Origin of the sequence: Streptomyces sp. NPDC050422 (assembly GCF_044458665.1) — a bacterium.
In the GTDB taxonomy this organism is placed as follows: Bacteria; Actinomycetota; Actinomycetes; order Streptomycetales; family Streptomycetaceae; genus Streptomyces.
In genome coordinates this window covers 115344-169827 of record NZ_JBITIE010000012.1, presented here as the reverse complement: position 1 = coordinate 169827, position 54484 = coordinate 115344, and the positions used below count along the sequence as shown (strand labels likewise).

Genomic DNA, 54484 nt, shown 5'->3' with positions numbered 1-54484 from the left:
CCAGGCGGCCGGGTGAGGTGTCGGCCATCCAGGAGTGGTAGCGCAGCAGGCCGGTGGCGGTGCGCCCGTACAGGCGGGCCCGGTCACGGGCCTCCCCCGAGGTCGCCGTGATCAGGTGCAGCAGGTGCTCGCCGAGCAGGGCCACCAGATCGTCGGCGATCAGCCGCAGCCGGCCGGCGTCGGCGGACTGTCCCGTCGAGGCGGACGGGTCCATCATCGCGGCGGGCTCGGTCCACCGGTCGTCGGCGCCGAGCAGGCGGTCGAGCGACTGGGCGGTGCAGGGGAACAGATCCGCGTCCACTCCGGCCCGGGCGAGGTAGTCGTGGAGCGCCGTGAGGGCCTGCCTCGGGCTCGCGGCGCCGGTGATCTCCAACGGGCCGTCGAAGCCGGCGAAGCGGACCTGCTCGGACGCGGGTCTGCCGTCGTTGTGGACACGCATCCACTCCACCAGCTCGCGGTTGGCGGCGAAGTCGCCCCAGCCGTGGCTGATTCCGTGCTCCACGACCTCGTCGAGGGTGCCGGTGCCCGTGGTGACGTAGTCGTCCACGATCAGGCCCCTCAGGCAGTCGCTCTCGATCGCGATCGTCCGGTAGCCCTCCTGCTCGACGAGTTGCCGGAAGAGCTCGTTGCGAAGGCCGAGCAGATGGTCCTCGCCGTGGGTGGGCTCACCCACGGCAAGCAGTCGGGGGCGGGCCGGGAACAGTCTCATGACGGCGGAAGCCTCGAAGGCGTGGACGGCGTGGACGGCGTCCTTGATATCGGTAGCCATGCCTTCAACGGTATCGTTGAAGCCTCGGTTGAGGCTTTCTCGTGCATGAGTGGGAATGGGGGCGGGGTCGTGGGTCAGAACTCTCAAAGCGGTGAGCGGCTCAGGCCGGTTGATCTGGCGCGCGGGCACGGACTGTCCACCCAGGCCGTCCGGAACTACGAGGAGGCCGGCATCCTCCCGGCCGCCGCTCGCACCGCCCACGGCTACCGCACGTACACCTCACTGCACGCGGGCGCCCTGAGCGCGTTCCTCGCCCTGGTGCCCGGCCACGGACACCCGACGGCGACGGCGATCATGCAGGCCGTGAACCGGGGCGCGGCCGAGGAGGCGTTCCGCCTCATCGACGAGAGCCACGCCCAGCTCCTCGACGACCGCCGGACCCTCCAGGCCGTGGAGAACGCGCTCCGCGACCTTGGGCCCGCTGAAGTGGCGCCCGTCAGGGGCTCCGGCACCACGTTCATCGGGCCGCTGGCACAGCGGCTCGGCCTGCGGCCCGCGACGCTGCGGGCGTGGGAGCGCGCCGGGCTGATGCACCCGCACCGCGACCCGCAGACCGGCTACCGCTTCTACGACGAGGCGGACGTACGGGACGCCCAACTGACCCACCAACTCCGGCGCGGCGGCTACCTGTTGGAGCAGATCGCCCCACTGATCGCCCAGGTGCGGGCGGCCGGCGGACCGGAGCCGCTGGAGGCCGCACTGCACGACTGGCACGCCCGGCTGTCGACGCGCGGGCGGGCGATGCTGACCGGGGCCGCCGAGCTGGAGACGTACCTCCGCGACCGCGGCTGAGGCACCTGGCACCGAACGCCTCCGGTCCGCCCTCGACCCGACGCGGGTCGCGCGAAACGAGGCCGCGTGCCGACCATCACGCCGAGAAGCGCGGGTCGTTCTCGTCGCGCCAGGCCCGGGGCGACATTCCGTATGCCTGCTTGAACACCTTGCTGAAGTGGGTCGCGTTCACGAAGCCCCATCTCCGGCCTGTCGCCGCGATGGTCCGCAGCCGCCCGTGCGGACCAGCCAGCTCTCGCCTGCATTCGGCCAGCCGGCGTGAACGGATCCAGTCCCCCAGGCTGATTCCTGAACGGGAGAGCACAGCGTAGAGGTGACGTACGGAGATGTCGTGTGCGGCGGCGATCCGTGCGGCCGTCAGGTCGGGATCGGTCAAGTGATTCCGGATGTACTGAGTGATCCGCAGGCCGAGCGTCGCTTCCAACGGCGCTCGCGCGAGGCGGTTGTTGCCATGCTGCGAGGTCAGGACGGCCCGGAGCAGTTCAACGCTCGGCTCCACGACGGCGTCGCCGTGCACGCCCTGGCGCAACTCGTCGCTGACAGCCAGTCGAGAGAGATAGGAGAAGGCGAGACGGGCGACGGGGTTGCCAGGCCCCAGGGCGACTGTGCCGGTGTCCCGCAGCAGTCGGTCGGGGAGCGCGAGCAACTCACGCGGGAATCGCAGGAAGTGGTGGTCGACTCCCTCCTCGAAGAGAAGCGTGTAGGGAGCAATCGATTCGTAGACGGCGAACTCCCCAGCCCTCAGCACGCATTCGCGACCGTTCTGAGTCACCAGACTGGTGCCCGTCACCTGCAGGCCGAGGAAGACGGCCGGCTCCTCGTCGTTCCGGGCCAGCCGCTCCGTCCGGCGGATCGTGACCGCGGTCGCCCGTGCCGAACAGATCCTGAGAGGCCCGGCGGCGCCGAGCCCGATACGAACGGAGATGTCCTCCGCCGGAGGACCGTGGTCGATGTCAACCGCGACCACGGAGTCCCACACCGCTCCCCGGACCACCTCCTCCCGGTCCCGCGGCGGGATGAACGCGGTGTCCAGGACCGGACTCATGAGCCAGCCCCTCGTCCGTGTCCGTCATCGAGCCGGCCGGACGGCACCTCAACCCGTTCCCTCACCAGTCCCCTCCCCCGATGCGGCGCCGACCTGAAGCTGTGGAGCTGTGCACTACCGACAAAGACTCCTGCACGGATGACGTAACCCGGAGCCCTCGATGAGCCTACGTTCCTTGAGCGAGGCAGTAACCGAGATGACGTCACCGACCAGAAGGATGGCATCGTGCAACGAGTATCCACAACGCTCCGTATGCGGATCGGAGTGCTGGGGACCCTCTCCCTCCTCTTCGCCGCCGGCCTGACGGCCAGTCCGATGATGACTGCGCCGGCCCACGCCGCGTACGGCCCGTGCAACACCACGGTGAAGCGCACCGACGGGGTGGCCATCAACAACTACTACAGGGTTCCCGCGCGCACCGGTAACGGCCTGAACTGCTCCATGCAATGGCAGACGGGCAGCACGAACGCGGTGAAGGCGCTGCAGAAGGCCGTCATTCACTGCTACGGCGACACCTATGCCGCAAAGCAGATCCGCGCCTCCGGAGGGGTGGACGGGGTCTACGGGACCGGCACGGTGAATGCCGTTCGGTGGCTCCAGGCCAACCGTCTCGGCGTGAGCGCCGACGGCGTCTACGGACCGGCGACCCGTCGGGCGATGCTGTGGCCGGACTACTACCGCGACCCCGACAACGGGGACGTCGACTTCGTCATGTGCTACAACCCGCCGTTCTAGTCACGACACGACAGCGTCCCTGCCGACGCCGGCCTCCGACGCGGAGGCCGGCGCCGGCATGCGTGTCCGCCCCTGCGCTGCGGGCGGCGAACGGCCCTCGTCTCCTGAACCGGGGGAGGTGGTGTTCACGTCGCCGAGTGGTCGTCGTCCTCGGCGACGACGGTGGGTTCCTGGGCGAGGGACTGCGCCCCGCCCTCGATGGTCCACCCGGCGGCGAGCGGCATGAGGTCCTTGATCCGGACGCTCCTCAGGCCGTCCGGCGTGGGGAGGATGACGCGGATGCCCGGATGGTAGTCGAAAAGCACCTGGCGGTCCCGGCCGCACGGGTCGAAGACGCCCCGCTCGAAGTTGCCCACCGCAACGATCGTCGTGAGCTCCCTGGCGCCGGACGCGCGGGCATGCCCCAGGGCGACGAGTTCGGCGCACGGGCCGCCGGTGAAGTGGTAGACGTTGATGCCGCCGTAGATCTTTCCGTCGGCTCCGCGCACGGCGGCGCCCATGGTGTGAGCCCCCTCCTCACCATCGGTGTTCGCATCGACAATACGCTTGGCGAAGGCGATGAGCGCGAGGTCCTCGGATGTCAGCTCACGGCAGGGAATGTCCATGCGTGCATCGTAGGACGCGCCCGCATCCGCACCGCCGCCGCACCGTGCTCCACCGGGACAGGGGCGCCGACACATCTCACTCGTCGCAGAACCTCCGTCAGGCGGAGGTCCCGGCCACCGAATCCGTCCGATGTATTGACGTGCTCCTGACTGGATGGCTTCATGGGATCGCGCAAATATGGGAGCGCTCCCATGCAGCCGCGGAACGTCTGTCGATGCTCAGCTCTTGATCCCGCCCACCCCCTGGAGCCGCAGTGAGAACAGCAAGAAGCACGGCGAAGAACCCAGCGCGCACGCGTCCCGTCACCGTCCTCCTGACCACCCTCGTCACCCTCCTCGGGCTCCTCGCCCTCGGCGGCCTCGCCCCGGCGCAGGCCGCCACCGCCACCCCCGCCACCGCCACCCCCGCCGCCGCCGCGACCGGGCTGCACATCAGCGACGGGCGGCTCGTCGAGGGCAACGGCAACGACTTCGTCATGCGCGGGGTCAACCACGCCCACACCTGGTACCCGAGCCAGACCCAGTCGCTGGCCGACATCAAGGCGACCGGCGCCAACACCGTGCGGGTCGTGCTATCCGACGGCTTCCGCTGGAGCAAGAACGGTCCCGACGACGTGGCCGCCGTCATCGCGCAGTGCAAGGCCAACCGGCTCATCTGCGTACTCGAGGTGCACGACACCACGGGCTACGGAGAGGACGCCGCCGCCGGCACGCTCGACCACGCCGCCGACTACTGGATCAGCCTGAAGGACGTCCTCGCCGGCCAGGAGGACTACGTCGTCATCAACATCGGCAACGAGCCCTGGGGCAACACCGATCCGGCCGGCTGGACCGCGCCCACGACCGCCGCGATCCAGAAGCTGCGCGCCGCCGGACTCGCGCACACGATCATGGTGGACGCGCCCAACTGGGGTCAGGACTGGCAGGGCGTCATGCGGGACAACGCCCAGGCCGTGTACGACGCCGACACCACCGGCAACCTGATCTTCTCGATCCACATGTACAGCGTCTACAACACCGCCCAGAAGGTCACCGACTACCTGAACGCCTTCGTGGGCGCCGGACTGCCGCTGGTCATCGGGGAGTTCGGGGGCCCTGCCGACCAGTACGGCGACCCGGACGAGGACACCATGATGGCCACCGCCGAGGAGCTGGGGCTCGGCTACATCGCCTGGTCCTGGAGCGGCAACACCGACCCGATCCTGGACCTGACGATCGGCTTCGACCCCACGCAGCTCAGCTCCTGGGGTGAGCGCATCTTCCACGGCGCCAACGGCATCGCCCAGACCTCCCGCGAGGCGACCGTCTACGGCGGCGCCTCCGCGGACACCGAGGCCCCGACCGCTCCGGGCGCCCCGACCGCCTCCGCGGTGACGGCCACCTCCGCCTTCCTGACCTGGACCGCGTCCTCGGACAACGTTGCCGTGGCGGGCTACGACGTCGTCCGCGTCAGCGGGACCTCGGAGACGGCCGTCGCCGCCTCCGCCACCAACAGCGTGTCCGTCACCGGCCTCACCGCCGACACCGCGTACACGTTCGCCGTGTACGCCCGCGACGCGGCCGGAAACCGTTCGGCGCGCTCGGCCACGGTGGGCGTCACCACGGACGAGGGCGGCACCACGCCCGACACCGGCTGCTCCGTCGGCTACCGCGTCGTCGGCGAGTGGCCGGGCGGCTTCCAGGGCGAGATCACCATTCGCAACACCGGCACCACCACCATCGACGGCTGGACGCTGGGCTTCTCCTTCGCCAACGGCCAGACCGTCACCAACATGTGGGGCGGAACCCCCACGCAGAGCGGCGGTTCGGTGAGCGTCGCCCCGGCGTCGTACACCTCCACGATCGCCGCGAACGGCTCGGTCACCGTCGGGTTCACCGGCGGGCAGAGCGGTACGAACGCGGCCCCGGCCGCCTTCACCCTCAGCGGCGCGACCTGCGCCGCCGCGTGAGGCGGAGCCCGGCGGCGTAACGCCGCAGCGATGTGACGCCGGCCGGTGGAGGCCATCGCCTCCGCCGGCCGGTCAGCCGTCGGTGACCGTGAGCCGGATGCTGGTCGTGACGCGCTCGTACGTGAGGAACACCGCCCCACTGTCGAGGACCTTGTGGTGCGCGAGCGTCCACTCGTCTGGGAGGAACGTGGCCTTGCGGGAGAAGAGCGGGATGCCTGACCCGATCGTCATGGGGCTCAACTTGATGATCAGCGTGCTGATCTCGGAGTACAGGGAGCCCGCCAGCTCGCCGCCGCCCACCAGCCAGATGTCCTTGCCCTCCTCCTGCTTCAACTCCCTTACCCGCTCGACCGGATCGGTGGCGATGATCTCCACGGCCGGGTCGGGGCTCTCACCCAGCGTCCGGGAGAAGACGATGTGCCGCAGATGCGGGTAGGCGTCGCTCACGCCGGCCTTGAGGCCGATCTCGTAGGAGCGGCGCCCCTCGACGACCGTGTCGAAGTGCGTGCCCTCCGCTGTGATCGAGAGCGCGGCGCGGGCCGGTCCCGGCAGGGTCTCCGGGTACTCGGCGATCATGTGCCCGACGTAGTCCTCCGGGATCGGCCAGAACCCGTCCGGTCCGGTGGGGTCGGCGCCGTCCGGACCGGCGATGAAGCCGTCGAGAGTGGAGGCTATGTAGTAGACGAGATTGCGCACGCAGGGCCTTTCGTCGCTGGTCGGCCGCCGCCGGACGGGCGGTCCTCGGCAGCCATGATCAAACAGGCCCCTCGTCCGCGCAACGGGAATCGCGGATACCGCAGGAGCGGAGATCGCGGACGCTGCGCCACAGCGCCCGGCCGTCGCCGAAGAAGGGCAGGAGGAGCGCGAGATGGGCCAAGTACCACCAGGCCAGGGGCCGGTCGAGGCCGGAGAGCCACAGGACGGCGCCCACCACCGCGCAGGCCAACGGCCCCGCAAGAGCCACTGCCCCGGCCTGACGTGCCGTCATTTCCCCTTCCGGGATCACCGATGTGCGCCACGCGGTCCGCTCCAGCGCGATCCGCGTGACGGTGGGAATCCGCTTGAGGAGGACGACATGGGCCGACTCGTGCAGGGCGAACGGGACCACCAGCCCGAGGACGGCCGGCTTGACCAGCAGCACCCACGCCATCGTGGCCGGCACCGCGTCGCCGGAGCGCGCCCACCAGAACAGGGCCAGGGCCAGCAGGGCACCGGCGAACGCCAGCAGTGGCCACACCTGGGCGGCCACCGCCCAGGCGACGGCCCGGACCTTCAGGTCAGCTGCCCGACCCGCTGAGGAGCTCCTCACGGCGCTGCTTCAACCCCCGGTAGATGGTCTGGATCATCACCAGGACGCCGGTGATCACGAGGAACAGGACGATGAGCGGGATCGGGTTCTCGACCCCGGTGGTGATGCCCAGTGCCCCGTCGTCCTTCTTCACGGTCTGGAACATCATCGAGCCGAAGAACACCTTCCGGTCGACGATCTCGTCAGTGCCCGTGGAGAACATGAGCGTGAGCAGGGTCGCCGCCACGATGCCCAGTGTCAGCAGTGCGGCCCCTACGGCGGACGTCACTACCGACCGTGCCTTGAACATTCCTTCTCCTCGACTCGCTTGCGTGGATTCCTTGAACCGCGTACCAGACGAACGCGATGGCTGCCCCGGTGAGGCAGACCACCACCGCCCAGGGCGGGAGACTGAGCAGTCCCAGTCCGATCAGTGACAGGCCCAGGACGATGAGGACCACGGACAGCCCCAGGAAGACGGAGAACGGGTTGTCCTTCTCCGCCGGGAACACGATGCTGATGCACGTGGTCATGGCCGCTCCGCCCAGGCAGGACGCCAGAGCCACCGCGCCGGCGGCGGTCCGCTCCGGGTAGATCGCGACGGTGAGCGCGAAAGCCGGTACGGCGAACACCGCGAGCAGGACCACCTGCGCCCTGATGAGCCGGGCGTAGACCCGCCAGGCCGAGTCCTGCACCCCGGGCAGCATGCGGAGCTGCTGGGTGGCGGTGAACTGGTACAGCCCGCCGAAGGACAGGGCCGCGAGCCCCCACAGGGGGTGCACCGACGGCTTGACCACCAGGTAGACGAACACGGCCAGGGCCATCGCGGCGGCGGCCACGGTCTGCGCGCTGCGCAGCAGGCACCAGTCGTACGGCCCGAGGACGCCCCGCAGCCGGACGCTTCCGGGGAGCTTCAGATAACGGGACTGGCGTACGTGCTGGTTGGGGGCGAGCGCGAAGGTCAGGGCGACGAGCACGGCGGACAGGGCCACGGCGGCGGCCGACGTCAGCAGGGGACCGAGTTCGTGCCAGGCCCAGGACACCGACGTGACCCAGGTGTACTCGGTCCGCTTGTTCAGGTACGCACCGGAGATGTCCTGGATCATCGGGGTCATCCGCGCCGAGTAGTACGCCAGCACGGCGAACAGGGCGAGCGCGTTGAGGACGCCCGCCATCCGGCTGAGGCCGATCAGCATCCACAGCCGGGTCAGCACCTGGTACAGGACGGACAGCGTCAGGTAGGTCAGGACGGTGGGGACGATGATCGCGGTGGTGATGTATCCGGCGGCGGACGGGCCGAGGAGGATCAGCGCGCTCACGGCGAGGGAGACGAGTCCGGCGGCGGCCACCGTGGCGGTCATCGCCGCTTCGTACATGAGGAACGCGGTCGCACGCTCCCTGTTGGTGACCGGCAGCTGGTAGCTGAGCCGGAGCATTCCTTCGGCGTTGATGAACAACACCTTCACCAGCAGGAAGGCGATCTGCACCCACAGCAGGAGGGACACCGTCGCGGTGTCGAACAGCAGCCGCCACACGCCGGCTTCGCCGGCCAGGGGGCGCAGGAAGAAGTAGGAGCCGGTACACATCGCGCCGAGCAGCACCACGGCCGCCACCGCGACGAACACGCGGACCGGGGCGGACTTCAGGACGCCGACCCGCAGCACCCGGCGGCTGAAGAAGACCAGGAGCATCCGGGCCAGGACGGCGGAATGCCCCAGCCTCACCCCCGCCATCCCCTTCACCGTTCCGCCGTTTCGAGATAGTCGAACACCATGGCGGCCACGGACCCGTGCTCTTCCACCAGGTCCTTCGTCGGCTCGTCGCAGACCAGGAAGCCCAGGTCGAGGAAGAGCGTCCGGTCCGCCAGGCGCTCCAGCACGGCGAAGTCGTGCGTGCACAGCAGGATCGAGCGGCCCTCGTCGCGGACCCGCCGGAATTCCTCCTCCGCGAGGTGCAGCGCTTCGAGGTCGATGCCGTTGAGGGTCTCGTCGATGACGGTCAGCGGCGGCCGGATGACGAGCGAGGAGACCAACTGCGTCTTCTTGCGCATGCCGTGCGAGTAGTCCTCGATGAGGTCGTCGTAGCGGCCCCCCATGGAGAACTTGCGGAACAGGGCGATGGCTTCGTCGTGGTCGACCTCGACGTCGAACAGTTTGCCCATCATCGAGACGTATTCGCGGGCGGTGAGGAACTCGGGAAGGTAGTCGTTGCTGGACAGATACATGCCCAGCCGCTTCGCCTCGGACCGGGCGTGTTCGTGGCCGCCGACGAGAATGGTCCCGGTCTGCAGGCGCACCAGATCGAAGATGTTTCTGATCAGCGTGGACTTGCCGGATCCGTTCGGCCCGACGAGACCGACGATCGTGCCTTCCTCGACCGTGAAGGACACGTCCAACAGGACGTTGACAATGCCGTCATAGGAATAGCTGACGTCGTTGACATTCAGGAGAGACACTATCGCGTTGATCCTTTACCGAGTCCGTGGAACCAGGGCGGTGCCCAGGAAGCCGGAGCTTCCTGGGCACCTTGCGTCAGGCGACTACTTGCACTCGGCGCTGACCTTCAGACCGAAGTTCTTGAAGGACCAGGAGCCGCTGAACTTCTTGTGCTGCTTCACCACACACCAGACGACCAGGCCGGCGAAGATGCTGGCGCCCAGACCGAGCACGACAGCGGTGAAGATCAGGAACCAGGCGTCGTACCGGACGAGGCCCTTGTCGACCTTCGACTTGATGGACGCGAGGGCGCGCTCGGGCGCCGTGGTCGCCGCCACGTACGCGCTGATCGACGCGGACGTGTAGGCGCTGACGGCCTTCGCCTCCACCGGCTCGACGGAGGTGACGGATTCCCGGACCAGAGTTGATGCAGACACGGTTGTTCTCCCCTGTGATTGATATCGACCTGGCGAAAGGTGTCATGCACAAAACGGAGGACGCTAGTGTCCCTAAGGGCACCTCAGTGGCACCGTGCCGCACATTTCCGGTAGGTCGCTATCACGGCCGCTTCCGCCCGTGAGGAGATCGCCAGCTTGATGAAAACGCTGGTGACATGCTTCTTGACGGTTCTTTCGGCCACGCACCAACGGCCCGCTATGGCGTTGTTGGACAGGCAGTCGCCCAACGCGACGAGGACTTCGTGTTCCCGTGCGGTCAGGAGCGAAAGATCCGCATTCCGCACCCATGGCGGCACGTTGCAGCCATGACCCGTCTCGTGATCGTCGCGGGAGTGCGGTGTGTGTGGCGCGTGCGGTGCGTGCGGTGTGTGTGGCGCGTGCGGTGTGTGCGGTGTGTGTGGCGCGTGCGGTGTGTGCGGTGTGTGCGGTGTGTGCGGTGTGTGTGGCGCGTGCGGCGCGCTTGCCGTGATGGGCGTGTCCGGTGCGTTCGCCGCGTCTGGCGTGGTCGGCGTACCCGGTGTGTCAGGCGTACCGGGCCTGTTCGGTGGCAGTTGCAAAGCCATTCCCCCGTGCCGGCGGGCGGTCACCCGCGCGATCGATTCGATGGCGGCCGAGGAGGCTGGTCAGGCCTCCGGTCGCAAACCGCGACCGTAAGCGTCGCGTAAACATCGGGTCAAGGAATGGTGACGGAGTGACGGTGATGCAAACCGATGACTTTCAGCCCCGCGGCTCCTCGAAAACCTTCGAGACCTCCGAGACCTCGCTGATCCGAAGACCTCGACCCACCGCATCGACAAGAACAAGCCATTCTCCGATTCCCGGGCCCCGGCACGCGGGAGGCCGAGACCCGGGACGGACGCGTCCGGGCCGGAGACGGTCAGGCGGGCCCGCGCCGCGCGATCGTGGCGGCGTCCAGCGCCGGGGCGATCACCGCGAAAGCGCGGTCGAGCAGGTCGGCCGGGGACTCGGCACCGTCACCGGCACTCCATCGGTGCAGTACGGCGTCGAACGCGTTGAGCGCCATACCCGCCGCCATCCGCGGATAAAAATCGGTGTCGGGGTCGGCGTCGACCCCCGGACGCCGCGCCACCTCCAGCGCCAGGTCGTCCCGCCACTGCGCCTGCCGCTCCAGGAAGCGCCCGAGCAGGGCAGGGGTCCGCAGGATCAGCTGTACGACGCGCAGCGCCCGGTCCCCGTGGTCGGCGCACTCGCCGAGGGGGACCCATACGGCATGGAGCAGTGCGACGGACGGCGGCTCCCCGGCGGGGCGCGCGGCCAGTTCGGCGCGGATGCCGGTGCCCATGTCGGCCAGGAACTGGACGACCACGTCCTCTTTGGACGCGAAGTAGCGGAAGAAGGTCCGCTTGGACACGCCTGCGGCCGTCACGATCTCGTCGATCGTGACGGCGTCGAAACCCTTGAGCGCCAGCAACTGCAGTGCCGATTCGGTCAGTTCGTCGGACACGAGCTGGCGCTTGCGCTGGGCCATGGTCACTTCGGGGCGACTGCTCACTCCTGCACGGTACTCCATGCCCTCTGTGGCATCGAGTGCCATATTGACGCTTGATGTCATCAGGGGCAGCCTGTGCCGTATGACACAGCAGCAGGGCTGGACCTCCGAGCAGATCCCGGACCAGACCGGGCGCGTGTTCGTCGTGACCGGAGCCAACAGCGGCCTCGGGCTGGCCACCACCCGGGCGCTCGCCCGCCGGGGCGGGCACGTGATCCTCGCCGTACGCGACGAGTACAAGGGCCGTCGCGCGGTCGCGGAGATCACCGCCGGGCAGCCGGACGCGCGTCTTGAGGCGCGCCACCTCGATCTGGCCGACCTCGACTCCGTACGGGACTTCGCCGACCGGCTGCACTCCGACCACCCCCGGCTGGACGTGCTCGTCAACAACGCCGGTGTGATGGCACCGCCCCGTTCCCTGAGCCCGCAGGGGCACGAATCGCAGTTCGCGACCAACCATCTCGGCCACTTCGCCCTCACCGGACGGCTGTTGGACCTCCTGACGGCGGGGGCCGATCCCCGGGTCGTCACGGTGAGTTCGGCCAACCACCGCAAGGCCCGGCTCTTCTTCGACGACATCACGGGCGAACACCGGTACGCGCCGATGGGCTTCTACAACCAGTCCAAGCTCGCCAACGCCGTCTTCGGCCACGAGCTCCACCGCCGGCTGACCGCGTCCGGCAGCCCGGTGCGCAGCGTGCTCGCCCACCCCGGCTACGCCGCGACCAACCTGCAGTCCGACGGGCCCGTGGCCCTGGTCAGGCTGCTGTTCGGCCGCGTCCTCTCCCCGCTGTCCCAGACCCCGGACCAGGGCGCCCTGCCACAGCTGTACGCGGCGACCGACCCGGGCACGGAGGGCGGCGCGTTCATCGGTCCGGGCGGCATGGGGGAACTGCGCGGCGCACCGACGCGGGTGGAGTTGTCAGCCGGGGCGGCGGACGCCGCGACGGGGAGGCGGCTGTGGGAGTTGTCGGAGGAGGCCACGGGCGTGCGGTTCGCGTTCCCCACCTCCGTCTGACGACGCGGACCGGCGTTCATCACCGGGAGCGCGCGCGAACGGCGGCAGGGAGCCCGGATTTGGATAGGGTGCCGTGTCGACAACAGCGTTCTCCGGGGGAGTCACGAGTTCATGAGCGGTCAGCAGCCACAGCGGGGCAGCGCGTCCCAGGTCTTCCAGCCACTGGCGGGTGACGACCCCGCCACCATCGCCGGGTACCGGCTCGCCGCCAAGCTCGGCGCCGGCGGCATGGGCAAGGTGTACCTGTCGTACACGCCCGGCGGACGGCCCGTCGCCATCAAGGTGATCCGGCCCGAGTTCGGCGAGGATCCCGAATTCCGGCGGCGGTTCGCGCAGGAGGTGAAGTCCGCGCAGCGTGTGCAGGGGCTGTTCACCGCGCCCGTCATCGACGCCGACACCGACGGTGCGCAGCCGTGGCTCGCCACCGCGTACGTGCCGGGGCCCTCGCTCGCCGACGCGGTCATCGCGCACGGGGCGCTGCCGGTCGAGGCCGTGCTGCTGCTGATCGCCGGTATGGCGGAGGCGCTGCACGTCATCCACGGGGCGGGCATCGTGCACCGGGACCTCAAGCCGTCGAACGTACTGCTGGCGGCGGACGGGCCGCGCGTCATCGACTTCGGTATCGCGTACGCGGCCGACGCGACCTCGCTCACCGGCAGCGGCGTCACCATCGGCACCCCGTCGTTCATGGCCCCGGAGCAGGCCGCGGGGCGCCGGGTCACCGCGGCCACCGACATCTTCGCGCTCGGTCAGGTCGCGGCGTACGCGGCCACGGGGTCACCGGCCTTCGGTGAGGGGACCTCGCACGGGGTGCTCTACCGGATCGTCCACGAGGAGCCGGACCTCACCGGTGTCCCGGAGCGGCTGATGGAGCTCGTCAGCCGTTGCCTGGCCAAGGACGCGGAGGCCAGGCCCTCGGTCGCCGAGGTCATCGCGCTGTGCCAGACCGCGAACGCGGAGACGGTGCTGCGGCGCCCCGAGGACTGGCTGCCGAGTCCGGTCGCCGCCGACATCACCGTCCGGGCGGCCGCCCCGGCCCCGGTCCAGACGCCGCCGCCCCCGGCCGCCGCCCCCACCGTCGCCCCGTCGGTCGGCTATTCGCCGACGACACCGTCGGCCCCGAGCACGCCGCCCCCGGGGTACGGTCCGCCGGTCACGCCGCCGCCCGGCCAGTCACCGCAGGTTCCGCCGACCCCGGATCCGGTTCAGGGGCAGGGGCAGGCCGCGCATCCGACGCAGCCCGCCCAGCAGTACCAGCCGGCCCCTCAGCCGCAGACCCACGCCCCGACGCAGTTCCCCACCGCGTACCCGGCACAGGCCCAGACGTACCCCGGGCACCTTCCGCCGCAGGGGCCGGGCCCGGCGCCGCAGCCCGCGAAGGGCCGCGGCGGCAGGGTCGCCGGCATCGTCATCGCCGCCGCGCTCGTCCTCGGCATCGCGGGCGGCGGGACGGCGTACTTCCTACTCAAGGACGACGGGAAGACGTCGCGGAGCAGCGAGTCGCCCAAGGACAACAGCACGCCGAAGACGGGCAGTTCGTCACCGGGTGCGGACGAGGCGAGCGCGGGCACCTCGACCGATCCGAAGCCCTCAGCCAAGGCCGATCCGGAGCCCGCCGACTACCCCGGCATCAACCTCACCGCCGGTTACCACCTGACGTTGGGGGAGGAGGACGTCCGCCCCCAGGACGGCGAGGACAACGGGTACGAACTGTCCTACGACACCGGCGGATACCTCGACGCCGAGGCAGAGGGCGGGCGCCTCGCCCTGCTCGACCCGGGGCAGGAGGGGTCACTGGCCACCTGCCGCTCGGAGACCCGCTTCATGAGCAGCATCTACGTGGACAAGCTCTCCAAGGGGCGGCAGGTCTGCATCACGACGGGCACGGGGCACCTGGCGCTCCTGACGTACCAGGGCCACTCCCCGGAGGACTCGCCCAGTGAATACATGACGATCGACCTGACCGTCTGGCGCAACGCCACCGGCTGACCGGGCGGACGCGGGGCGGCAGTTGGGGTGAAGACCCGGCTGCCGCCCCTCACCGCGCCTCCCCGCCCCTACGCCACGCCGGAGAGGTACCTTGCGGGGATGTCCTCATCGCTCCGGCTCCTGCCGGTCACTTCCGACAACGTCGAAGCAGCCTGCGCCCTCACCGTCCGGCCCGACCAGAACGAGCTCGTGAAGCCCGTCGCCTGGTCGCTGGCCCAGGCCTACACGACCCCCGAGAGGGCGTGGCCGCGGCTGATCGCCGACGGCGGGACACTCGTGGGCTTCGTCATGGCCTTCCTCGACGTGCGGTTCAACCCCGCGGAGGCCGGTGACCCGCTCCGCTCCGGACTCTGGCGGCTGAACATCGCCGCCGCGGAACAGGGGCGCGGATACGGGCGGTTCGCCGTCGGGGCCGTCAACGACGAGCTCCGGCGGCGCGGGTGCGCACGGACGACCGTCACGTACGTGCCCGGCGCGCACGGACCCGCGGAGTTCTACCGCAAGCTCGGCTTCCGCCCGACCGGCGAGCTGAGCGGCGACCAGGTGGTCGCGGAGCTGGACCTGGCGTAAACACGCCCTAGCGGGGGCGGCGGGATCTCGCGCGGAGCGTGACCGCCGCCACGAGCGCCAGGACGACGACCAGCGCCACCGACCAGACCCCGGCCCGGCCTCCGTAGTCGTAGACCGCGGAGCCGAGGAACAGCACGACGGCGGGCACGAGTTGCAGAGCGAGCCAGAGGACGACCAGGCCGGCCGCCACCCGGACGACGAAGCCGATGCCCGGGTTTCTCCGGCTGTGGACCAGCGCCTCCAGGCGCGCGATCTCCGCGGTCATACGCTCCTGGGACTGTTCCAGGGCAGCCAGACGGTCCTCGGTCTCCGAATCGATCATGTTCACGACTCTAGGGGATGTCGTCGACCGGGCGGAATGCGGCTGGAGCTGCGCGACGGGCCTCAGCGGTAGTCCTCCGGGTGGCCCTGCATCCAGGTGTTGATGCGGTCGCGCGTGCCGACCAGGTCGTCGAAGTGCTTCTCCAGGTTGGCCGTCGAGCTGTCGTCGGCCACCTTCGCGTGCAGGATGCTCAGCCAGCGCAGGGGTTCCTTGAAGTGGTCCGGGCCGCCGCTCTGCGCCTTCATCGACTTGTCCAGGCCGGTCAGTTCCTCGTTCACCCGGCCCAGGAAGTAGCCGCAGTCGCCCGCGCCGGGGGTGCAGGTGTCGTCGAGCGTGGCCTGCAGGCCGGCGAAGGCGTCGCGCACTTCCTCCGGCCGGTTCATCCTCGCTCCCCGCTCCGCGTTCGCGTCGGCGGCCGACTCGGCCGCTTCCGACTCCTCGGCCTTGTCGGCCGCGACGGCCGCCGCCGACGCGTTCACCGACGGGGCCACGTCCGGGACATCGCCCCCGGGCCCCTGGGACGTGCTCGCCCCGGTGCAGCCGGCCAGGGCCGTCACCAGAGCGGCCGTCACCGCCAGTGCGGCGGTGGACGTGCGGACACGGTTACGAATGCGGAACGACATGTGAGGCCCCCCTCGTCGGATGGCCCAGACCATACCGCGCCGGGGCAGCCGTCGATCAGCCCGTGATCAGCTTCTGGAGCGCGGGCGCGTAGAGGTCGGCGATGCGTTCCGGGGTGGCGAGCGCGCCGGCGCCCTCGCGGTGGAGGCTGAGCGTCGCGCCGAGGCCCAGGAGGTGACCGGCCAGGAGTTCGGCGCGCAGGGCACGGTCGTGACCGGGGAGCCGGGCGGTCAGGGCGTCGGTGACCTGTTCGTGGAAGCGGGCGCGGAGCAGGGAGCGTTCGTCCTGGTTGCCGAGGGAGAAGACGACGCGCAGCAGCGGGTCCGACTTGAACGTGCGGCGATACGTCACCAACGTGACCACCATGTGGCGGCCCAGGACGTCCAGCGGGGCGTCGAAGAGTTCCGCGGCCGCCGGGCCGAAATCGGCCACGGTGTTGAAGAGCTCCTCCTTGCGGCCGAAGTGCTTGACCACGAGGGAGGGGCTCACACCCGCGTCCGCGGCGATCTTGCGGATCGTCACCTCGGCGTACGGGCGCTGGGTGAACGCACGTCGCGCGGCGAGCAGGATCGCGTCCCGGCCGCTGCCCGCCTCCGCGGGAACGGGGGCCGTCGCCGTGGCCCGGCCGCCGGTCATGCGCCCTCCTGGAGTTCTGCCGTCCGCACACCGCCCTCGCGGGTGTCCGGTGCCTTGCGGCTCGCCTCGACCGTACCCGCCCCGCCCGGCCCCCTGCCCGGCAGGCACAGCGTGACGGCCAGTGCCGCGAGTGCCGCGGCCGCCGCGATCACGAAGACCAACTGGTACGCGTGGAGCGTCGGAGCCGTTCTGCCGCCCGCCCGGAAGGTGATGTTGGCGAGGACGGCGGCGACCGTCGCGCTGCAGAAGGCCTGCCCGATCGACCGCATGAGCGTGTTCAGACCGTTCGCCGCGCCGGTCTCACTGGCCGGGACGCCACGCATCACGAGGGCGGGCAGCGCCGAGTACGCGATGGCCGTGCCCGAGGCGACGACCGTGGCGCCCGCGATGATCAGCCACAGGCTGTGACTGGTGAAGTACCGCACCCCGTAGCCGACCGCGATGATCCCGGCGGCCAGCGCCAGGCTGACCTTCGGGCCGTGCTTGGCGGATATCCGGGCCGAGACGGGCGACAGCGCCACCATCGCGACCCCGCCCGGCAGCAGGCACAGTCCGCTGACGACGAGCGAGGCGCCGAGCCCGTAACCCGTGGCCTTCGGCTCCTGCACCATCTGCGCGGTGACCAGGGAGTTCGCGTAGAACGCGAAGCCGATCAGCAGGGCGGCGATGTTGGTGAACAGGACGGCCGGACGCGCCGAGACCCGCAGGTCGACCATGGGGGTCGGCGCGCGGAGCTCGTACGCGCCCCAGAGCAGTGCCACGACCACAGCGGTCGCGAGCAGGCCGACCGTCCGGACCGAGCCCCAGCCCCAGTCGGCGCCCTGGGTGACCGCGAGCAGCAGGCAGACGAGGGCGGCGGACAGGCCCAGCGCGCCGACCGCGTCGAAGCGGCCGCGACTGCGCAGCGGGGATTCCGGTACGCAGCGCAGCACCAGCGCGATGTCGACGAGGCCGATCACGCCGGAGACCCAGAACATGGTGTGCCAGTCGAAGTTCTCCACGACGAGGGCGGCGACGGGCAGGCCGATGGCCGCACCGATCCCGAGGGTCGAGCTCATCAGGGCGACGGCGGACAGTACCCGCTCGGGCGGCAGTTCGTCACGCAGGATGCTGATGCCCAGCGGTACGACGGCGATCGCGGCCCCCTGCAGGGCGCGGCCGGTGATCAGTACCCCGATGTGGGAGCTGATCGCGCACAGCACCGAGCCCACGACCAGGACCGCGAGCGAGGCGACCAGCACCCGGCGTTTGCCGTACATGTCACCGACCCGGCCGAGGACCGGGGTGAAGACCGCGCCGGTGAGGAGCGTGACCGTGACCAGCCAGCTCGCGGCGGCCGGGGTGGCGCCGGTCAGTTCGGGGATGTGCGGGAGCAGCGGCACGACGATCGTCTGCATGACCGCGACGACGACCCCGCAGAAGGCCAGCACGCCGACGGCGAAGCGGGGGTGCGGGGCCCGGACGCCGGGGGGCGCGAGGGCGGGTGGGACCGGTATGTCCGCGGGCATGTGTCTCCGTACGCTGCTCGGTGGCCGGAAAACAAAGGGGTGCACAAGCGTTCACCCCCAGGGTAAACGCTTGTGCACCCCCTCGGCGACGGGACGCCGGAAGACCGCGTTAGCCTCGGAGCCGAGAGCCGGTACGGGCGATGCGCCGCGCGTACGGCGATACCTACGAGAAGGCTGAGGTGGCTGCGATGGCGAAGGTTCCGGCAGCGGCGGTAGCGGCGGGCGGACTGGTCGGCGGCTACGCCGTCGCCCGGTGGACCAGGAAGCGGCCGCTGGGCGGGGTCGCCCTCGCCGCCGCGGGAGGCGTCGCCGCGTACGAGTGGAACCGGCAGGCGGGCCCGCGCGCCGCAGTCGCCCTGACCACCGCCTACGTGGCCGCGTTCGCCGGGTCGCACCCGCTGGCGAAGAAGGTCGGCGCCTGGCCGGCGGTGTTCACCGTGGCAGGCACCGTGGCCGCCGCGTCGTGGGCCGTCACGCGTCGCGCCGCCTGAGCGGAACCTCTTCCGGCGCGGAACCTCTTCCTGAGCGGAATCCTTTCCGGTGCGGAATCTTTTCCGGCGCGGGATGAACGCGGGCGGCGCGGTCCGCGTACTGATGGGCACTCCCCCGCGTAACCCGGGTGCGTATCCGAACGAATCGACAGGGCGGATACGCACCCGGCCCCTCGGGAACAGCGTGGGCAGCGGGAACGGCGGAGGCAGCGTCCGCGACGGGGGCGGCCCTCGGCCTCAGGCCCCGAACGCGCGCGACACCGAATAGATCACCAGCCCCGCCAACGCACCCACCACCGTGCCGTTGATCCGGATGAACTGCAGGTCACGGCCGATGTGGGCCTCGATCTTCTTCGACGTCTGGTCCGCGTCCCAGCCGGCCACCGTGTCACTGATCAGCGACGTGATCTCCGCCCGGTACGTCGTCACGACGTACACCGCCGCGTCCTCCAGCCAGCCCTCCAGCTTCGCCTGGAGCCGCCCGTCCGTCGCCAGCCTGGCCCCCAGCGCCATCAGCGAGGCACGGGCCCGCAGCCGCAGCTCGCTCCGCTCGTCCTCCGCGGCCGCGATCACCATCTGCCGGACGGACGACCAGGCGGAGGCGATGACGTCCTGGACCTCGCCGCGCCCCAGGATCTCCGACTTCAGCCGCTCCACCCGGGCCCGTGTCTCCGAATCCGTCTGGAGATCGGCCGCGAAGTCCGTCAGGAACGTGTCGATCGAGCCTCGTGCCGGATGGCCCGGCATGTCGCGCATCTCGGTGAGGAACCGCAGCAGCTCCTTGTAGACCCGCTCACCCACCCGCTTGTCGACGAACCGCGGGGTCCAGCCCGGCGCACCGCCCTGCACCGCGTCCATCACCGAGTCGCCGTGCTGCACCAGCCAGTCGTGCGCCCGGACACAGACCAGGTCCACCACCTTGCGGTGGCCGCCGTCCGCGACGACCTTCTCCAGCATCTTGCCGAGGCCGGGGCCGACCTCCGCCGCGTTCGCCCGCCGGGTGATCGCCTCACCGACCACCGCCTGCACATCCGAGTCGCGGAGCACGGTCAGCGCACCCCGCAGCGCGGTCGACAGCTCGGCCGTGACCCGGTCCGCGTGCTCCGGCTCCGCGAGCCAGGCCCCCAGCCGGCCACCGATGGCCAGGGAGTGGATCCGGTCGCGCACGACCCCGCCCGACAGAAAGTTCTCGCCGACGAAGGAACCGAGGGAGGCCCCCAGCTGGTCCTTCTTGGTGGGAATGATGGCGGTGTGCGGAATCGGCAGACCGAGTGGACGCTTGAAGAGAGCAGTGACGGCGAACCAGTCGGCCAGCGCACCCACCATGCCCGCCTCGGCAGCTGCCGCGACGAAGCCCGGCCAGCCGCCCACCCCCTCGTTCTTCGCCCAGGTGGCGAGGACGTACACCAGCGCGACCAGCAGAAGGAGGCCGGTGGCCGTGGTCTTCATACGGCGTACGCCACGACGCTTCTCCTCATCGGCCGCGGTGTACGCGAACGAGGCGAGGGAGGCCGACGGGCGGGTGCCCGTCCGCCGCCCCGGCCCCTCCCCGGGGCCGCCCGCGCCGGTGTCCGCCGCGCCGGCCGCCGCATCCTCGGCCGTGCCTTCGATCCGTTCCATCCGCTCCACCCGTCCGCGTACCCGTCGCCCCCGGCGTCCCGTACGCATTGTGCCTACCTGACCTACTCCCGGGCCGCACGTCGAGTTCCCCCAGCCCTGCCGCATCATGGATCCGGCCCACGAACGAATGAGGAGACACACCGTCCATGCCCAGGCGCCAGGGGTACGCCCTGCTCATAGCCCTCGTGGTGGGCACCGCCGCGCTCGCCGCCGTCGTGGCGTTCGCCGGCTCCCTGCTGTTCTCCGGGCCGCCCCGGGTGAAGACGGTCGCCGCCCCCGGCCCGCAAGGTGTGACCCGGACCCCCGCCGCACCCGCGCACTCCACCGGCCTCTGGCTCGCCACCTGGGCCGCCGCCCCCGTCCGCGGGGAGACCGACCCGGAGCAGGGCACGGACCCCCGCCTGCGCACCATCCGTAACGTCGTGCACACCAGCATCGGCGGCGACGCGGCCCGCGTCACCCTGTCCAACCTCTTCGGTACGCATCCCCTGCTCATCGACCACGTCACCGTGAACACCCTCCCGGTGACGTTCCGCAGCGCCCCCTCGGTGACCGTGGCCGCCGGCGGGCAGATCGTCAGCGACCCCGTCGTCGTCCCGGTCACCGCCGACGCCGACCTCGTCGTCACCCTGCGCGCCCCCACCGCCCGGGGGCCGGTCACCCTCCACCCCAACAGCCACCAGACGTCCTCCACCGAGGACCCGCAGGGGACCAGGCGCACCACGGACTGGCGCTACCTCACCGCCGTCGACGTGCGGGGCGAGAGCGCCGCCGGGACACTCGTGGCGTTCGGCGACTCGCTCACCGCCGGAGCCGGCTCCACCACCGACGCCAACAGCCGCTGGCCCGACGTCCTCGCCGACCGGCTGGCCGGCCGGTACGCGGTGGTCAACCAGGGCATCGCCGGCAACCGCCTCCTGCGCGACGGCTCCGGCCCCCGCGCGCTGGACCGCTTCGAACGCGACGTCCTGGCCGTCACCGGGGCGAAGACCGTCGTCATCGCCCTCGGCATCAACGACATCCAGGCCTTCCCCCAACAGACGGACCCCGCACGGATCACGGACGCCCTGCGCTCCCTGACCGAGCGCGCCCACACCCGCGGGCTGCGGGTCATCGGCGCGACCCTGATGCCGTACGAGGGCCACCGCAACTGGACTCCCGCGCAGAACGCCGTACGCGCCCGGGTCAACAAGACGATCAGGGCCGGCGGGGTCTTCGACCAGGTCCTCGACTTCGACCGTGCGGCACGCGACCCGTCGCACCCGGACCGGCTGCTGCCCGGCTACGACTCCGGCGACCACCTCCACCTCAACGACACCGGCTACCGGCGCCTGGGCTCCCTGGCCGACGTGCCCGACCTGCTGCGCCCCCGGCCGTCGTCGAACGCGCTGTGAGGGATACGGGACGCTGAGACGGGGCCCGGGCCTGCCCTAACGCTCGCTGTCGCCCTTCTCCAGCCGCGGACGCTCCGCGTCACGCAGGCGCTGCTGCTCGGCGTCCCGCAACCGCTGCTTCTCCGCCTTGCTCCGCTTGTGCTCCACCCCGACGCCGCCCATCAGCGCGAAGCCGGTGACACGCACCCGGGGAGCATCCGGCGCCGGGATCCCGTCGTCCTTCGCGTGCTCCCCGAAACCACCCATGATGCCGATGCCTCGAACTTCGACGTTCAGCTCCGGCGGGACCGTCACCTGCATGCCGCCCATGATCGTGAAGCAGCGGATGACCACCTCGCGGTCCTCGAAGCTCGCCTCGCGCAGATCGATCTCGCCTCCGCCCCACATCGCGAACGCGGTGAACACCCGGCCGACCGTCCAGTGCCCCCGGCGGGAGAACCCGCCCCAGAACGCGAAGGCGCCCTTCGACGTCGCGGGCCTGCCGATCCGGTCCGACCAGCGCGCCATCGAACCCGTACGCGGCTGCCCCGCGGCCACCGGCGCCAACGCCGCACCACCGGGGGAAGGCAGATCGCGGACGAGCGGTTCGAGCTCACCGTGCGTACGGGCCTTGTAGGCGGCGTCGAGCCGTTGCTCGAACTCCTCCATCCGCAGCCGGCCCTCGGCCACCGCCTCGCGCAGAACCTCGGCGATCCGTTCACGTTCGGCGTCGGAGGCGCGCATATCCGGAAGTTCGCTTGTCATACCGTGCAGCCTATTGAACCCGTCCGCTCCCGTCACCGCGCCACAGGCCCGGCCGACGCGTACATCTTCGCGATCACGGCCTCGATGTCCGGTTCCCGCACCGAGAGGTCCATCAACGGATACTCCGCGGCGATCCGCGCCACCAGCGGCGCCGCCGACGCGGACGCCGGAAACGCCAGCCACTGCCGCACCCCCTCCACCTTCACCGTGCGCACCGAAGGCTCCGACTCCAGCCGGATCGGCGGCAGTTCACGCTCCAGATCCACCACGAGCGTCCGCTCGCTCTCCCCCACCTCATGCAGCCCGGCGAGCGCACCGTCGTACATCAGACGACCGTGATCGATCACCATCACCCGCTTGCACAGCTGCTCGATGTCGGTCAGATCGTGGGTCGTGAGCAGCACCGTCGTACCGCGCTCCGCGTTCAAGTCCCGCAGGAATCCACGAACCCTGGCCTTCGACACCACATCGAGACCGATCGTCGGCTCATCCAGGTACAACACCTCCGGATCATGGAGCAGCGCCGCCGCGATGTCACCGCGCATCCGCTGCCCCAACGACAACTGACGCACCGGCACATCCAACAGCTCGGCCAAGTCCAGGAGTTCGATACAGCGGTCCATGTTGGCGCGGAACCGGTCATCGGGAATCCGGTACATCCGGTGGACCAGCCGGTACGAGTCGCGCAGCGGCAGGTCCCACCACAGCGTCGTACGCTGCCCGAACACCACACCGATCCGCTGCGCCAGCCTCGTACGCTCCGGCGAGGGATCGACGCCCGCCACCCGCAGCGACCCGGCGCTCGGAGTGAGGATGCCGGTCAGCATCTTGATCGTCGTCGACTTCCCGGCCCCGTTCGGGCCGATGTAACCGACCATCTCACCCCGCCCCACCCGGAAACTGATCCCGTCGACGGCCCGCACCTCACGCCGTTCGCTGCGCAGGAACCCCGTCCTGCGGCGGACGTCGAAGACCTTCTCGACACCGTCGAGCTCGATGAAGTCCATACCCATACCCATGCCCGCCGCCTCTTCCCGCTCGCCCCGCGTCAACTTCCCGTACTGCGTCAACTTCCCGTACTGCGGTACGCCCGCAGCCCCGCCCGCCACGCCAGACCTGCCAACGCCCAGCACACAGCCGCCACCAGCGGCGGCAGGAACGCCACCCACTCCGGCAGCCCCAGCGGATAGTCCCGGCCCAGCACATACAGGGACGGCAGCCAGTTCACGAAGGCCAGCGGCACCACGAACGTCACCCCGCGCACCAGGTCCGTCGCGAAGACCGTCGGCGGGTACTGGAGCAGCGTCGCGCCCCCGTACGTGAAGGAGTTCTGCACCTGCGAGGCGTCCTGCGCGACGAACTGGAACGCCGCCCCCGCCACGAACACCGCGGCGAAGATCGCTCCACCGCTCAGCACCATCAGCGGCACCAGCACCACCTTCGCCACCGTCCAGTCGATGTCCAGCGTCACCAGCGCATAGCCCAGCACCAGCAGCCCCTGGGTCACCCGCCCCAGCCTGCGCAGCGCGAACCGGTCCGCCGCCACCTGCGCGAGCACCGGGACCGGCCGCACCAGCAGCGTGTCCAGCGTGCCGTCCCGCACCCGGCGCCCCAGCCGGTCCATCGACCCCATCAACAGGTCCGCCAGACCGAAGGCCGTACCCGCGGCCCCGTACAACAGGGCGATCTCCGGCAACGTGTACCCGCCCAGCACATCCACGTGCGAGAACATCAGCAGGATCGTGACGAAGTCGAACGCCGTCGCCGCGAAGTTCCCGAACGCCATCATCACGAACGACGCCCGGTACGCCATCGTCGAGCGCAGCCACATCGCCACGATCAGCCCGTACGCCCGGACCCCCTCGACCACACGCGACCGCGGGACGGACACCACCCCCGGCACATCCACCACCGTGTCGACCGCGTCCACCACCTCAGCCACCCTGGACCACCACCCTCCGCGTCGCCACCGACTGCAACAGCCGCCCCGCCAGCAGCAGCGCCAGCGCCCAGCCCGCCTGGAACGCGTACACGCCCGCCAGATCCCAGCCCGTGTGCTTGCCGAGGAACACATCGGCCGGCACCTGCAGCAGCGCCGACCACGGCAACGCCCGCGCCACCTCACCCAGCAACCCCGGGAACAGATTCAGCGGCAGCAGCATCCCCGAGAAGAACATCCCCGCCAGGAACGCGATCTGCGCCGCCCCCGCCCCGTCCATCAGCCAGAACGCCGACAGCGCCACCAGATAGCGGATCGCGAAACTCACCACGACACCCAGCGACACCGCGACCAGAAAGGCCACCCAGGTCCCCGGCGACGCGGGCATCGCCAGATCGAAGGCGAGCGAACCGAGAATCATCGGCACGATGCCGCGCCCCAGCAGATGAAAGCCCGCCCGGCCCAAGTCCCCGGCCAGCCACCACAGTTGCATATCAACCGGCCGGTAGAGATCGACCGCGATGTCACCCGTCCGGATCCGCTCGATCAGCTCGTCCTCGAAGCCGCCGCCCATCATCACGCACGTCATCAGCAGCGCCTGGCCCAGCCACACGTACGTGAGCGCCTGCGACATGTCGTAACCGCCGAGCTGCGGACGCTCGTCCCACAGCGCCGCGTACGTGTACGCCAGAATGAAACCGAAGACGGTGTTGGTGAAGATCCCCGCGACCGTCTCGATCCGGTACGTGGCATAGCGCCGGAACCCTCCCGCCGCCACCACCGCATAGAGCCGCACCACAACCACCCCCCGCGATCGGGGTGCCCCGCCGCGCGCGGACACCAAAGCGCAGGAGCCTAGTCCAGCCGGGGCAACCGCCGCGACCGCTTTACGGAGGTCGATCCGGTAGTTATTCCACAGAAAAGTGCAGTATGGGAGAACTGACCGCGGCCGAGGAGTCTGCACCGACATGAGCGACGAGCCACAGCAGCAGAACGGGGACCCGGACGACCGGGGCTGGACCCCCAGAGACCTGTCTGCCGACGCTGGCGCCCCCGCGGAACAGGGCACCCCGGCCACCGCCAGCAACGGCGCGGGGAAGGGGAAACAGAAGAAGCCGAAACGCCCCAAACGCACCGGCTGGCGCCGCGCCATCCCCACCTGGCGCATGGTCCTCGGCTCCATCCTCCTCATCGCACTGGTCCTGATCGGCGGATTCATCGCCGGCTACCAACTCGTCGACATCCCGCCCGCCAACGCCAGCGCCACCGCCCAGTCCAACGTCTACCTCTACAAGGACGGCAGCGTCATCGCCCGCGACGGCGAGGTGAACCGCGAGAACGTCAGACTCGCCCAGGTCCCCCGCACCGTCCAGCACACCGTCCTCGCCGCCGAGGACCGCGACTTCTACTCCGAACGCGCCGTCGACATCAAGGCGATGTTCCGGGCCGGCTGGAACACCCTCACCGGCAAGGGCAAACAGGGCGGCTCCACCATCACCCAGCAGTACGTCAAGAACTACTACCTGGGCCAGGAACAGACCGTCGTCCGCAAGATCAAGGAATTCTTCATCGCGATCAAACTCAACCGCGAGGAATCCAAGGACCAGATCTTCGAGGGCTACCTCAACACCAGCTACTTCGGCCGCAACGCCTACGGCATCCAAGCCGCCGCCCAGGCCTACTACAGCAAGGACATCGGCGACATCACCACCGCCGAAGGCGCCTACCTCGCCTCCCTGCTCAACGCCCCCAGCGCCTACGACGTCATCACCCACCCCGAGAACAAACCCGCGGCCCTCGCCCGCTGGAACTACGTACTCGACGGCATGGTCAAGGAGGACTGGCTCGGCGCCGGCGAACGCGCCGCCCTCACCTTCCCCATGCCCGGCCCCGTCAAGCCCGCCAACAGCCTCTCCGGACAACGCGGCTACATCGTCCAGGCCGTCGACGACTACCTGATCCAGAACGACATCCTCGACGAGAAGACCCTCGCCACCCGCGGCTACCGCATCACCACCACGCTGGAGAAGAAGAAGCAGGACGCCCTCGTCAAAGCCGTCGACGACAACGTCATGTCCAAGACCAGCAAACAACGCAAGGCCGACCGCGACGTCCGCGTCGGCGGCGCCTCCATCGACCCCGCCGACGGCCGCGTCCTCGCCATGTACGGCGGCGTCGACTACACCCAGCAGTACGTCAACAACGCCACCCGCCGCGACTACCAGGTCGGCTCCACCTTCAAACCCTTCGTCTTCACCTCCGCCGTCGCCAACCGCTCCACCACCCAGGACGGCCGCCGCATCACCCCCAGCACCCTCTACGACGGCACCAACAAACGCATGGTCCAAGGACCCGACGGCCCCACCGGATACGACCCCGCCAACGAGGACGACCGCAGCTACGGACCCATCACCGTCCGCACCGCCACCGACAAATCCGTCAACGCCGTCTACGCCCAAATGGCTGAAGACGTCGGCCCCGAGAAGGTACGCGCCACCGCCATCGACCTCGGCATCCCCAAGAACACCCCCGACCTCACCGCCTCACCCTCGATCGCACTGGGCCCCTCCACCGCCAGCGTCCTCGACATGACCGAGGCCTACGCCACCCTCGCCAACCACGGCAGACACGGCGCCCACGTCCTCGTCGGCAAGGTCACCAAGGACGGCGAGAGCGTCAAGCTCCCCGACCGCACCACCCGACAGGCCGTCACCCGCGAAGCCGCCGACACCACCACCTCGATCCTCCGGAGCGTCGTCGACGGCGGCACCGGCACCGCCGCCCAGGCCGCCGGCCGCCCCGCCGCCGGAAAGACCGGCACCGCCGAGGAGGACAAGGCCGCCTGGTTCGCCGGCTACACCCCCGACCTCGCCACCGTCATCGCCGTCATGGGCCAGAACCCCGACACCGGCGCCCAGAAACCCCTCTACGGAGCACTCGGCCTCCCCCGCATCAACGGCGGCGGCGCCCCCGCCCAGACCTGGGCCCAGTACACCGGAGCCGCCCTGCGCTCCACCCCCGTCGAGGACTTCCAGCTCGACCTCGAGGCCGGCACCGACGAGACCGAACTCCCCAACGAGGAGAACACCGCCCCCGGCACCACCACCCGCCAACCCTCCCGAACCCCCTCCAGCACAGCCCCGAACACCCCGACCAGCACCCCGCCCACCACCCCGTCCACCCCACAGACCACCCCCGGCACCACCGACAACCCCATCGGCGGCATCACGGACGGCGGCACGGACAACGGAGGCGGCGACAACGGGGGCGGCGACAACGGCGGCAGCACAGGCGGCGACAACGGAGGCCGGGACAACGGAGGCGGCACCGGCCTCTTCGAAGGCCCCCGCGGCACCCGCGCCCCCGCCGCCCCCACCCGTCAGTGACCCGACGTCGCCTTCAGCCCCACCACAGCCACCAGCAACAGACACACGAAGAAGATCCGGGCCGCCGTCACCGGCTCATGCAGCACCACCATGCCCAGCACCGCCGCACCCGCCGCACCGATACCGACCCACACCCCGTACGCCGTACCGATCGGCAGAGTCCGCGCCGCATGCGACAGCAACAGCATGCTCGCGACGATCCCCAACCCCGTGAACACACTCGGCCACAACCGGGTGAACCCCTCGGTGTACTTCATCCCGATCGACCAGGCCACTTCCAGCAGACCCGCGACCACCAACAGAACCCACGCCACGACAGCACCTCCGACGACACAGAACACACGAAAAACACGGGTGCGTCGTCTTTACGGAAACCCGGTACGGCGCGTCTCGTCGGGGTCCCACCACCGTAGCAAAGAACAGGCAAAAGGCCCGGTGACCGCAGTCACCAGGCCTCGACCCACACTCCCCGGGCCCTACAGATACAACCCGGTCGAATCCACCGAACCCTCGAACCGGTCCGCAGCCACCGCATGCAGATCCCGCTCCCGCATCAGCACATACGCCACGCCCCGCACCTCGACCTCGGCACGGTCCTCCGGGTCGTACAGCACCCGGTCCCCCGGCTCCACCGTCCGCACGTTCTGCCCCACCGCAACCACCACGGCCCACCCCAGCCGACGCCCGACCGCAGCCGTCGCCGGAATCAGAATGCCGCCGCCCGAACGCCGCTCACCCTCGGGCGAATCGGACCGGACCAGCACACGGTCGTGCAACATCCGGATGGGCAGCTTGTCGTCGCTGTTCTCGCTCACGCCCCGCAACCTACCCGGCCCCGGGACAGACACCCGCCCCGGGTCTCAACGCTTCCCACGCCGCCTGGACACAACGACCAGACCCACCACACCCACCGCGAGCAACGCCGCCGGAATCACCCGCTCCAGACGCGGCGCACCGTCCTCCGACACGAACTGCGCCTTCACATCCGACACCGTCCGGTTCACCGCGACGAACGCCCGCCCGGCCGTCCGGTCCACGGCCTGGGCCGCCTTCGCCTTCGCGTCACCAACGATCGTCTTCGGGTGCACCCGCACCCCGATCTCATCGAGCACCACCGCGAGCTGCTCGCGCCTGCTGATGATGTCCGCCTCGATCTGCGCAGGGCTCCTGGCATCCGACACTGCGCCGCCTCCGTGGTCCTCGTCCGGTAAACCTTCATCGACAGTCTGTCAGCTCGACCGCTCCCGCACCCGGCGGCACCCCTATTACTCTCGGTCCCGTACACCCCACGTACCAACGAGGAGAACCATGAGCGAGCGACTCCAGCCCGGCGACACCGCCCCCGCCTTCACCCTCCCCGACGCCGACGGGAACGACGTCTCGCTCGCGGACCACAAGGGCCGCAAGGTCATCGTCTACTTCTACCCGCGCGCCTCGACCCCCGGCTGCACCAAGCAGGCCTGCGACTTCACCGACAACCTCGACCTCCTGACCGCCGCCGGCTACGACGTCATCGGCATCTCCCCCGACAAGCCCGAGAAGCTCGCGAAGTTCCGCGACGAGGAAAACCTCAAGATCACCCTGGTCGGCGACCCCGCCAAGGAGACCCTGGAGGCCTACGGCGCCTTCGGCGAGAAGAAGAACTACGGCAAAACGGTGATGGGCGTCATCCGCTCCACGATCGTCGTCGACGAGAACGGCAAGGTCGAGCACGCCTTCTACAACGTCCGCGCCACCGGCCACGTCGCCAAGATCATCAAGGACCTCGGTATCTGACCGAAGCCCAAACCGGCCGGAAACCCCCCCACGGATTGGGCCGAACGGCCGAAACGTGTGATGGACATCCCAATCCTCGGGCGAATCGGTTTGCAACCGCCATGACCGCGCAGAAGCCTTTCCTGGAACACCCACCAAGGAAAGGACCCGGCCATGGCGGCCTCCGACCCCCACCAGGCGGCCGACCCCGAAGCGGTCAAACGCCACCCCGCCCTCTTCCGTGCCATCCGAAAACGCCAGAACCCAAAGCTGCGCAGGACGGACATCACCGTCACGGACGACCAAGCGGTCAAGCGCGCGGTCAAGGCGGCGTCGCTCGGTAACGCCATGGAGTGGTTCGACTTCGGTATCTACTCCTACCTGGCCGCCACCCTGGGCCATGTCTTCTTCCCTTCCGGGAACGACACCACCCAGCTCCTCTCCTCCTTCGCCACCTTCGCCGTCGCCTTCCTCGTACGGCCCCTCGGTGGGATGTTCTTCGGCCCCATGGGCGACAAGATCGGCCGCAAGAAGGTCCTCGCCCTCACCATGATCCTCATGGCGGTCGGCACCTTCGCCATCGGCGTCATCCCCTCCCACGACACCATCGGCGTCGGCGCCCCCATCCTCCTCATCCTCTTCCGGATGCTCCAGGGCTTCTCCACCGGCGGCGAATACGGGGGCGCCTCCACCTTCATCGCCGAGTACGCCCCCGACAAACGACGCGGCTACTTCGGCAGCTTCCTTGAATTCGGCACCCTCGCCGGATACGTAGGAGCCGCCGGCCTCGTCACCGCGCTCTACGCCCTCCTCACCGACACCCAGATGGAAGCCTGGGGCTGGCGCATCCCCTTCCTCGTCGCCGGACCCCTCGGCCTCGTCGGCCTCTACCTGCGACTGCGCCTCGACGAGACCCCCGCCTTCCAGAAACTGGAGGGCGGCACCGCACACGCCACCGAGGCCGCGGACGGCGTCGAGACCACCGCCAAGGGCGACCTCGCCAAGATCTTCCGCAACTACTGGCCGACGCTGATCCTCTGCATCTGCCTGGTCGGCGCGTACAACATCACCGACTACATGCTCCTGTCGTACATGCCGACGTACCTCTCCGACGAACTCGGATACAGCGAGACCCACGGCCTGCTGATCCTGCTCGCCGTCATGGTGTTCCTGATGCTGATCATCAGCCAGGTCGGCAAGCTGTCGGACCGCTTCGGCCGTAAACCCCTCCTCATGACGGGCATGATCGGCTTCCTGGTCCTCTCCCTGCCCGCCTTCCTCCTGATCCGCCAGGGCAGCATCCCCGCGATCACGATCGGCATGCTGATGCTGGGCCTCTCCCTGGTCTGCATGCTCGGCACGATGTCCGCAGCCCTCCCGGCCCTGTTCCCGACGAACGTCCGCTACGGGTCCCTGTCGGTGGGCTACAACCTGAGCGCGTCGCTCTTCGGCGGTACGACCCCGCTGGTCATCACGGCCCTGATCAGCTGGTCCGGGTCCAACCTGATGCCGGCGTATTACGCGATGGCGGCGGCGCTGGTGGGCGTGATCGCGGTGGCCTGCATGAAGGAGACCGCGAACAAGCCGCTGGCGGGGTCGCCGCCGTCGGTGGAGACGAGCGCGGAGGCGGAGGAACTGGTCGCGGCGCAGACGCCGGACCCTAAGTTCTGACCCGTCCCGTCCTGTACGGGGAATGGCCCGCCCCGCTTCGGTTGTCGCCGAAGCGGGGCGGGCCATTCCGCATCTTGTCGGATATCGGACGTGACTCTCCGATAAACGGTTCGTTACTCCGTACGAGGTCGCGAACGGGCGGCCGGATACGGAGGGGAACGTGCCAGCCAGCCTTTACACCCGCGAGCGGCTCTCGGAGGCCGCCTCATCGTCGCGGACGTTGTCTGAGGCATTGACGAAACTGGGGGTCGACCCGAAGAGCCGCACTCGGGGCTACCTCCGGGAACGGATGCGGAAAATGGGGGTGAGTACCGGGCATTTCGAGCGCGAGGGGGCTCGCTGGACCAAAGACGTCCTTGAGCCCGTGGTCGCCGCATCGAGAAGCGTGCATGAAGTAGTGCAGCGTCTCGGTCTCGAGATGGTTGGTGGACACCACACCAACATCAGCCGCCGGATCAAGTCGTACGGCCTCGACACCTCCCACTTCGTCAAGCCCTCACGAGCAGGTGTCAAGCAGCGTCGCCGCACACCTCAGGAACTACTGGTCGAGGACGATTCACCTCACGCACGCCGCGTTCCCGGCGCCCGGCTCAAAGTCGCGATGACGGCGCTCGGCGTCGCGGAGCGGTGCGCCGACTGCGGGACGGAACCGATGTGGTGTGGCCATCCGCTGATCTTGGAGGTTGACCACATCAACGGCAGGTGGCGCGACAACCGACTGGAGAACCTGCGATTGCTCTGTCCCAACTGCCACTCGACGACGGACACCTACCGCGGCCGCGGCAAGAGGCGCCAAGCAGGTGCTGGACTATGAGCAAGAGGCGCGCGTACACCCGCGAGCGACTGATCGAGGCGGCCGAGCAATGCGCCGATGTCGACGCGGTCGTAGCGTTCTTCGGGACAACTCCCTACAACAGACTGAAGAGGTACCTGCTCGACCGCTTTGCCCACTTCGGCATCGACGTCTCCCACTTCCAGCGCTGCAACCCTGACACCCACGCGACGCCTCCTGCGATATCCGTTGTGCAAGAAGCAGTGGAGGTCTCTCGATCCGTCGCTGAGCTGCTCCGGAGACTCGGCCTTCCTGACAACCGGCGCCAGCGGGCTCTGCTGCGCGAGTGGATCATCGAAATGGGGCTTACGACCTCACACTTTCTCGGCCAGGCGCACCAGCGCGGTCTACCCGGCACCACACCCCTCAAGCCCGCTGCCGAGGTCTTGGTCAAACACGAACGCAAAGGTCGCACGAAGTCCACGTTGCTACGGCGAGCGCTCGCGGAAATCGGCGTGCCTGAGCGGTGTGCGGGGTGTGGAACCGGCCCGAGCTGGCAAGGCAGGCATCTGACCCTCGAGGTGGACCACATCAACGGCGACTGGGGCGATGACCGCGCCGAGAACCTTCGGCTCCTCTGCCCGAACTGCCATGCCATCACGTCCACGTGGTGCCGCGGGGGCGCGCGCCGAACAGCGGCGGAGTAAGGCGCCTACCACCTCGGCGGCCTGCCCGGTACCATGTCAGGCGGCTAGCGGCGGTGGTGCAGAGGTGACACAGCAGACTTAGGATCTGTGGCCCGTGAAACGGCTTGAGGGTTCGAATCCCTTCCGCCGCACCGAAACGGCCTGTCCGTCGAATCATCGACGGACAGGCCGTTAGTGCGTTCCGGGCGGCACTCACCCCACCAACTCCCGCACCACCGGCACCAACGCCCGGAACGCCTTCCCCCGATGGCTGATCGCGTTCTTCTCCGCCGGGGTCAGTTCCGCGCAGGTGCGGGTCTCGCCCTCCGGCTGGAGGATCGGGTCGTAGCCGAAGCCGCCCGTGCCGGACGGGGTGTGGCGCAGGGTGCCGAGCAGGCGGCCCTCGACCACGCGTTCCGTGCCGTCGGGGAGAGCAAGGGCGGCGGCGCAGGCGAAGTGGGCCGCGCGGTGGGCGTCGTCGATGTCGGAGAGCTGAGCCAGGAGCAGGTCCAGGTTGGCGCGGTCGTTGCCGTGGGTGCCGGACCAGCGGGCCGAGAAGATGCCGGGAGCGCCGCCGAGTACGTCGACGCAGAGGCCGGAGTCGTCGGCGATGGCGGGGTGGCCGGTGGCCTGGGCGAGGGCGTGGGCCTTGAGGAGGGCGTTCTCGGCGAAGGTGACGCCGGTTTCCTTGACGTCGGGGATCTCCGGGTACGCGTCCGCGCCGACGAGTTCGTGGGTGAGGCCTGCGTCGGCGAGGATCGCGTGGAGTTCGGTGATCTTCCCGGCGTTGCGGGTGGCGAGGATGAGGCGGGTCATGGGTCGATTATCGCCGCGCCGGGGTGAGGGCGTTACGGGGTGCAGACCTTGCCGATCTCCGTTGCCGTGTCGGTGACGGGCTTGATGTCGGGGGTGGCGTCGCCCTTGTCGATGGAGTCGCGGACGTTGCCGACGCCGGCCTGGAGGTCGTCGACGGCCTTGCTGAGGTCGGCGTTGTCGGTCTTGTCGCCGAGGTTGCCGAGCTCCTTCTCGATCTCGTCGAGTGATTCGGAGGCCTGGGTGGGGTCGCTGGAGGCGTTGGCGACGGCCTGTTGGAGGTTGTCGACGCTGGTGGCGATGGCGTCGGCGGTACGGACGCAGTCGAGTGTCTTGTCGAGGGCGCCGCAGCCGGCTGCGGCCGTGACGGTGAGCAGTGCGGCGGTGATGGCCAGTGCGGTGCGGCGGTGACGTCGGTGGCGCGTGGCCATGGTGGGTCCCTCCCCGGGTGCGGATATGCGGACGGGCGCACGGTTCGATCCGTGCGCCCGTATGCGTATCGACGCTGCGCGGGGGGACTTGGTTGCTTCTTTACCCGGATCTACTCGCCGAGGGTGCGGGCGAGTGCGTCGTTCTGGAAGGCGGTGAGGTCGACGCAGCCTGCGGTGGCGAGGTCGAGGAGGGCGTTGAGCTCGTTGCGGTCGAAGGGCTCGGCTTCGGCGGTGCCCTGGATCTCGACGAAGCGGCCGTCTCCGGTGCAGACGACGTTCATGTCGGTCTCGGCGCGGACGTCCTCTTCGTAGCAGAGGTCGAGGAGGGGGGTGCCGTCGACGATGCCGACGCTGATGGCGGAGACGGTGCCGGTGAGCGGCTTGCGGCCGTGCTTGATGATCTTCTTGCCCTGGGCCCAGGTGATGGCGTCGGCGAGGGCGACGTAGGCGCCGGTGATGGCGGCGGTGCGGGTGCCGCCGTCGGCCTGGAGGACGTCGCAGTCGAGGACGATGGTGTTCTCGCCGAGGGCTTTGTAGTCGATGACGGCGCGCAGGGAGCGGCCGACGAGGCGGCTGATCTCGTGGGTGCGGCCGCCGATCTTGCCGCGTACGGATTCGCGGTCGCCGCGGGTGTTGGTGGAGCGGGGAAGCATGGAGTACTCGGCGGTGACCCAGCCTTCGCCGCTGCCCTTGCGCCAGCGGGGGACGCCTTCGGTGACGGAGGCGGTGCAGAAGACTTTGGTGTCGCCGAAGGAGACGAGTACGGATCCTTCGGCGTGCTTGCTCCATCCGCGTTCGATGGTGACGGGGCGGAGCTGGTCGGGGGTGCGGCCGTCGATACGAGACATGGCGTCGACTTTATCGGGTGTGGGGTGTGGGCCGTTCCGGTGTGGGGCGGGCGCCAGGTACGCCGCAGGCCCCGTCCTGGTGGGCGGGGCCTGCGGGGTGTCGGGCGGGGGCCCGTGGGTTCAGCGGTGGGTCACATCATGTCTTCGATGTCGGCGGCGATGGGGTCGGCGTCGGTGCCGATGACGACCTGGATCGCGGTGCCCATCTTGACGACGCCGTGGGCGCCGGCGGCCTTGAGCGCGGCTTCGTCGACCTTGCTCGGGTCGATGACCTCGGTGCGGAGGCGGGTGATGCAGCCTTCGACCTCTTCGATGTTCTCGATTCCGCCGAGCCCGGCGACGATCTTCTCAGCCTTGCTGGCCATGGCCTTCTCCCTGGTTCTTCACGTACGTGCGACGGCCCACCCTGGGTCCGTTTCGTCACGGTAACGCACGGTTGGCCCAACTTCGCGAGCGAGTGGCCGGACCATCACCAATGATGACGATCACCGGCGCCCTGTCTTCCGGGCGGGCTCCGCACCGTACCGCAACTGGTCTACACCAGTGTGCAACACCCGCCAACCGTGGCCTGTTCCGGGAGGACGCCGATGAGCTCAAGCAGCGCAGCGATTCCACAGAAGAAGTGGTGGAACGGCCTCTTCCAAGGCCTCCAGAAGATGGGGCGCAGCCTTCAGCTCCCGATCGCCGTCCTGCCGGCGGCAGGAATTCTCAACCGGCTCGGCCAGCCGGACGTGTTCGGTGACGAGGGGCTCGGCTGGAACAACATCGCCAAGGTGTTCGCGGCGGCCGGTGGTGCGCTGCTGGACTCGGGGCTCGGCCTGCCGCTGCTGTTCTGTGTGGGTGTCGCGATCGGCATGGCGAAGAAGTCGGACGGTTCGACGGCGCTGGCTGCTGTGACGGGGTTCCTCGTCTTCTACGCGGTGCTGCACGCGTTCCCGGTGGACTGCGAAAGTGGTTCGACGTTCGTGTCGGGCGGTACGTGGTTCGGTACGTGTGTCACGGGTGACGCGCAGGTGACGGCGGCCGAGTACCAGAACCCGGGGGTGTTCGGCGGCATCGTGATGGGCCTGCTGTCGGCCTGGTTCTGGCAGCGGTATCACCGGGTGAAGCTGGTGGACTGGCTGGGCTTCTTCAACGGCCGTCGGCTCGTCCCGATCATCATGGCGTTCGTCGGTCTGCTCTTCGCGGCGCTGTGTGCGTGGTTGTGGCAGCCGATCGGTGACGGCCTGACGAGCTTCTCGAAGTGGCTGGTGGACCTGGACTGGGCGGGTTCGGGCATCTTCGGTGTGGCCAACCGCGCGTTGCTGGTGATCGGTCTGCATCAGTTCCTGAACACGTTCGTCTGGTTCCAGTTCGGTGACTACACGAAGCCGGACGGGACGATGGTGCACGGTGACATCAACCGGTTCCTGGCGGGTGACCCGACGGCGGGTCAGTTCACGACGGGCTTCTTCCCGATCATGATGTTCGCGTTGCCGGCGGCGGCGCTGGCGATCTACCACTGCGCGAAGCCGCATCGCCGGAAGGCGGTCGGCGGCATGATGGTCTCGGTCGGCCTGACGTCGTTCGTGACGGGGATCACGGAGCCGATCGAGTACTCGTTCCTCTTCGTGGCGCCGCTGTTGTACGCGATCCACGCGGTGCTGACCGGCGTCTCGATGGCGGTGACGTGGGCGCTCGGGGTGAAGGACGGCTTCAGCTTCTCGGCGGGTCTGATCGACTACGTCATCAACTGGAGTCTGGCGACGAAACCCTGGCTGATCATCCCGATCGGGTTGGCGTTCGCCGTCCTGTATTACGTGATCTTCCGGTTCGCGATCACCAAGTTCAACCTCCAGACGCCGGGCCGAGAGCCCGACGAGGTGGAGGAGGAGATCGAGAAGAACCTCACGAAGTAGCTATTCTGACCTCTGACCAGGGCTAATACCTTGGTCGGCGAAGGCCCCCGGACCTCCGGTCCGGGGGCCTTCGGCATGTCACTGTGCGTGCGTGGTGGCTACTGCGAAGTAGTCGGAATTTGCAGGTTCCTTATCTAACCCTCACCGTGCTACAACTGGTCTACACCACTCAGTGGTCCAGACCACGCGCCGCCGCGGCGGCGCGTTTCTCGAGTCGTCGCCCACCCAAACACCCTGTCCCTGGCGGCGCCTTGCCTACTGGAGGAAGTTGATGAGTACGGCCACCGCTACGGCGGCCCCCGCGAAGAAGCGGGGCTCCGGCGTGTTCCAGGGCCTGCAGAAGGTGGGACGCAGTCTCCAGCTGCCGATCGCCGTGCTGCCGGCCGCGGGCATTCTGCTCCGTCTCGGCCAGCCCGACGTCTTCGGTGACGACGGTCTCGGCTGGCACAAGGTCGCCTCCGTGTTCGCCACCGCGGGCGGCGCGGTCTTCGACAACCTTCCGATGCTCTTCTGCATCGGTGTCGCCATCGGGTTCGCCAAGAAGTCGGACGGCTCCACGGCGCTGGCCGCCCTCGTCGGCTTCCTGGTCTACAGCAACGTCCTCAAGGCATTCCCGGTCACCGAAGCGGTGATCCAGAAGGGCGAGGACACCGCCGCGACGTTCAACAACCCCGGTGTGCTCGGCGGCATCCTGATGGGCCTCGTCACCGCGATCCTGTGGCAGAAGTTCCACCGCACCAAGCTGGTCGACTGGCTGGGCTTCTTCAACGGCCGCCGGCTCGTCCCGATCATCATGGCCTTCGTCGGTGTGATCTTCGGTGTCTTCTTCGGCCTGGTCTGGGAGCCGATCGGTGAGGGCATATCCAACTTCGGCGAGTGGATGACCGGTCTCGGTTCCTTCGGCGCCGGCCTCTTCGGCCTGATCAACCGCGCGCTGCTGCCCGTCGGCATGCACCAGTTCGTCAACACCGTCTCGTGGTTCCAGCTGGGTGACTTCACCGACGCCACGGGCGCCGTCGTGCACGGCGACCTGAACCGCTTCTTCGCCGGTGACCCGACCTCGGGTCAGTTCATGTCGGGCTTCTTCCCGATCATGATGTTCGGCCTCCCGGCCGCCGCCATCGCCATCGCCCACGCCGCTCGCCCCGAGCGCCGCAAGGCCGTGATGGGCATGATGGTCTCCCTCGCGCTGACCTCGTTCGTCACCGGTGTGACCGAGCCGATCGAGTTCTCGTTCATGTTCATCGCGCCGCTGCTCTACGCGATCCACGCGGTCCTGACCGCCCTGTCGATGGCCATCACCTGGGCACTGGGCGTGCACGCCGGGTTCACCTTCTCGGCGGGCTTCATCGACTACGCACTGAACTGGAACCTGGCGACCAAGCCGTGGCTGATCATCCCGATCGGTCTCGTCTTCGGAGCGATCTACTACGTGCTCTTCCGCTTCGCGATCAGCAAGTTCAACCTCACCACCCCGGGCCGTGAGCCCGAGGAGGAGATCGAGGACCTGACCAAGGCGTAAGCCGGGTCCTCACGACGACAGCTCGAAGCCCTCACCTTCCCGGCGGAAGGTGAGGGCTTCGTCGTGCGTCGCGCCTCAGATCTCGTACACCGCGCCCGGGACGGCCAGTTCCGTCGGGCCGTCGAAGACCTCTTTGGCGTCGGCGAGGTTGCGGTCGGCGTCGGTCCACGGCGGGATGTGGGTGAGGACCAGGCGGCCCACCTGCGCGCGGGCGGCGAGTTCGCCCGCCTCGCGGCCGTTGAGGTGGAGGTCCGGGATGTCCTCCTTGCCGTGCACGAACGACGCCTCGCAGAGGAAGAGGTCGGCTCCCTCCGCGAGCTCGTCCAGGGCCTCGCAGGTGCCGGTGTCGCCGGAGTACGTGAGCGAGCTGCCGCCGTGCTCGATGCGGATGCCGAACGTCTCGACGGGGTGGCAGAGCTTCTCCGTACGCACCGAGAAGGGGCCGATGTCGAACGAACCGGGCTTCAGCGTGTGGAAGTCGAAGACCTCGCTCATCGCGTGGTCGGACGGGGTGTCGGCGTGCGCGGTGGTGAGCCGCTGCTCCGTGCCGTCGGGGCCGTAGACCGGGATGCGGGCCGGGCGTCCACCGTCGTGCGGGTAGTACCGGACGACGAAGTAAGCGCACATGTCGATGCAGTGATCGGCATGGAGGTGACTGAGGAAGATGGCGTCGAGGTCGTAGAGACCGACATAACGCTGCAGCTCGCCGAGGGCGCCGTTGCCCATGTCGAGGAGCAGCCTGAAGCCGTCGGCCTCTACGAGGTAGCTCGAGCATGCCGATCCCGCGGACGGGAACGAGCCGGAGCAGCCGACGACGGTGAGCTTCATGGAGCGTGAACCTCCGAGACGTGGGAACGGGGAGGGTTCGTGCGGTTCGTTGAGCGTTTGTTGAGCGTAAGGCGCGAAAGAGGTGGTCGCTCCTTCGGGGCGGGTTGTTGTGGGGGAACTCACCTGTGCTGTCACCGGTTCGATGGAAGCGGGGCGCCCCTGGGGGCGCGGCTGGGGGGTGCGCCTGCGGCGGGCTTGTTCCCCCTCCCCGCCCCTTCCCGTAACCGGGGCTCCGCCCCGGGCCCCGCGCCTCAAACGCCGGCGAGGCTGGATCTCAAGCCCCTCCGGCGATTGAGGAGCGGGGGTGTGGGGGCAGCGCCCCCGCGAAACGGCGGACGCCGGGGGCCCGGACCGGTGTGGTCCTGGCCCCCGGCGTCCGGGGTGGGTACAGCGCGCAGGCGCTACGCCCAGAGCTGGCCCTGCAGTGTGGCGATCGCCGCTTCCGTCGTGGGCGCGGTGTAGACGCCCGTCGACAGGTACTTCCAGCCGCCGTCGGCGACGACGAAGACGATGTCGGCCGGCTCGCCGGCCTTGACCGCCTTGTTGCCGACGCCGATCGCGGCGTGCAGCGCGGCGCCGGTGGAGACGCCCGCGAAGATGCCCTCCTGCTGGAGGAGTTCGCGGGTACGCGTGACGGCGTCGGCGGAGCCGACGGAGAAGCGGGTGGTGAGGACGGAGGCGTCGTAGAGCTCGGGGACGAAGCCCTCGTCGAGGTTGCGCAGGCCGTAGACAAGGTCGTCGTAGCGCGGTTCGGCGGCGACGATCCTGATGCCGTCGACGTTCTCGCGCAGGTAGCGGCCGACGCCCATGAGGGTGCCGGTGGTGCCGAGGCCGGCGACGAAGTGGGTGATGGAGGGGAGGTCGGCGAGGATCTCGGGGCCGGTGGTGGCGTAGTGGGCGCCCGCGTTGTCGGGGTTGCCGTACTGGTAGAGCATCACCCAGTCGGGGTGCTCGGCCGCGAGTTCCTTGGCGACGCGGACGGCGGTGTTGGAGCCGCCGGCCGCCGGGGAGGAGATGATCTCGGCGCCCCACATGGCGAGGAGGTCGCGCCGTTCCTGGGAGGTGTTCTCCGGCATCACGCAGACGATGTTGTAGCCCTTGAGCTTGGCCGCCATGGCCAGCGAGATGCCGGTGTTGCCGCTGGTGGGTTCGAGGATGGTGCAGCCGGGGGTGAGCCGGCCGTCCTTCTCTGCCTGCTCGACCATGTGGAGCGCGGGGCGGTCCTTGATCGAGCCGGTGGGGTTGCGGTCCTCCAGCTTGGCCCAGATGCGGACGTCGTCCGACGGTGACAGCCGCGGCAGGCGGACGAGCGGGGTGTTGCCCACTGCGGCGAGCGGGCTGTCATAGCGCATCAGTTCATGCCGCCGGCGACGGCCGGGAGGATGGTGATGTTGTCGCCGTCGCTGAGCTTGGTGGTGATGCCGTCGAGGAAGCGGACGTCCTCGTCGTTGAGGTAGACGTTCACGAAGCGGCGGAGCTGGTCGCCGTCGACGATGCGCTCACGGATGCCGGCGTGGCGGCTCTCCAGGTCCGTGAAGAGGTCGGCGAGGGTGTCCCCGTTGCCTTCGACGGCCTTGGCGCCGTCGGTGTAGGTGCGGAGGATGGTCGGGATGCGGACCTCGATGGCCATGGCGTGGGCTCCTGTCGAAGCGGAGTGGTGGCGGTGGGCGTGGGGCGCGCGGCTCTGCCCCCGCGCAGGGGTTGGTGCTGGTGCGTGCAGGTGGCGTCCGGTGGGGCGGTGCCGGCCGCCTCGGCCCGGCTCAGGCCTCGCGGCCGGTGGTCCGGTGGTTCGTACAGATCGCGCTGGCGAGTCGGCACAGGTCGACGTGCAGGCGCGCCACGAGCAGCGTGCCCGGCGTCTTGTCGCTCACGTCATGGGGAACCATGCGCTCATCGTATCGATTCCCGGTCCGGGATCCGGAATGTGATCTCACCTGATGGATGGTCGGCGTTCGGCAGGTGGACAGGGCCGGGCGGGCGGCCCTGTCCGGACGCTGCGGGGGCGGGTCAGGCGGCGGGGTACGCGGCGACGACCTCGACGTCCTCCTCGGTGATCTCGCCGTCCACGATGCGGTACGAGCGGAACTGGAAGGGCCCTGCCTCGTCGGCGTCGGCGGTCGACACGAGGATGTAGTGGGCGCCGGGTTCGTTGGCGTACGTGACGTCGGTGCGGGAGGGGTAGGCCTCGGTCGCCGTGTGCGAGTGGTAGACGATCACGGGCTCCTCGTCGCGGTCGTCCATGTCGCGGTAGAGCTTGAGGAGGTCGGCCGAGTCGAACTCGTAGAACGTGGGCGAGCGGGCCGCGTTGAGCATGGGGATGAAGCGTTCGGGGCGGCCGGTTCCGGCGGGCCCGGCGACCACGCCGCACGCCTCGTCGGGGTGGTCGGCGCGGGAGTGCGCGACGATCTGGTCGTACAGCGCCTGGGTGATGGTCAGCATGGCGCCCAGGATAGGACGACGGGCCCCCGCGTACCGAGGAGTGGTACGCGGGGGCCCGCATCGTGGACCGGGCCCCTGTGGGGCCTGTGGTTCAGCGGCCGGCGAAGGCCTTGTTCTCGGGGTTGCGGGCCTTGAGGACCAGGTAGGAGACGCCGAGGATCAGGGCCCACAGCGGGGCGCAGTAGAGCGAGATCCTGGTGTCCTTGTCGATGCCCATCATGACGATGACCATGCCGATGAAGGCGAGGGCGAAGACGCTGGTGTACGGGGCTCCGGGGGCCCGGAAGGTGGACTGCGGGAGGACGCCCCGGTCGGCCAGGCGGCGGTAGCGGAGCTGGCTGATCAGGATCATGATCCAGGCCCACATGCCGGAGATGGTGGCGAAGGAGACGACGTAGGTGAAGGCGTCGCCGGGCCACTGGTAGTTGATCCAGACGCCGACGAGCATGAGGGCGGCGGAGACCGTGGTGCCGACGAGGGGGGTGCCGCTCCGTGTCAGGCGGGTGAAGAGCTTCGGGCCCTGTCCGTTGAGCGCGAGGTCGCGCAGCATGCGGCCGGTGGAGTACATGCCGGAGTTGCAGGAGGAGAGCGCGGCGGTCAGGACGACGAAGTTGACGATGCCCGCGCCGAGACCGAGGCCCATCTTCTCGAACGCTTCGACGAACGGGGAGACGCCCGGTGAGAACTCGGTCCAGGGGACGACCGAGAGGATCATGATGAGGGCGCCGACGTAGAAGACGGCGATGCGCCAGGGCACGGTGTTGATGGCCTTGGGCAGGACGGTCTTGGGGTCCTTGGACTCGCCCGCGGTGACGCCGACGAGTTCGACGGCGAGGAAGGCGAACATCACGATCTGCAGCGTCATCAGGGTGCCCTTGATGCCGTGCGGGAAGAAGCCGCCGTCGGACCAGAGGTGGGTGACGGACGCGGTGTCGCCGGCGTCGGAGAAGCCGAGGGTGAGGATTCCGGCGCAGATGAGGATCATGCCGACGATGGCGGTGACCTTGACCATCGAGAACCAGAATTCGAGTTCGCCGAACAGCTTCACGGAGATCAGGTTCACGCCGTACAGGATGATCGTGAAGATCAGTGCGGACACCCATTGCGGAATGTCGAACCAGAACGTCATGTACTGGGCGGCTGCGGTGACTTCGGTGATTCCGGTGACGACCCAGAACAGCCAGTAGGTCCAGCCGGTGACAAAGCCTGCGAAGGGGCCGATGAATTCGCGGGCGTACTCCGAGAAGGAGCCCGAGACCGGGCGGTACATGAGGAGTTCGCCGAGTGCCCGCATGATGAAGAAGATCACCAGGCCCGCGATGGCGTAGGCCAGGATGAGGCTGGGTCCGGCCTTGGCGATGGCTTTGCCCGCGCCCAGGAAGAGGCCGGTGCCGATGGCCCCGCCGATCGCGATCATCTGGATCTGGCGGGCGCCGAGTGCTCTCTGGTAGCCCTCGGCGGATGTGGTGGCATCCGCGGCTGCGGCGTGCGGGCCCTGTCCCTTGTCGTCGACCTGCGCCGATGTCATGTGCTGCGCCTTTCTCCACGCCGATCCGCGCCTTATGGCTGCGGATCAGGTCCTGATCCCCCCCGGATATGGATGGAGTGCTGCCGGTGGTTGCCGGACTCGTAGCGCCTACCCGGGAACAGGGGTGGCGTCCCCGAGTGGTCGTGAAGATTTATCACGGGCACATCGGTGATCCACCGGACATTATGTGGCGCACACCACAGGAAAAAGCGGACAACGGTGGCCAGGCCGCTGCAAAGAAGGCTGTTCAGGTGACGCGATCGTTATTCGGATTTGAGCGTTCGTTGAGCGAACGGGCGGTGACCGGTCGTTTACGGCATCAGTGTTTCGATGAGTGTTTCCTGGAGGGCGCCCAGCCAGAGGTACGCCATGACCATGGGCTTGCGCGGGTCGCTGTCGGGCAGCCGGTAGAGGGAGCCGTCCTCGCCCCCGTCCTCGTCGGAGACCTCCAGGCGGGTGCCGATGGTGAGCCGGAGGTCGTTGAGAGAGCCCAGCCAGCTGCGGCATTCGTCGGCGGTGAGGGTGAGTACGGCGGCGCCGCCCTCGCCTGGCGTGAGCGCGTCGAGGGTGCGGACGACGACGAGGGCGTCGTCGCGCTTGCGGGTGCGCAGGTCGTTCTCGGTGAAGCGGCGGAACTCGGCGGACGCGGCGCGCAGTTCGGTGTCGTCGTCGCCGTAGGCCTCGGGGAAGAGGCGGGCCAGGGCGGGGTCGGAGGGCGGTTCGCTGGGGCCCTCGGCGAAGAGGGCTGCGAGCGGGTCCTCGCCCTCGGCGGGTTCGTCGCCGGGGCCGATGAGTTCGAGCAGCTGGACGGCGAGGGAGCGCAGGATCGCGATCTCCACCTCGTCGAGCGCGACGGCCGCGCCGCCGCCGGGGGTGGCCTCGAAGTGGCCGGCCATGGGTTCTCTCCGATGGTGGTCGGGCGGAGCGGGCGTGGGGTGGGGTGGCGTGAGGTGGGGCGGGGTTGAGCGAGGGGGTCAGTTGCGGTCCTGGGTGAGGGTGGCCCACAGTCCGTAGCCGTGCATGGCCTGGACGTCGCGTTCCATCTCTTCGCGGCTGCCGCTGGAGACGACGGCCCGGCCCTTCTGGTGGACGTCGAGCATCAGCTTGTGGGCCTTGTCCTTGGGGTAGCCGAAGTAGGCCTGGAAGACATAGGTCACGTAGCTCATCAGGTTGACCGGGTCGTTGTGGACCAGCGTCACCCAGGGGACGTCGGGCTCGGGGACAACGAGGTTCTCCTCGGCCGATTCGGGACGTTCGATCTCTACGGGGGCGACGCTCACCTACCCCATGCTGCCACTCAGGAGGGGGCATCGCACAAACGGGGCCGGTGGCGCGGCGGGGCCGGCACCCCATCTCGTCACTTTGACGAAATAGGGGTAGCATCCCCGGCATGAACTCAGCGGACCTTGGGCGACGGGTCGGTGTGCCGTCGACCGCACTCTTCACCGACCAGTACGAGCTCACGATGGTGCAGGCCGCGTTGAAGGCCGGCACCGCCGACCGACGCTCGGTCTTCGAGGCGTTCACCCGCCGACTGCCCGAGGGGCGGCGCTACGGCGTCGTCGCGGGCATCGGGCGGGTCCTGGACGCGGTGGAGAACTTCCACTTCGACGACGAGATGCTCGCCTTCCTGCGCGACCAGAACGTCGTCGACGGGCCCACACTCGACTATCTGGCGGACTACCGCTTCAGCGGCGACATCTGGGGCTACCCGGAGGGCGAGGTGTACTTCCCGGGCTCGCCGATCCTGCGGGTCGAGGGCTCCTTCGCCGAGTGCGTGCTGCTGGAGACGGTGATCCTGTCGATCCTCAACCACGACTCGGCGATCGCCGCTGCGGCCTCGCGGATGTCTGCGGCGGCGGGCGGGCGCGGGCTGATCGAGATGGGTGCCCGGCGCACGCACGAGCTGTCGGCGGTGGCCTCGGCCCGTGCCGCGTACATCGGCGGTTTCGACACGACGTCGGACCTGGCCGCTGGCTTCCGCTACAACATCCCGACCGTGGGCACGAGCGCCCACGCGTTCACCCTGCTGCACGACTCCGAGCGTGACGCGTTCCGGGCACAGGTCGACTCCCTGGGGCGTGACACGACGCTGCTGGTCGACACGTACGACGTCACCGCGGCGGTCCGTACGGCGGTCGAGGTGGCCGGGACGGAGCTGGGGGCGGTACGGATCGACTCCGGCGACCTGCTGCTGGTCGCGCACCGGGTGCGCCAGCAGCTGGACGAGCTGGGCGCGACGGGGACGAAGATCGTGGTGACGTCGGACCTGGACGAGTACGCCATCGCCTCGCTGGCCGCGGCGCCGGTGGACGCGTACGGGGTGGGCACGCAGCTGGTGACCGGCAGCGGGCACCCCACCTGCTCGATGGTCTACAAGCTGGTCGCCCGCGCCGCCTCGGCGGATCCGGCGGACGAGCTGCGGCCGGTGGCGAAGAAGTCGATGGGCGCGAAGTCCTCGAAGGGCGGTCGCAAGTGGGCGGCCCGCCGGCTGGACGAGGACGGGGTGGCCGAGGCCGAGGTGATCGGCACGGGCCCGGTCCCGGCGGAGCTGGCCGGACGGCAGCTGCTGGTGGAGCTGGTCAAGGGCGGCGAGGTCGTTGCGCGGGAGCCGTTGGACGCGGCTCGGGAGCGGCATATCGCTGCGCGGGCGGGGTTGCCGATGTCCGCGATGCAGTTGTCGCGGGGGGAGCCGGTGCTGCCCACGGAGTACGTGTGAGTGCGGTGCGGTGCGGGGTGCCCAGGGTGCCCGGTGATCGCTTTTGTCCTCAATCGCCGGACGGGCTTGGATGTGCCCACTCGGGCTTGAATGTGCCCGGACGGGCTTGAATGTGCCCGGACGGGCTTGAATTGCGCCGGCGGGCCTGATTTGCGCGGGCGCCCCCTCCCTAACGCAAGCCTGATTCCCTAGGCTCGATGCCACCCCCCGTAACCGCTGCTCACCCACTCCCCCACCGAAGGACACCCGCCATGCACCGCGCCTTGATCGTCGTGGACGTTCAGAACGACTTCTGCGAAGGCGGGAGCCTCGCGGTGGAGGGGGGCGCCGATGTCGCCGCCGCCATCACCGACCTGATCGGTGAGGCCCAGCCGGGCTACCGGCACGTGGTGGCCACCCGTGACCACCACGTCGACCCGGGCGACCACTTCTCTGTGGAGCCGGACTTCGAGCACTCCTGGCCCACGCACTGCGTCGCCGGTACGGAGGGCGTGGGGTTCCACCCCAATTTCGCCCCCGCGGTCGCCTCCGGGGCGATCGACACCGTCTTCGACAAGGGTGCGTACGCCGCCGCGTACAGCGGGTTCGAGGGCCAGGACGAGAACGGGGCGGGGCTGGCCGAGTGGCTGCGTGACCGCGGGGTCACCGAGGTCGACGTGGTCGGCATCGCGACCGACCACTGCGTCCGGGCCACCGCGCTCGACGCCGTCCGTGAGGGCTTCGCCACGCACGTACTGCTGGATCTGACCGCGGGCGTCGCCGAGGCGACGACGGACCGGGCGCTGGCCGAGCTGCGGGACGCGGGTGTGGTGCTGTCCGGCAAGCCGGTGGTCGGCTGAGGGTCAGCTCTGCCGGGCCGGCAGGGCGGGCCTCAGGAGGGCGCGTATCGGGTGCCAGAGCTCCTGGGCCCGCTCGGGTCTCGCGCGCCACAGCAGGCCGTCGGGGTGGTGCAGGACGGCGGTGATCTCGTCCGGCGTGGGCGGCTCCGCGTTGCCGCGGAGGTAGACGGCGCGCAGGCCCAGATTGCGCAGCCGGGTCAGTGCGCGGGCCCGGTTCGCCGCGTGTACCAGGACGCGTACCGGAGTGTCCGGTCCCACGCTCTCCGCCGGGCTCGGCAGCGTGATCGCGACGACCACACTGCCGTTCGGCAATTTGCTGAATCCTCCGCCTGCCATGCTCCGCGCTCCCCCGTGAGACGTCGTGTGTCAATAAGAAACCGAACAAGAGGCACCTAAACACGATCGGCCGCCGCCCGCTAGAGGGCGACGGCCGATCATGCTTTGACCTGCGATTTTACGGAATTACTTCTTCGAGGGACCCACCTTGACGGTCACCGTGGAGCCGTTGAGCGGCTCGTTGACGATCGAGATCCGGGTGTTGGTGTCAGCTACCTGCACGCTTCCGGTCTTGTTCTCCTTGTACCAGTAGGTGCCCTTGTGGTCGTCGAAGACCGGAACGCCGAGCTGCGGCTTGATCTTCGTGGCCACGTCACCGTTGTGCAGCGTGAAGCCGTCGGTGGGGTACCAGCTGAACGGAGCGTCGAAGGGCTGGATCTTGTTGCGCATGACCGTGCCGTCGGACCACTTCAGCGGCTTGGCGTGCGCGTCGATCGGCAGGATCAGGCCCTGACCCGGGTGGGTCGAGACGTTGTTGTCCTTCTGGGAGGTGTCCCACAGCCAGATGAGCAGGCCGTTCTGGTACGGGTAGTGCTCGACCCAGTCCGGACGGGTGTTGGCGAACCCGAAGTTGTACGGGCCGACCTTGAGGGTCTGGTCGTACGAGACGTACTGGCGGTTCTCCGCGAAGTAGAACTGCGGGTAGTCCTTGGTGAAGGACGAGCCCACCCGCGAGAAGCCCTTGACGGTCCAGCCGTTGTCGTCGCCCTCGGCGTTGTCCGTGAAGAGCGCGGCACCGTCGGCGTTGACCGCGATGGTGTCGGCCGCGAAGCCGACGCCGCCCGCGCCGCCGTCGGTGGCGTAGCGGAAGCGGATGTCGATCTTCTTGCCGGCGTAGGCGTCCAGCGAGTACGAGAGCTTCTGGTACTTGCCGGAGACGTCGGTCAGGGCCGGCTTGTCACTGGCGTCGCGCGGGATGGCCACGCCGTCGGCGGTGCCGTCGATCGCGGTCCAGCTGGTGCCGCCGTTGTCCGACACCTCGGTGTAGAGGTAGTCGTAGTCCTTCTCGATGTCCCACCAGCCCGCGAGGTCCAGGGAGGCCTTGGACTTGCCGGTCAGGTCGACCGGACGGGACAGGGTGTTGCTGAGGTTGTCGCCCGCGTCGCTCCACCACTGCTTGGCGCCCTCGGCGGGCGTCGTGACGTCGGTGGTGACGGCCTTGTCGGGCAGCTCGACGACGAGCGCCTGCTTGTTGCTGGTGTTGTACTCGGAGACGCCCAGCTTGTGGGTGGACTTCGTCGCGGCCTTGGCCTTGTCGTAGTCCAGCCAGCCCAGCTGGTACTTGTCCCAGGCGGTCATGTCGCCCGGCAGGTCACCGATGCTGTTCTTACCGGTACCGAGCCAGGAACCGGCCGACATCAGCGACCAGAAACCGACCGAGTTCTCGGCGGTGTTGGTCGTGTCGTACAGGTCCGGCAGACCGAGGTCGTGGCCGTACTCGTGGGCGAAGACGCCCAGGCCGCCGTTCTCGGGCTGTGCGGTGTAGTCGCCGACCCAGATGCCGGTGTCACCGATCTGGGTGCCGCCGGCCTTGTTGTCGGCCGGGCCGGTCGCGCCGGCGTTGGTGCCGTAGGCGTACCAGCGGTGCGCCCAGATGGCGTTGGTGCCTTCGACGCCGCCGCCCGCGGACTCGTCCTCGCCGGCGTGCACGATCTGGAAGTGATCGATGTAGCCGTCGGGCTCGTTGAAGTTGCCGTCACCGTCGAAGTCGTAACGGTCCCACTGGTCGTACTGGGCGAGATCGGTCTTGATCTGCTCGGGCGTACGGCCCTTGGCCTTCTGGTCGGCGGCCCAGGCGTTGGTGCCGTCCTTGATCATGTCCCAGGCGTTGGCGCAGTTGGTCGAACCGCAGTAGTTCGAGCCGTAGCGTGCCTCGTTGTACGGGACCTTGACCCAGTCGGAGACCTCGCCGTCGACCGAGTAGCGCCCGGAGGACGTCTTCTCGTAGTACGTCTTGAGCGAGTTCTTGCCGGCGCCCTCACCGAAGTACAGGTCCTGGAAGTGGGCCTGGTTGTAGTCGGCCTGCCAGGCGGTGCTGTTGTCCTTCTTGGGGTCCGGCTTGGCTATCTTGTTGTGCGCCGGTCCGGGCGTGCCGCCGTACTTCGGGACGGCGGGCTTGGGGCCCGCGCCGTCCGGGTCGAACATGGTCGTGTTGTCGACCTGGTCGCCGAACTCCACCAGGATGGTGAAGATCTTGTCGGTCTTCTCGCGCTGGACCTCGACGTACTTGTTGTCGTCGAGCTTGACGACCTTGGAGCCGTTGCGAGCCGACGCCTTCTTGTCGCCGGATATGACCTGTTCGAGGGCGGCCTGACGCTGGGCGTCCTGCTGCTTGCTGAACGGGCCTTCCAGGTTGTGCGCGTCGCCCTTGGCCGACCCCGGGTCCCGGCGGTCTATGGCGGAGGCGGAAGCGGCGGCGCCTGACGCCTGGTCATCTGCCTGAGCGGTGGCGAAGGCGGATGCGGTGGCGGCAGTCGCGGCCATGGCCACGACAACCGCCCCGGTGCGAAGCGCCCGTCTTTTAATGATCACGTGATGCAGTCCTCCCCGGCGCCCGCGGCTACGGCCTGGAGGTGTGAACGGGCCGCGCGCGGTAACGCGTCACAAGTGACGACATTCGACCGGAGTTACGGAAGAAAAGACAGACCTTGACTTGAACAGGCCAAGTGCACTATGCAGGAGCACGTTTCCGCTATCCGGACGACCGCTCCACGCCCGACCGGCGCGCCAAAGCCCTTCAACGGCGCGCGAGATGACTCCGTGCGCCCCCCGTGCAACGGTACCGTGGGTTAGGTGACGCTTACTACCCGTTCCGCTCGGGCATTCACCGTCGTAGAGTCACTTGACAGCGAGACCGTGTCGAGAGACTGCCCATCCGACGTCCCGAGGACGGATACCGCCATGCCGCGTCCCACTGCTGCACAGCTCTCCTACGGTTCGGTGACCGTCGTCTTCTCGACCCTCGCCATGCTGCTGCTGTCCCGTACCGAATCGGGCATCGGCATCGCCGTCATCGGCACGGCCGCGCTCGCTCTCGGTCTGCTGGTGGCCGTCACCGTTCCCCTGCCCGCGCGCAGGAACACAGCGAAAGCGGCGAGGGTCAGGGCCGCGGTGTCCGCACACCGTGACACCGTCCCCGCCGCTGCCGAACCCGAGGGCCGCACCCTCGACTCCGTACAGAGCAGGATCCCGGCCGCACGCGCCGCGTCGGAACGGGTGGGCGAACACTCGCTGCGGCGCTGACCGTCACCGCCGGGAGGGTGCCGACGCCCTTCCGGCAGGCCGTCAGTTGGTGACCACCACCACCGTCTTGGCCGCCTTGTCCTGGAGCCCCTGCTTGTAGGGCTTGTCCGTGAACATCAGCACGATGTTGATCAGCCACCACAGGCACGGGCAGCACAGCAGCGCCGGCAGCCAGAGCACCACGGCCCGCAGGAACGCGCTGCCCGTGTCCGGCACCCTGCCGTCGTTGAGCATCGCGACGCGCAGCTTCAGCAGCCGCTTGCCCAGGGTGCGGCCGTCCTTGTGCGTGAAGTACGTGTCGTACGCGACGTAACACACCAGGCCGATCAGCGACCAGAGCAACTGATGTCCGCTGTAGGTCTGCGCGAAGATGTCGCTGACGTTGTCGTTGTTGTTGTTGCTGTCCGACATCTCGACCGCGCCGCCCCAGGGCAGTGAGATCAGGTACAGCGGGATCGAGATGATCAGGAAGTCGATCAGTCGGGCCAGGATCCGCTTGCCGGGCTCGGCGAGCGGCGGCATGCCCGCCAGCGGATCCGTTCCGCCGTACTGGCCCCCGCCGTACGGACCCGGATCGTACGGCGGCGGGGGCGGCGCGCTGCCGTAGGGGGAGCCCGATGACGGCGGCGGCTGCGACCCGGGCGGCTTCTTGGAGAACGGGTCGTCCTCGGGCGGCTGGCCGGACGTCGGCTGATCGTTGCTCATGCGGGCAGTGCACCCCGCCCCGGAGGCACCCGCAACGGCTCAGGTGCGTTCGGGGGAACGGGTCCGTCCGACGGCCCTCACCCGAAGGGCCGTCACCCGTGCGGGTCGCTCCCGGAGCCGGGCGCCTATCGGCCCGCGACGAAGGTGCGGGCGGCCTTGTCGTGCCAGCACTGGCGCCACGGCCGGTCGATCAGGCACCAGAGCACGTTGACCACGCCGATCACCAGGACGCCCAGCACGCCGTAGACCAGCCAGCGGCGCACGGCGGCGCCGAAGCCGGGCGCGTCGTGGGACTCGATGTCCCGTACGTCGAGGCCGCAGAGCTTCTTGCCGAGCGTACGGCCCCACTTCGCGGTCGGCAGCGCCTCCAGGAGGATGCCCAGCACCAGGAAGACGCCGAGGACCGCGCCGGCCAGGGAAGCCGTGGTGGAGTCCACCAGCCAGACCGTGACCGTCTCGCCCGACAGCTTGGCCGCGCCGATCTTCTCGTCGACGTGGTCCGCGGCCCGGGTCATGAGTGGCACGGCGACGGCGCCGACGAGCGCGCCGAGCACCACCGTGTCGATGAGCCGGGCGGCGAACCGCTTGCCGAGCGGTGCCGGGCGGGCAGCCGTCCGGGCCGCCGCGAGCTGCTGGAAGTGGTCGTCGACCGGGGGCTTCCAGGGGATGACGGGCTGGTCGGGCTGCGGTGCCTGCTGGGACTGCTGCGGGAACGCGGGCCGTTGCTGCTGCGCGGGTGGCTGCGGCTGCGGCGGGGCGGCCTGTTCGGGCCGGGCCAGCTGGTGGACCTGCTGCGCCCAGGAGGCGGAGCCGCCGCCGGGGCCGGGCGTGAGCGGGCTGTTGAGCGCCGCGGGGGCCGGTGAGGGCGCGGCGGGCTGCGGGGCGGGTGCGGGGGGCTGCACGGCGGGCGTGGAGGGCTGTGCGGCGGCAGGCTGCGGGGCGGCGGGCGCGGCCGGTGCGGTGCCGGGGCCGATCGCGCGGATCGTCATCGTGCCGTCGGCGGGCGGCTGCTGCGCGTCGCGCGGGCCCGGCGTCCGGCCGGCCGGTCCCACGGCGCGCATGGTGACGGTGCCGTCGCTGGGCGGGCGCGGCGTGTCACCGCTCCCGGCGCCGGGGCGGGCCGGGCGGCCGACCCGGATGGCGACGGTGTTCTCGGGTACCTGGCCGCCGCCGTCGCGCATGCCCGGCAGTGCGCCGCCGGTGGGGTCCGCGGGTGCGGGGCTGCGCGGGTCCGCGGGGGCCCGGTCGGAGGGGGCGGCGCCGGGGGAACCGGCCACGGGCGTCCGCGGGTCGGCCCCGTCCCTCCCGCCCTGCGGTTCGGGCTGTCCGCCCCAGGAGATCCGCCGGTCGCGCTCACCGCCGAAACCGGTCTGCCGGGAGGCGTCGGCCTGCCAGGCGGTGGCGGGTTCGGGGCGGTTCCCCTCGTACGGCTCGTCGTCGAAGAAGACCGGGCCGGTCTCGTCGACCGCGGCGGGGACGGGTGCGGGGAGGTGCGGTGCGGCCTCCTCCCCGGCGGGTGCGGTGGGCATGGGTTCGCCCTGCTGCGGGGCGGGCCGGCTGGTGCCGGGCACCCACGAAGCGCCGTTCCAGTACCGGACGTATCCGGGAATGGACGGGTCGGGGTAGTACCCCTCGCGGGGTCGGTCGTCACCGGGTGCCGGGGTTGGGGCGCTCATCACCGTGGTCCCGTATCTCTTCGAGGCTTGGGACCGGCCGGCGATCGGGGAGTGACCGGTCCTCATACAAGGGTCCACATCTACCAGACAGCCGCCTGTCACCGCGCCGGTCCGGGTGTTTGGGCCACTTTCCGGTCACCCCGAAATATTTTTCCCGAAGTCGCGTAATGGATGGCGGGGAGGGCGCTCTCTCCCTGTGCGGGCGGTCGTGCGACCGGCCCACAGGCATCGAAAGGACGCACCTCATGGACACCGTCGTGGAACGAGAGCTGGAGCTCAAGCTCGTCCTGTCGCCCGAGCGCAGCATCCCCGTGCCCGCTCGGCTGACGTATCGCACCGAGGACCCCTACGCCGTGCACATCACCTTCCACATCGGGTCGGACGCCCCCGTGCACTGGACGTTCGCCCGCGATCTGCTGGTCGAGGGGGTGTTCCGCCCGTGCGGGCACGGGGACGTGCGGATCTGGCCCACGAAGGTCGAAGGACGCAGCGTCATCTGCGTGGCGCTGACCTCGCCGGACGGCAACGCCCTGCTGGAGGTGCCGGCGCCCACGGTGGCCACCTGGGTGGAGCGGACGCTGCGGATCGTGCCGCCGGGTACGGAGTCCGAGCGGCTCGGTATCGACGAGGCGCTGGCCGAGCTGCTCGCGCCGCTGCCGGCCGACGACCTGTGGATGAGCGACCCGTGGCCGTCGGACGAGTCGCAGGACGGGGAGAGTTGAGAGGGCGGCCGGGGCTTCGGACGGCCTCTCAGAAGACCTTGCCCGGGTTGAGGAGGCCCAGCGGGTCGAAGGCCTGCTTGATGCCCCGGTGCAGTTCCACGCTCACTTCGCCGAGTTCCCGGGCGAGCCACTCCTTCTTGAGCACGCCCACGCCGTGTTCGCCAGTGATCGTGCCGCCGAGTTCGAGGCCGAGGGCCATGATCTCGTCGAAGGACTCGCGCGCCCGCCGGGACTCGTCGGCGTCGGTGTGGTCGAAGCAGACGACGGGGTGGGTGTTGCCGTCGCCCGCGTGCGCGCAGACGCCGATGGTGAGGTCGTACTTCTCGGCGACGGCCGCCGTGCCTTCGAGCATGGCGCCGAGCTGCGAGCGCGGTACACACACGTCGTCGATCATGGTCGCCGACTTGACGGTCTCCAGCGCGGTGAGCGACATCCGCCGGGCCTGGAGGAGCATTTCGGACTCGGCGGCGTCCTCGGCCGGGACGACCTCGGTGGCTCCGGCGGCGGTGCAGAGCTCGGCGACGGCGGCGAGATCGGCTGTGGGGTCGGGAGTGTCGAAGGCGGCGAGCAGGAGGGCTTCGGTGGAGTCGGGGAGGCCCATGTTCGCCATCTTGTTGACCGCGCGGACTGTTGTGCGGTCCATCAGTTCGAGGAGTGACGGTGTGTGACCGCGTTCCATGATGCGGCAGACGGCGTCGCAGGCGCTCGCCGCGCTGGGGAACTCGGCGGCCAGGACGAGTTGCTGCGGCGGCTGCGGCTTGAGCGCGAGCACGGCCTTGACGACGATGCCGAGGCTGCCCTCCGAGCCGACGAAGAGCCGGGTGAGGTCGTATCCGGCGACGCCCTTGGCGGTGCGGCGGCCGGTGGTGAGCAGGCGTCCGTCGGCGAGGACGACGTCGAGGCCCAGGACGTATTCGGCGGTGACCCCGTACTTCACGCAGCACAGCCCGCCGGACGCGGTGCCGATGTTGCCGCCGATGGTGCACATCTCCCAACTGGAGGGGTCCGGCGGGTAGTACAGCCCGCGCTCGTTGACCGCCCTGGAGAGAACGGCGTTGATGACGCCCGGTTCCACCACGGCGATGCGGTCGACGGGGCTGATCTCCAGGATCCGGTCCATCTTGACCAGGGAGAGCACGACGCAGCCGTCCGAGGCGTTGGCCGCGCCCGACAGGCCCGTGCGGGCGCCCTGGGGGACGACCGGGACGCGCAGCGCGGTGGCGGTGCGC

The 54484-nt window shown here is 69.4% G+C and carries 59 protein-coding genes, 1 tRNA gene and 1 riboswitch (2 of these 61 only partly in view); of the genes, 20 read left to right on the top strand and 40 right to left on the bottom strand.

Annotated elements, in window-relative coordinates:
* Positions 1 to 769 carry the 5' portion of an erythromycin esterase family protein gene (locus ACIBJG_RS20645; RefSeq protein WP_399309133.1) on the bottom strand. The gene continues 446 nt to the left of window position 1, outside the view, so only the first 769 of its 1215 coding nucleotides appear in the window; it begins with the start codon at positions 767 to 769; its stop codon lies off the left edge, out of view.
* A gap of 69 nt (positions 770 to 838) precedes the next feature.
* On the opposite strand from ACIBJG_RS20645, the gene ACIBJG_RS20640 reads away from it, so the two are divergent.
* Positions 839 to 1561, top strand: coding sequence for a TioE family transcriptional regulator (locus ACIBJG_RS20640; protein ID WP_399309131.1), 723 nt, complete (start codon positions 839 to 841; stop codon positions 1559 to 1561).
* 76 nt (positions 1562 to 1637) lie between these two features.
* Here the strand turns inward: ACIBJG_RS20640 and ACIBJG_RS20635 are convergent, their stop codons facing one another.
* A complete protein-coding gene (locus ACIBJG_RS20635; RefSeq protein ID WP_399309129.1) occupies positions 1638 to 2606 on the bottom strand; it encodes a helix-turn-helix domain-containing protein in 969 nt (322 codons plus the stop codon).
* A 225-nt stretch (positions 2607 to 2831) separates the two neighbouring features.
* Between ACIBJG_RS20635 and ACIBJG_RS20630 the strand changes: the two genes are divergently transcribed.
* Positions 2832 to 3341 (top strand): peptidoglycan-binding domain-containing protein, encoded by a 510-nt coding sequence (locus ACIBJG_RS20630; protein WP_399309127.1) that lies wholly within the window; start codon positions 2832 to 2834, stop codon positions 3339 to 3341.
* 125 nt (positions 3342 to 3466) lie between these two features.
* On the opposite strand, the gene ACIBJG_RS20625 is transcribed toward ACIBJG_RS20630, so the two are convergent.
* Positions 3467 to 3946: a cytidine deaminase family protein gene (locus tag ACIBJG_RS20625; RefSeq protein ID WP_399309125.1), complete on the bottom strand. Its 480-nt coding sequence runs from the start codon at positions 3944 to 3946 to the stop codon at positions 3467 to 3469.
* 254 nt (positions 3947 to 4200) lie between these two features.
* On the opposite strand from ACIBJG_RS20625, the gene ACIBJG_RS20620 reads away from it, so the two are divergent.
* A complete protein-coding gene (locus tag ACIBJG_RS20620) occupies positions 4201 to 5895 on the top strand; it encodes a cellulase family glycosylhydrolase (protein WP_399309124.1) in 1695 nt (564 codons plus the stop codon).
* Between the two features lie 72 nt (positions 5896 to 5967).
* Here ACIBJG_RS20620 and ACIBJG_RS20615 read toward each other — a convergent pair whose 3' ends face one another.
* From ACIBJG_RS20615 to ACIBJG_RS20580, 8 genes are all read right to left on the bottom strand, one after another.
* Positions 5968 to 6591 carry a dihydrofolate reductase family protein gene (locus tag ACIBJG_RS20615; protein ID WP_399309122.1) on the bottom strand — a complete coding sequence of 208 codons (624 nt, stop codon included), beginning with the start codon at positions 6589 to 6591 and terminating at the stop codon, positions 5968 to 5970.
* Between the two features lie 58 nt (positions 6592 to 6649).
* Complete coding sequence (locus ACIBJG_RS20610) at positions 6650 to 7204, bottom strand: hypothetical protein (protein WP_399309120.1); 555 nt, start codon at positions 7202 to 7204, stop codon at positions 6650 to 6652.
* Positions 7173 to 7430 carry a hypothetical protein gene (locus tag ACIBJG_RS20605; RefSeq protein WP_399309118.1) on the bottom strand — a complete coding sequence of 86 codons (258 nt, stop codon included), beginning with the start codon at positions 7428 to 7430 and terminating at the stop codon, positions 7173 to 7175. The genes ACIBJG_RS20610 and ACIBJG_RS20605 overlap by 32 nt, the downstream gene beginning before the upstream one ends.
* A complete protein-coding gene (locus ACIBJG_RS20600) occupies positions 7387 to 8907 on the bottom strand; it encodes a hypothetical protein (RefSeq protein ID WP_399309116.1) in 1521 nt (506 codons plus the stop codon). Before ACIBJG_RS20600 ends, ACIBJG_RS20605 begins: the two co-directional genes overlap by 44 nt.
* 14 nt (positions 8908 to 8921) lie before the next feature.
* Positions 8922 to 9638, bottom strand: coding sequence for an ATP-binding cassette domain-containing protein (locus ACIBJG_RS20595; RefSeq protein ID WP_399309114.1), 717 nt, complete (start codon positions 9636 to 9638; stop codon positions 8922 to 8924).
* Positions 9639 to 9722: 84 nt separating this feature from the next.
* Positions 9723 to 10055: a hypothetical protein gene (locus tag ACIBJG_RS20590; RefSeq protein ID WP_399309112.1), complete on the bottom strand. Its 333-nt coding sequence runs from the start codon at positions 10053 to 10055 to the stop codon at positions 9723 to 9725.
* An 83-nt stretch (positions 10056 to 10138) separates the two neighbouring features.
* Positions 10139 to 10639, bottom strand: a complete 501-nt coding sequence (locus ACIBJG_RS20585) for a helix-turn-helix transcriptional regulator (protein WP_399309110.1) — start codon at positions 10637 to 10639, stop codon at positions 10139 to 10141.
* A 314-nt stretch (positions 10640 to 10953) separates the two neighbouring features.
* Complete coding sequence (locus tag ACIBJG_RS20580) at positions 10954 to 11607, bottom strand: TetR family transcriptional regulator (RefSeq protein ID WP_399309372.1); 654 nt, start codon at positions 11605 to 11607, stop codon at positions 10954 to 10956.
* Positions 11608 to 11668: 61 nt separating this feature from the next.
* Here ACIBJG_RS20580 and ACIBJG_RS20575 point away from each other — a divergent pair, with 61 nt between their 5' ends.
* The 3 genes from ACIBJG_RS20575 to ACIBJG_RS20565 all read left to right on the top strand — a co-directional run bounded on the left by ACIBJG_RS20575 (position 11669) and on the right by ACIBJG_RS20565 (position 15163).
* Positions 11669 to 12604 (top strand): oxidoreductase, encoded by a 936-nt coding sequence (locus ACIBJG_RS20575; RefSeq protein WP_399309108.1) that lies wholly within the window; start codon positions 11669 to 11671, stop codon positions 12602 to 12604.
* Positions 12605 to 12715: 111 nt separating this feature from the next.
* Positions 12716 to 14593, top strand: coding sequence for a serine/threonine-protein kinase (locus ACIBJG_RS20570; RefSeq protein WP_399309106.1), 1878 nt, complete (start codon positions 12716 to 12718; stop codon positions 14591 to 14593).
* 99 nt (positions 14594 to 14692) lie between these two features.
* A complete protein-coding gene (locus ACIBJG_RS20565) occupies positions 14693 to 15163 on the top strand; it encodes a GNAT family N-acetyltransferase (protein ID WP_399309105.1) in 471 nt (156 codons plus the stop codon).
* Between the two features lie 7 nt (positions 15164 to 15170).
* Here the strand turns inward: ACIBJG_RS20565 and ACIBJG_RS20560 are convergent, their stop codons facing one another.
* From ACIBJG_RS20560 to ACIBJG_RS20545, 4 genes are all read right to left on the bottom strand, one after another.
* Entirely contained in the window at positions 15171 to 15485 is a 315-nt protein-coding gene (locus ACIBJG_RS20560; protein ID WP_399309103.1) for a hypothetical protein, read from the bottom strand.
* A 62-nt stretch (positions 15486 to 15547) separates the two neighbouring features.
* The gene (locus tag ACIBJG_RS20555; RefSeq protein ID WP_399309101.1) at positions 15548 to 16108 is read right to left on the bottom strand and encodes a hypothetical protein; all 561 of its coding nucleotides are present in this window, start codon (positions 16106 to 16108) and stop codon (positions 15548 to 15550) included.
* A 55-nt stretch (positions 16109 to 16163) separates the two neighbouring features.
* Entirely contained in the window at positions 16164 to 16742 is a 579-nt protein-coding gene (locus tag ACIBJG_RS20550) for a TetR family transcriptional regulator (protein ID WP_399309099.1), read from the bottom strand.
* Positions 16739 to 18250, bottom strand: coding sequence for an MFS transporter (locus tag ACIBJG_RS20545; RefSeq protein WP_399309097.1), 1512 nt, complete (start codon positions 18248 to 18250; stop codon positions 16739 to 16741). Before ACIBJG_RS20545 ends, ACIBJG_RS20550 begins: the two co-directional genes overlap by 4 nt.
* A gap of 188 nt (positions 18251 to 18438) precedes the next feature.
* On the opposite strand from ACIBJG_RS20545, the gene ACIBJG_RS20540 reads away from it, so the two are divergent.
* The gene (locus ACIBJG_RS20540) at positions 18439 to 18741 is read left to right on the top strand and encodes a hypothetical protein (protein WP_018517962.1); all 303 of its coding nucleotides are present in this window, start codon (positions 18439 to 18441) and stop codon (positions 18739 to 18741) included.
* Positions 18742 to 18978: 237 nt separating this feature from the next.
* Here the strand turns inward: ACIBJG_RS20540 and ACIBJG_RS20535 are convergent, their stop codons facing one another.
* Positions 18979 to 20067, bottom strand: coding sequence for a DUF445 domain-containing protein (locus ACIBJG_RS20535; protein ID WP_399309370.1), 1089 nt, complete (start codon positions 20065 to 20067; stop codon positions 18979 to 18981).
* A gap of 440 nt (positions 20068 to 20507) precedes the next feature.
* On the opposite strand from ACIBJG_RS20535, the gene ACIBJG_RS20530 reads away from it, so the two are divergent.
* On the top strand, positions 20508 to 21755 hold the full coding sequence (locus ACIBJG_RS20530) for an SGNH/GDSL hydrolase family protein (RefSeq protein ID WP_399309095.1): 1248 nt from the start codon (positions 20508 to 20510) through the stop codon (positions 21753 to 21755).
* A gap of 36 nt (positions 21756 to 21791) precedes the next feature.
* Here the strand turns inward: ACIBJG_RS20530 and ACIBJG_RS20525 are convergent, their stop codons facing one another.
* From ACIBJG_RS20525 to ACIBJG_RS20510, 4 genes are read right to left on the bottom strand one after another with little or no spacing between them, the layout of a single operon-like run.
* Positions 21792 to 22478: a DUF1707 domain-containing protein gene (locus ACIBJG_RS20525; protein WP_399309368.1), complete on the bottom strand. Its 687-nt coding sequence runs from the start codon at positions 22476 to 22478 to the stop codon at positions 21792 to 21794.
* A 53-nt stretch (positions 22479 to 22531) separates the two neighbouring features.
* Positions 22532 to 23512, bottom strand: a complete 981-nt coding sequence (locus ACIBJG_RS20520; protein ID WP_399309366.1) for an ATP-binding cassette domain-containing protein — start codon at positions 23510 to 23512, stop codon at positions 22532 to 22534.
* 53 nt (positions 23513 to 23565) lie between these two features.
* Positions 23566 to 24441 (bottom strand): ABC transporter permease, encoded by an 876-nt coding sequence (locus ACIBJG_RS20515; RefSeq protein WP_399309093.1) that lies wholly within the window; start codon positions 24439 to 24441, stop codon positions 23566 to 23568.
* Complete coding sequence (locus ACIBJG_RS20510) at positions 24434 to 25234, bottom strand: ABC transporter permease (protein ID WP_399309091.1); 801 nt, start codon at positions 25232 to 25234, stop codon at positions 24434 to 24436. The genes ACIBJG_RS20515 and ACIBJG_RS20510 overlap by 8 nt, the downstream gene beginning before the upstream one ends.
* A 172-nt stretch (positions 25235 to 25406) precedes the next feature.
* Between ACIBJG_RS20510 and ACIBJG_RS20505 the strand changes: the two genes are divergently transcribed.
* Positions 25407 to 27824 (top strand): transglycosylase domain-containing protein, encoded by a 2418-nt coding sequence (locus tag ACIBJG_RS20505; RefSeq protein WP_399309089.1) that lies wholly within the window; start codon positions 25407 to 25409, stop codon positions 27822 to 27824.
* On the opposite strand, the gene ACIBJG_RS20500 is transcribed toward ACIBJG_RS20505, so the two are convergent.
* From ACIBJG_RS20500 to ACIBJG_RS20490, 3 genes are all read right to left on the bottom strand, one after another.
* Complete coding sequence (locus tag ACIBJG_RS20500) at positions 27818 to 28138, bottom strand: multidrug efflux SMR transporter (RefSeq protein WP_018555875.1); 321 nt, start codon at positions 28136 to 28138, stop codon at positions 27818 to 27820. The two genes, ACIBJG_RS20505 and ACIBJG_RS20500, sit on opposite strands and share 7 nt — an antisense overlap.
* Before the next feature lie 39 nt (positions 28139 to 28177).
* A riboswitch (guanidine-III (ykkC-III) riboswitch) is annotated at positions 28178 to 28243 on the bottom strand.
* Positions 28244 to 28300: 57 nt separating this feature from the next.
* A complete protein-coding gene (locus tag ACIBJG_RS20495) occupies positions 28301 to 28639 on the bottom strand; it encodes a co-chaperone GroES (protein ID WP_136325477.1) in 339 nt (112 codons plus the stop codon).
* A 45-nt stretch (positions 28640 to 28684) separates the two neighbouring features.
* The gene (locus tag ACIBJG_RS20490) at positions 28685 to 29005 is read right to left on the bottom strand and encodes a DUF3618 domain-containing protein (RefSeq protein ID WP_399309087.1); all 321 of its coding nucleotides are present in this window, start codon (positions 29003 to 29005) and stop codon (positions 28685 to 28687) included.
* Positions 29006 to 29132: 127 nt separating this feature from the next.
* Here ACIBJG_RS20490 and bcp point away from each other — a divergent pair, with 127 nt between their 5' ends.
* The 5 genes from bcp to ACIBJG_RS20465 all read left to right on the top strand — a co-directional run bounded on the left by bcp (position 29133) and on the right by ACIBJG_RS20465 (position 32860).
* Positions 29133 to 29600: a thioredoxin-dependent thiol peroxidase gene (gene bcp / locus ACIBJG_RS20485; RefSeq protein ID WP_399309085.1), complete on the top strand. Its 468-nt coding sequence runs from the start codon at positions 29133 to 29135 to the stop codon at positions 29598 to 29600.
* 153 nt (positions 29601 to 29753) lie between these two features.
* The gene (gene proP / locus ACIBJG_RS20480) at positions 29754 to 31250 is read left to right on the top strand and encodes a glycine betaine/L-proline transporter ProP (protein WP_399309083.1); all 1497 of its coding nucleotides are present in this window, start codon (positions 29754 to 29756) and stop codon (positions 31248 to 31250) included.
* 160 nt (positions 31251 to 31410) lie between these two features.
* Positions 31411 to 32064, top strand: coding sequence for an HNH endonuclease (locus tag ACIBJG_RS20475; protein ID WP_399309081.1), 654 nt, complete (start codon positions 31411 to 31413; stop codon positions 32062 to 32064).
* On the top strand, positions 32061 to 32729 hold the full coding sequence (locus tag ACIBJG_RS20470; protein ID WP_399309079.1) for an HNH endonuclease: 669 nt from the start codon (positions 32061 to 32063) through the stop codon (positions 32727 to 32729). The genes ACIBJG_RS20475 and ACIBJG_RS20470 overlap by 4 nt, the downstream gene beginning before the upstream one ends.
* A gap of 47 nt (positions 32730 to 32776) precedes the next feature.
* Positions 32777 to 32860 (top strand) — tRNA-Leu (locus ACIBJG_RS20465).
* Positions 32861 to 32921: 61 nt separating this feature from the next.
* Here ACIBJG_RS20465 and rdgB read toward each other — a convergent pair.
* The 4 genes from rdgB to ACIBJG_RS20445 all read right to left on the bottom strand — a co-directional run bounded on the left by rdgB (position 32922) and on the right by ACIBJG_RS20445 (position 35165).
* Positions 32922 to 33524, bottom strand: a complete 603-nt coding sequence (gene rdgB / locus ACIBJG_RS20460) for an RdgB/HAM1 family non-canonical purine NTP pyrophosphatase (RefSeq protein ID WP_399309077.1) — start codon at positions 33522 to 33524, stop codon at positions 32922 to 32924.
* Positions 33525 to 33556: 32 nt separating this feature from the next.
* The gene (locus tag ACIBJG_RS20455; RefSeq protein WP_399309075.1) at positions 33557 to 33952 is read right to left on the bottom strand and encodes a hypothetical protein; all 396 of its coding nucleotides are present in this window, start codon (positions 33950 to 33952) and stop codon (positions 33557 to 33559) included.
* A gap of 110 nt (positions 33953 to 34062) precedes the next feature.
* Complete coding sequence (gene rph / locus ACIBJG_RS20450; RefSeq protein ID WP_399309073.1) at positions 34063 to 34800, bottom strand: ribonuclease PH; 738 nt, start codon at positions 34798 to 34800, stop codon at positions 34063 to 34065.
* A gap of 131 nt (positions 34801 to 34931) precedes the next feature.
* Entirely contained in the window at positions 34932 to 35165 is a 234-nt protein-coding gene (locus ACIBJG_RS20445; RefSeq protein WP_018517946.1) for a glucose PTS transporter subunit EIIB, read from the bottom strand.
* A 222-nt stretch (positions 35166 to 35387) separates the two neighbouring features.
* Between ACIBJG_RS20445 and ACIBJG_RS20440 the strand changes: the two genes are divergently transcribed.
* The gene (locus ACIBJG_RS20440) at positions 35388 to 36698 is read left to right on the top strand and encodes a PTS transporter subunit EIIC (protein ID WP_399309071.1); all 1311 of its coding nucleotides are present in this window, start codon (positions 35388 to 35390) and stop codon (positions 36696 to 36698) included.
* A gap of 271 nt (positions 36699 to 36969) precedes the next feature.
* Positions 36970 to 38220, top strand: coding sequence for a PTS transporter subunit EIIC (locus ACIBJG_RS20435; RefSeq protein WP_399309070.1), 1251 nt, complete (start codon positions 36970 to 36972; stop codon positions 38218 to 38220).
* 75 nt (positions 38221 to 38295) lie between these two features.
* Here the strand turns inward: ACIBJG_RS20435 and ACIBJG_RS20430 are convergent, their stop codons facing one another.
* From ACIBJG_RS20430 to clpS, 8 genes are all read right to left on the bottom strand, one after another.
* Complete coding sequence (locus ACIBJG_RS20430) at positions 38296 to 39048, bottom strand: MBL fold metallo-hydrolase (RefSeq protein WP_399309068.1); 753 nt, start codon at positions 39046 to 39048, stop codon at positions 38296 to 38298.
* Positions 39049 to 39449: 401 nt separating this feature from the next.
* Positions 39450 to 40400, bottom strand: a complete 951-nt coding sequence (locus ACIBJG_RS20425) for a PLP-dependent cysteine synthase family protein (RefSeq protein ID WP_399309067.1) — start codon at positions 40398 to 40400, stop codon at positions 39450 to 39452.
* Positions 40400 to 40678 (bottom strand): MoaD/ThiS family protein, encoded by a 279-nt coding sequence (locus tag ACIBJG_RS20420; protein WP_399309065.1) that lies wholly within the window; start codon positions 40676 to 40678, stop codon positions 40400 to 40402. Before ACIBJG_RS20420 ends, ACIBJG_RS20425 begins: the two co-directional genes overlap by 1 nt.
* Before the next feature lie 130 nt (positions 40679 to 40808).
* The gene (locus ACIBJG_RS20415; RefSeq protein ID WP_399309063.1) at positions 40809 to 40934 is read right to left on the bottom strand and encodes a putative leader peptide; all 126 of its coding nucleotides are present in this window, start codon (positions 40932 to 40934) and stop codon (positions 40809 to 40811) included.
* Positions 40935 to 41055: 121 nt separating this feature from the next.
* Positions 41056 to 41487, bottom strand: coding sequence for a Mov34/MPN/PAD-1 family protein (locus ACIBJG_RS20410; RefSeq protein ID WP_399309061.1), 432 nt, complete (start codon positions 41485 to 41487; stop codon positions 41056 to 41058).
* 91 nt (positions 41488 to 41578) lie between these two features.
* Entirely contained in the window at positions 41579 to 43015 is a 1437-nt protein-coding gene (locus ACIBJG_RS20405) for an amino acid permease (RefSeq protein ID WP_399309059.1), read from the bottom strand.
* A gap of 311 nt (positions 43016 to 43326) precedes the next feature.
* Positions 43327 to 43911 carry a DUF2017 domain-containing protein gene (locus ACIBJG_RS20400; RefSeq protein WP_399309057.1) on the bottom strand — a complete coding sequence of 195 codons (585 nt, stop codon included), beginning with the start codon at positions 43909 to 43911 and terminating at the stop codon, positions 43327 to 43329.
* Between the two features lie 78 nt (positions 43912 to 43989).
* On the bottom strand, positions 43990 to 44295 hold the full coding sequence (gene clpS, locus ACIBJG_RS20395) for an ATP-dependent Clp protease adapter ClpS (protein WP_398955684.1): 306 nt from the start codon (positions 44293 to 44295) through the stop codon (positions 43990 to 43992).
* 110 nt (positions 44296 to 44405) lie between these two features.
* On the opposite strand from clpS, the gene ACIBJG_RS20390 reads away from it, so the two are divergent.
* Positions 44406 to 45734 (top strand): nicotinate phosphoribosyltransferase, encoded by a 1329-nt coding sequence (locus ACIBJG_RS20390; RefSeq protein ID WP_399309055.1) that lies wholly within the window; start codon positions 44406 to 44408, stop codon positions 45732 to 45734.
* Between the two features lie 251 nt (positions 45735 to 45985).
* Entirely contained in the window at positions 45986 to 46573 is a 588-nt protein-coding gene (locus tag ACIBJG_RS20385) for an isochorismatase family protein (RefSeq protein WP_399309053.1), read from the top strand.
* A 3-nt stretch (positions 46574 to 46576) separates the two neighbouring features.
* Here the strand turns inward: ACIBJG_RS20385 and ACIBJG_RS20380 are convergent, their stop codons facing one another.
* Entirely contained in the window at positions 46577 to 46909 is a 333-nt protein-coding gene (locus tag ACIBJG_RS20380) for a hypothetical protein (protein WP_399309051.1), read from the bottom strand.
* 126 nt (positions 46910 to 47035) lie between these two features.
* A complete protein-coding gene (locus ACIBJG_RS20375) occupies positions 47036 to 49441 on the bottom strand; it encodes an immune inhibitor A domain-containing protein (protein ID WP_399309049.1) in 2406 nt (801 codons plus the stop codon).
* 369 nt (positions 49442 to 49810) lie between these two features.
* Between ACIBJG_RS20375 and ACIBJG_RS20370 the strand changes: the two genes are divergently transcribed.
* Positions 49811 to 50152: a hypothetical protein gene (locus tag ACIBJG_RS20370; RefSeq protein WP_399309047.1), complete on the top strand. Its 342-nt coding sequence runs from the start codon at positions 49811 to 49813 to the stop codon at positions 50150 to 50152.
* A gap of 42 nt (positions 50153 to 50194) precedes the next feature.
* On the opposite strand, the gene ACIBJG_RS20365 is transcribed toward ACIBJG_RS20370, so the two are convergent.
* Together ACIBJG_RS20365 and ACIBJG_RS20360 are read right to left on the bottom strand one after the other, a co-directional pair.
* Complete coding sequence (locus ACIBJG_RS20365; RefSeq protein WP_399309045.1) at positions 50195 to 50857, bottom strand: RDD family protein; 663 nt, start codon at positions 50855 to 50857, stop codon at positions 50195 to 50197.
* Between the two features lie 125 nt (positions 50858 to 50982).
* Positions 50983 to 52533 carry an RDD family protein gene (locus tag ACIBJG_RS20360; protein ID WP_399309043.1) on the bottom strand — a complete coding sequence of 517 codons (1551 nt, stop codon included), beginning with the start codon at positions 52531 to 52533 and terminating at the stop codon, positions 50983 to 50985.
* A gap of 245 nt (positions 52534 to 52778) precedes the next feature.
* On the opposite strand from ACIBJG_RS20360, the gene ACIBJG_RS20355 reads away from it, so the two are divergent.
* A complete protein-coding gene (locus ACIBJG_RS20355; protein WP_399309041.1) occupies positions 52779 to 53255 on the top strand; it encodes an SsgA family sporulation/cell division regulator in 477 nt (158 codons plus the stop codon).
* A gap of 28 nt (positions 53256 to 53283) precedes the next feature.
* Here ACIBJG_RS20355 and ACIBJG_RS20350 read toward each other — a convergent pair whose 3' ends face one another.
* A protein-coding gene (locus ACIBJG_RS20350; protein WP_399309040.1) for an FAD-binding oxidoreductase crosses the window boundary here: on the bottom strand, positions 53284 to 54484 show its 3' portion. Its footprint extends 167 nt past the window's final position; only the last 1201 of its 1368 coding nucleotides appear in the window; its start codon lies off the right edge, out of view; it ends in the stop codon at positions 53284 to 53286.

What these genes read in the sequence shown, in the direction of transcription:
- ACIBJG_RS20635 (WP_399309129.1), bottom strand. Translation starts at nt 2,606, where the DNA reads ATGAGTCCGGTCCTGGACACCGCGTTCATCCCGCCGCGGGACCGGGAG.
- ACIBJG_RS20625 (WP_399309125.1), bottom strand. Translation starts at nt 3,946, where the DNA reads ATGGACATTCCCTGCCGTGAGCTGACATCCGAGGACCTCGCGCTCATC.
- ACIBJG_RS20585 (WP_399309110.1), bottom strand. Translation starts at nt 10,639, where the DNA reads ATGGCTTTGCAACTGCCACCGAACAGGCCCGGTACGCCTGACACACCG.
- ACIBJG_RS20580 (WP_399309372.1), bottom strand. Translation starts at nt 11,607, where the DNA reads ATGGAGTACCGTGCAGGAGTGAGCAGTCGCCCCGAAGTGACCATGGCC.
- ACIBJG_RS20575 (WP_399309108.1), top strand. Translation starts at nt 11,669, where the DNA reads ATGACACAGCAGCAGGGCTGGACCTCCGAGCAGATCCCGGACCAGACC.
- ACIBJG_RS20570 (WP_399309106.1), top strand. Translation starts at nt 12,716, where the DNA reads ATGAGCGGTCAGCAGCCACAGCGGGGCAGCGCGTCCCAGGTCTTCCAG.
- ACIBJG_RS20565 (WP_399309105.1), top strand. Translation starts at nt 14,693, where the DNA reads ATGTCCTCATCGCTCCGGCTCCTGCCGGTCACTTCCGACAACGTCGAA.
- ACIBJG_RS20560 (WP_399309103.1), bottom strand. Translation starts at nt 15,485, where the DNA reads ATGATCGATTCGGAGACCGAGGACCGTCTGGCTGCCCTGGAACAGTCC.
- ACIBJG_RS20555 (WP_399309101.1), bottom strand. Translation starts at nt 16,108, where the DNA reads ATGTCGTTCCGCATTCGTAACCGTGTCCGCACGTCCACCGCCGCACTG.
- ACIBJG_RS20550 (WP_399309099.1), bottom strand. Translation starts at nt 16,742, where the DNA reads ATGACCGGCGGCCGGGCCACGGCGACGGCCCCCGTTCCCGCGGAGGCG.
- ACIBJG_RS20545 (WP_399309097.1), bottom strand. Translation starts at nt 18,250, where the DNA reads ATGCCCGCGGACATACCGGTCCCACCCGCCCTCGCGCCCCCCGGCGTC.
- ACIBJG_RS20540 (WP_018517962.1), top strand. Translation starts at nt 18,439, where the DNA reads ATGGCGAAGGTTCCGGCAGCGGCGGTAGCGGCGGGCGGACTGGTCGGC.
- ACIBJG_RS20535 (WP_399309370.1), bottom strand. Translation starts at nt 20,067, where the DNA reads ATGGTGGGTGCGCTGGCCGACTGGTTCGCCGTCACTGCTCTCTTCAAG.
- ACIBJG_RS20530 (WP_399309095.1), top strand. Translation starts at nt 20,508, where the DNA reads ATGCCCAGGCGCCAGGGGTACGCCCTGCTCATAGCCCTCGTGGTGGGC.
- ACIBJG_RS20525 (WP_399309368.1), bottom strand. Translation starts at nt 22,478, where the DNA reads ATGCGCGCCTCCGACGCCGAACGTGAACGGATCGCCGAGGTTCTGCGC.
- ACIBJG_RS20520 (WP_399309366.1), bottom strand. Translation starts at nt 23,512, where the DNA reads ATGGGTATGGACTTCATCGAGCTCGACGGTGTCGAGAAGGTCTTCGAC.
- ACIBJG_RS20505 (WP_399309089.1), top strand. Translation starts at nt 25,407, where the DNA reads ATGAGCGACGAGCCACAGCAGCAGAACGGGGACCCGGACGACCGGGGC.
- bcp (WP_399309085.1), top strand. Translation starts at nt 29,133, where the DNA reads ATGAGCGAGCGACTCCAGCCCGGCGACACCGCCCCCGCCTTCACCCTC.
- proP (WP_399309083.1), top strand. Translation starts at nt 29,754, where the DNA reads ATGGCGGCCTCCGACCCCCACCAGGCGGCCGACCCCGAAGCGGTCAAA.
- ACIBJG_RS20470 (WP_399309079.1), top strand. Translation starts at nt 32,061, where the DNA reads ATGAGCAAGAGGCGCGCGTACACCCGCGAGCGACTGATCGAGGCGGCC.
- rdgB (WP_399309077.1), bottom strand. Translation starts at nt 33,524, where the DNA reads ATGACCCGCCTCATCCTCGCCACCCGCAACGCCGGGAAGATCACCGAA.
- ACIBJG_RS20455 (WP_399309075.1), bottom strand. Translation starts at nt 33,952, where the DNA reads ATGGCCACGCGCCACCGACGTCACCGCCGCACCGCACTGGCCATCACC.
- rph (WP_399309073.1), bottom strand. Translation starts at nt 34,800, where the DNA reads ATGTCTCGTATCGACGGCCGCACCCCCGACCAGCTCCGCCCCGTCACC.
- ACIBJG_RS20445 (WP_018517946.1), bottom strand. Translation starts at nt 35,165, where the DNA reads ATGGCCAGCAAGGCTGAGAAGATCGTCGCCGGGCTCGGCGGAATCGAG.
- ACIBJG_RS20440 (WP_399309071.1), top strand. Translation starts at nt 35,388, where the DNA reads ATGAGCTCAAGCAGCGCAGCGATTCCACAGAAGAAGTGGTGGAACGGC.
- ACIBJG_RS20435 (WP_399309070.1), top strand. Translation starts at nt 36,970, where the DNA reads ATGAGTACGGCCACCGCTACGGCGGCCCCCGCGAAGAAGCGGGGCTCC.
- ACIBJG_RS20430 (WP_399309068.1), bottom strand. Translation starts at nt 39,048, where the DNA reads ATGAAGCTCACCGTCGTCGGCTGCTCCGGCTCGTTCCCGTCCGCGGGA.
- ACIBJG_RS20425 (WP_399309067.1), bottom strand. Translation starts at nt 40,400, where the DNA reads ATGCGCTATGACAGCCCGCTCGCCGCAGTGGGCAACACCCCGCTCGTC.
- ACIBJG_RS20420 (WP_399309065.1), bottom strand. Translation starts at nt 40,678, where the DNA reads ATGGCCATCGAGGTCCGCATCCCGACCATCCTCCGCACCTACACCGAC.
- ACIBJG_RS20415 (WP_399309063.1), bottom strand. Translation starts at nt 40,934, where the DNA reads ATGGTTCCCCATGACGTGAGCGACAAGACGCCGGGCACGCTGCTCGTG.
- ACIBJG_RS20410 (WP_399309061.1), bottom strand. Translation starts at nt 41,487, where the DNA reads ATGCTGACCATCACCCAGGCGCTGTACGACCAGATCGTCGCGCACTCC.
- ACIBJG_RS20405 (WP_399309059.1), bottom strand. Translation starts at nt 43,015, where the DNA reads ATGACATCGGCGCAGGTCGACGACAAGGGACAGGGCCCGCACGCCGCA.
- ACIBJG_RS20400 (WP_399309057.1), bottom strand. Translation starts at nt 43,911, where the DNA reads ATGGCCGGCCACTTCGAGGCCACCCCCGGCGGCGGCGCGGCCGTCGCG.
- ACIBJG_RS20390 (WP_399309055.1), top strand. Translation starts at nt 44,406, where the DNA reads ATGAACTCAGCGGACCTTGGGCGACGGGTCGGTGTGCCGTCGACCGCA.
- ACIBJG_RS20385 (WP_399309053.1), top strand. Translation starts at nt 45,986, where the DNA reads ATGCACCGCGCCTTGATCGTCGTGGACGTTCAGAACGACTTCTGCGAA.
- ACIBJG_RS20380 (WP_399309051.1), bottom strand. Translation starts at nt 46,909, where the DNA reads ATGGCAGGCGGAGGATTCAGCAAATTGCCGAACGGCAGTGTGGTCGTC.
- ACIBJG_RS20370 (WP_399309047.1), top strand. Translation starts at nt 49,811, where the DNA reads ATGCCGCGTCCCACTGCTGCACAGCTCTCCTACGGTTCGGTGACCGTC.
- ACIBJG_RS20365 (WP_399309045.1), bottom strand. Translation starts at nt 50,857, where the DNA reads ATGAGCAACGATCAGCCGACGTCCGGCCAGCCGCCCGAGGACGACCCG.
- ACIBJG_RS20360 (WP_399309043.1), bottom strand. Translation starts at nt 52,533, where the DNA reads ATGAGCGCCCCAACCCCGGCACCCGGTGACGACCGACCCCGCGAGGGG.
- ACIBJG_RS20355 (WP_399309041.1), top strand. Translation starts at nt 52,779, where the DNA reads ATGGACACCGTCGTGGAACGAGAGCTGGAGCTCAAGCTCGTCCTGTCG.